General features: G+C 40.8%; 41 protein-coding genes (1 of these 41 running past the window's edge). 7 read left to right on the forward strand and 34 right to left on the reverse strand.

Annotation, left to right across the window (positions count from 1 at the left end; all coding sequences use genetic code 11):
* Positions 1-289: hypothetical protein (locus VB693_RS00650; RefSeq protein WP_323264613.1), on the forward strand; the 289-nt coding region annotated here is incomplete at its 5' end.
* Positions 290-596: 307 nt separating this feature from the next.
* Here VB693_RS00650 and atpC read toward each other — a convergent pair.
* From atpC to VB693_RS00685, 7 genes are all read right to left on the reverse strand, one after another.
* On the reverse strand, positions 597-1,010 hold the full coding sequence (gene atpC, locus VB693_RS00655; protein WP_190700164.1) for an ATP synthase F1 subunit epsilon: 414 nt from the start codon (positions 1,008-1,010) through the stop codon (positions 597-599).
* Between the two features lie 163 nt (positions 1,011-1,173).
* Positions 1,174-2,622: a F0F1 ATP synthase subunit beta gene (atpD, locus tag VB693_RS00660; protein ID WP_190700167.1), complete on the reverse strand. Its 1,449-nt coding sequence runs from the start codon at positions 2,620-2,622 to the stop codon at positions 1,174-1,176.
* A 314-nt stretch (positions 2,623-2,936) separates the two neighbouring features.
* A complete protein-coding gene (locus VB693_RS00665) occupies positions 2,937-3,740 on the reverse strand; it encodes a DUF1194 domain-containing protein (protein ID WP_323264614.1) in 804 nt (267 codons plus the stop codon).
* 567 nt (positions 3,741-4,307) lie between these two features.
* Positions 4,308-5,207 carry an alpha/beta hydrolase gene (locus tag VB693_RS00670; RefSeq protein ID WP_323264615.1) on the reverse strand — a complete coding sequence of 300 codons (900 nt, stop codon included), beginning with the start codon at positions 5,205-5,207 and terminating at the stop codon, positions 4,308-4,310.
* A 22-nt stretch (positions 5,208-5,229) separates the two neighbouring features.
* Entirely contained in the window at positions 5,230-6,054 is an 825-nt protein-coding gene (locus VB693_RS00675) for an SDR family oxidoreductase (protein ID WP_190700175.1), read from the reverse strand.
* 80 nt (positions 6,055-6,134) lie between these two features.
* Positions 6,135-6,782, reverse strand: coding sequence for a pentapeptide repeat-containing protein (locus VB693_RS00680; protein WP_323264616.1), 648 nt, complete (start codon positions 6,780-6,782; stop codon positions 6,135-6,137).
* A gap of 274 nt (positions 6,783-7,056) precedes the next feature.
* Positions 7,057-7,551, reverse strand: coding sequence for a hypothetical protein (locus VB693_RS00685; protein ID WP_323264617.1), 495 nt, complete (start codon positions 7,549-7,551; stop codon positions 7,057-7,059).
* A gap of 860 nt (positions 7,552-8,411) precedes the next feature.
* Here VB693_RS00685 and aroF point away from each other — a divergent pair.
* Both aroF and VB693_RS00695 read left to right on the forward strand, forming a co-directional pair.
* Entirely contained in the window at positions 8,412-9,254 is an 843-nt protein-coding gene (aroF, locus tag VB693_RS00690) for a 3-deoxy-7-phosphoheptulonate synthase (RefSeq protein WP_323264618.1), read from the forward strand.
* An 11-nt stretch (positions 9,255-9,265) separates the two neighbouring features.
* A complete protein-coding gene (locus VB693_RS00695; RefSeq protein WP_323264619.1) occupies positions 9,266-10,114 on the forward strand; it encodes a hypothetical protein in 849 nt (282 codons plus the stop codon).
* A 230-nt stretch (positions 10,115-10,344) separates the two neighbouring features.
* Here VB693_RS00695 and VB693_RS00700 read toward each other — a convergent pair whose 3' ends face one another.
* Complete coding sequence (locus VB693_RS00700) at positions 10,345-10,590, reverse strand: hypothetical protein (RefSeq protein ID WP_323264666.1); 246 nt, start codon at positions 10,588-10,590, stop codon at positions 10,345-10,347.
* Between the two features lie 76 nt (positions 10,591-10,666).
* Here VB693_RS00700 and VB693_RS00705 point away from each other — a divergent pair, with 76 nt between their 5' ends.
* Entirely contained in the window at positions 10,667-10,921 is a 255-nt protein-coding gene (locus tag VB693_RS00705) for a hypothetical protein (RefSeq protein WP_323264620.1), read from the forward strand.
* A 10-nt stretch (positions 10,922-10,931) separates the two neighbouring features.
* Here VB693_RS00705 and VB693_RS00710 read toward each other — a convergent pair whose 3' ends face one another.
* The 12 genes from VB693_RS00710 to VB693_RS00765 all read right to left on the reverse strand — a co-directional run bounded on the left by VB693_RS00710 (position 10,932) and on the right by VB693_RS00765 (position 30,138).
* On the reverse strand, positions 10,932-11,192 hold the full coding sequence (locus VB693_RS00710) for a hypothetical protein (protein ID WP_323264621.1): 261 nt from the start codon (positions 11,190-11,192) through the stop codon (positions 10,932-10,934).
* Between the two features lie 250 nt (positions 11,193-11,442).
* Positions 11,443-13,173: a ShlB/FhaC/HecB family hemolysin secretion/activation protein gene (locus tag VB693_RS00715; protein WP_323264622.1), complete on the reverse strand. Its 1,731-nt coding sequence runs from the start codon at positions 13,171-13,173 to the stop codon at positions 11,443-11,445.
* A gap of 59 nt (positions 13,174-13,232) precedes the next feature.
* A complete protein-coding gene (locus VB693_RS00720) occupies positions 13,233-15,554 on the reverse strand; it encodes a CHAT domain-containing protein (RefSeq protein ID WP_323264623.1) in 2,322 nt (773 codons plus the stop codon).
* A 121-nt stretch (positions 15,555-15,675) separates the two neighbouring features.
* The gene (locus VB693_RS00725) at positions 15,676-18,426 is read right to left on the reverse strand and encodes a hypothetical protein (RefSeq protein WP_323264624.1); all 2,751 of its coding nucleotides are present in this window, start codon (positions 18,424-18,426) and stop codon (positions 15,676-15,678) included.
* A gap of 53 nt (positions 18,427-18,479) precedes the next feature.
* The gene (locus tag VB693_RS00730; RefSeq protein ID WP_323264625.1) at positions 18,480-20,639 is read right to left on the reverse strand and encodes a hypothetical protein; all 2,160 of its coding nucleotides are present in this window, start codon (positions 20,637-20,639) and stop codon (positions 18,480-18,482) included.
* Between the two features lie 97 nt (positions 20,640-20,736).
* Positions 20,737-22,002 (reverse strand): DUF4159 domain-containing protein, encoded by a 1,266-nt coding sequence (locus tag VB693_RS00735; RefSeq protein ID WP_323264626.1) that lies wholly within the window; start codon positions 22,000-22,002, stop codon positions 20,737-20,739.
* Positions 22,003-22,173: 171 nt separating this feature from the next.
* A complete protein-coding gene (locus VB693_RS00740; RefSeq protein WP_323264627.1) occupies positions 22,174-23,226 on the reverse strand; it encodes a phage tail protein in 1,053 nt (350 codons plus the stop codon).
* 76 nt (positions 23,227-23,302) lie between these two features.
* Positions 23,303-25,555, reverse strand: coding sequence for a putative baseplate assembly protein (locus VB693_RS00745; protein ID WP_323264628.1), 2,253 nt, complete (start codon positions 25,553-25,555; stop codon positions 23,303-23,305).
* 116 nt (positions 25,556-25,671) lie between these two features.
* Positions 25,672-26,091: a GPW/gp25 family protein gene (locus VB693_RS00750; protein ID WP_190700220.1), complete on the reverse strand. Its 420-nt coding sequence runs from the start codon at positions 26,089-26,091 to the stop codon at positions 25,672-25,674.
* Positions 26,092-26,686: 595 nt separating this feature from the next.
* On the reverse strand, positions 26,687-27,181 hold the full coding sequence (locus VB693_RS00755) for a hypothetical protein (protein ID WP_323264629.1): 495 nt from the start codon (positions 27,179-27,181) through the stop codon (positions 26,687-26,689).
* Between the two features lie 254 nt (positions 27,182-27,435).
* Positions 27,436-29,604 (reverse strand): pentapeptide repeat-containing protein, encoded by a 2,169-nt coding sequence (locus VB693_RS00760; protein ID WP_323264630.1) that lies wholly within the window; start codon positions 29,602-29,604, stop codon positions 27,436-27,438.
* 204 nt (positions 29,605-29,808) lie between these two features.
* A complete protein-coding gene (locus tag VB693_RS00765) occupies positions 29,809-30,138 on the reverse strand; it encodes a hypothetical protein (RefSeq protein ID WP_190700230.1) in 330 nt (109 codons plus the stop codon).
* Between the two features lie 573 nt (positions 30,139-30,711).
* Here VB693_RS00765 and VB693_RS00770 point away from each other — a divergent pair.
* Positions 30,712-31,179 carry a hypothetical protein gene (locus VB693_RS00770; protein ID WP_323264631.1) on the forward strand — a complete coding sequence of 156 codons (468 nt, stop codon included), beginning with the start codon at positions 30,712-30,714 and terminating at the stop codon, positions 31,177-31,179.
* Between the two features lie 205 nt (positions 31,180-31,384).
* Here VB693_RS00770 and VB693_RS00775 read toward each other — a convergent pair whose 3' ends face one another.
* From VB693_RS00775 to VB693_RS00790, 4 genes are all read right to left on the reverse strand, one after another.
* Positions 31,385-31,828, reverse strand: a complete 444-nt coding sequence (locus tag VB693_RS00775; protein WP_323264632.1) for a hypothetical protein — start codon at positions 31,826-31,828, stop codon at positions 31,385-31,387.
* 14 nt (positions 31,829-31,842) lie between these two features.
* Positions 31,843-32,325: an adenosine-specific kinase gene (locus tag VB693_RS00780; protein WP_323264633.1), complete on the reverse strand. Its 483-nt coding sequence runs from the start codon at positions 32,323-32,325 to the stop codon at positions 31,843-31,845.
* 192 nt (positions 32,326-32,517) lie between these two features.
* Positions 32,518-35,403, reverse strand: a complete 2,886-nt coding sequence (pgmB, locus tag VB693_RS00785) for a beta-phosphoglucomutase (protein ID WP_323264634.1) — start codon at positions 35,401-35,403, stop codon at positions 32,518-32,520.
* Between the two features lie 117 nt (positions 35,404-35,520).
* Positions 35,521-37,935, reverse strand: a complete 2,415-nt coding sequence (locus tag VB693_RS00790) for a sucrose synthase (protein WP_323264635.1) — start codon at positions 37,933-37,935, stop codon at positions 35,521-35,523.
* A 598-nt stretch (positions 37,936-38,533) separates the two neighbouring features.
* On the opposite strand from VB693_RS00790, the gene VB693_RS00795 reads away from it, so the two are divergent.
* Together VB693_RS00795 and VB693_RS00800 are read left to right on the forward strand one after the other, a co-directional pair.
* Positions 38,534-38,785 (forward strand): HetP family heterocyst commitment protein, encoded by a 252-nt coding sequence (locus tag VB693_RS00795; RefSeq protein ID WP_323264636.1) that lies wholly within the window; start codon positions 38,534-38,536, stop codon positions 38,783-38,785.
* A gap of 1,038 nt (positions 38,786-39,823) precedes the next feature.
* The gene (locus VB693_RS00800) at positions 39,824-43,573 is read left to right on the forward strand and encodes a PAS domain S-box protein (RefSeq protein WP_323264637.1); all 3,750 of its coding nucleotides are present in this window, start codon (positions 39,824-39,826) and stop codon (positions 43,571-43,573) included.
* 497 nt (positions 43,574-44,070) lie between these two features.
* Here the strand turns inward: VB693_RS00800 and VB693_RS00805 are convergent, their stop codons facing one another.
* From VB693_RS00805 to VB693_RS00850, 10 genes are all read right to left on the reverse strand, one after another.
* The gene (locus VB693_RS00805) at positions 44,071-46,527 is read right to left on the reverse strand and encodes a dynamin-like GTPase family protein (protein WP_323264638.1); all 2,457 of its coding nucleotides are present in this window, start codon (positions 46,525-46,527) and stop codon (positions 44,071-44,073) included.
* A gap of 504 nt (positions 46,528-47,031) precedes the next feature.
* A complete protein-coding gene (locus VB693_RS00810) occupies positions 47,032-47,886 on the reverse strand; it encodes a hypothetical protein (RefSeq protein WP_323264639.1) in 855 nt (284 codons plus the stop codon).
* A 204-nt stretch (positions 47,887-48,090) separates the two neighbouring features.
* Positions 48,091-48,594: a DUF302 domain-containing protein gene (locus VB693_RS00815; RefSeq protein WP_323264640.1), complete on the reverse strand. Its 504-nt coding sequence runs from the start codon at positions 48,592-48,594 to the stop codon at positions 48,091-48,093.
* 68 nt (positions 48,595-48,662) lie between these two features.
* Positions 48,663-49,559, reverse strand: coding sequence for an alpha/beta hydrolase (locus tag VB693_RS00820; protein ID WP_323264641.1), 897 nt, complete (start codon positions 49,557-49,559; stop codon positions 48,663-48,665).
* An 81-nt stretch (positions 49,560-49,640) separates the two neighbouring features.
* A complete protein-coding gene (locus tag VB693_RS00825) occupies positions 49,641-50,609 on the reverse strand; it encodes a DUF1702 family protein (RefSeq protein WP_323264642.1) in 969 nt (322 codons plus the stop codon).
* Positions 50,610-50,668: 59 nt separating this feature from the next.
* Positions 50,669-51,580, reverse strand: coding sequence for a DUF1702 family protein (locus VB693_RS00830; protein WP_323264643.1), 912 nt, complete (start codon positions 51,578-51,580; stop codon positions 50,669-50,671).
* A 58-nt stretch (positions 51,581-51,638) separates the two neighbouring features.
* Positions 51,639-52,865: an NAD(P)/FAD-dependent oxidoreductase gene (locus VB693_RS00835; protein ID WP_323264644.1), complete on the reverse strand. Its 1,227-nt coding sequence runs from the start codon at positions 52,863-52,865 to the stop codon at positions 51,639-51,641.
* A 12-nt stretch (positions 52,866-52,877) separates the two neighbouring features.
* Positions 52,878-54,281 carry a carotenoid oxygenase family protein gene (locus VB693_RS00840; protein WP_323264645.1) on the reverse strand — a complete coding sequence of 468 codons (1,404 nt, stop codon included), beginning with the start codon at positions 54,279-54,281 and terminating at the stop codon, positions 52,878-52,880.
* A gap of 79 nt (positions 54,282-54,360) precedes the next feature.
* A complete protein-coding gene (locus VB693_RS00845; RefSeq protein ID WP_323264646.1) occupies positions 54,361-55,719 on the reverse strand; it encodes an aldehyde dehydrogenase in 1,359 nt (452 codons plus the stop codon).
* A gap of 295 nt (positions 55,720-56,014) precedes the next feature.
* Positions 56,015-57,671: the 3' portion of a tryptophan halogenase gene (locus VB693_RS00850; RefSeq protein ID WP_323264647.1), read on the reverse strand. Its footprint extends 167 nt past the window's final position; only the last 1,657 of its 1,824 coding nucleotides appear in the window; its start codon lies off the right edge, out of view; its stop codon occupies positions 56,015-56,017.

A 57,671-nucleotide genomic window follows, 5' to 3' on the forward strand; every position in this document is an offset into this window, starting at 1 on the left:
AAATAGTGACAAGACAATTATTATATGGGATTTGGATTTCGATAATTTATTACGCAGTGGTTGCGACTTACTCAATAATTACCTTATTGCCCATCCAGAGGTTTTAGAGGAGTTGTCATCATGCCAAACACCAGCGCGGTTAGTTCCAGGTGCAACAGTGTTAGTTATCCAAGGTGAGAAGTTAGCGCGAGATGGTGATATTAAGGGCGCAGTTGCTAAGTTCCGCACAGCGCAGCAGTGGGATAAGAGTTTGAAGTTTGACCCAGAGGCGAAGGCGCGAGAGTTATAGATTAGAACCCCTCTCCAAAGACGCGGAGCGGCTTCTCGCTAGAGTACCTCTCCCCGACGCGGGGAGAGGCTTTGAATCTTGCTCCCCTTCCCTACAAGGGAAGGGGTTGGGGGTTAGGTTTGAAGAAAAGTTGCACACGGCATAATTTATCAAAAGAATAAGCTTCAAAACCGAGTGGAATTGTGGGTGGTTTTTCTCCCCCCCTCAAGAGCTTTTCACTGCTTTAACCCAAAAATATAGGGTGAGTAGATTACTACTCACCCTACAATACTGAAGGACTGATTGCCAATTCCCAATTCGGATTATCCTATACCGAACCGCCAGCAGCTTGAAAGCGAGCGCGGGCGCGTTTGAAGGCTTGGTTAGCTTGGATTTGAGCTTGGCGATCGCCTGCGGGTACTTGACTCAATTTTGCTTGAGCTTGGCTATAACCAGTACGGGCTTCTTCTAGGTTAATCTTGTCGCCGCGTTCAGCACCATTCACCAGAATAGTGACTTCGTTTTCTTCAACTTCGGCGAAACCACCTAAAAGTGCGATCGCTTGCCAATTTTGGTTTTTGTTAGCGCGTACTCGCAGTACACCTATATCCAATGCGGTTAATAGTGGCGCGTGTCCACTCAGGATACCTAGCTGACCGGTAGTGCTGGGTAAAATCACTTCATCAGCTTCTGCATCCCACACTGTTTTATCTGGGGAAATTACACGGACAGTTAGGGTCATAAGTTCAAGTCAAGGGGCTGTGAAAAGTTGTGAGTGCTGAGTGCTGAGTGCTGAGTTAAAAGAGTGTCCACAAATTGTGGGTATTTTAACAAGTACATCAGCACTAAGTAAGGAGACATCACAAATTACTCATGACTCATTACTCATTACTCAGCACTAATTTTTAGCCTTTCATTTTTTCGGCTTTAGCGATCGCTTCATTGATGTCGCCTACCAAGTAGAATGCTTGTTCTGGCAGCTCATCTAATTCACCAGAGAGAATCTTCTGGAATCCTTTGATGGTGTCTTCCAACTTCACGTATTTACCAGGCGAACCTGTGAATACTTCAGCTACGAAGAAGGGCTGAGACAAGAAACGCTCAACTTTCCGCGCCCGTGCTACGATGAGTCGGTCATCTTCCGACAATTCATCTAGACCCAAGATGGCGATGATGTCTTGCAATTCTTTGTAACGTTGCAGAGTTGCTTGTACAGCACGCGCAGTGTTGTAATGTTCATCACCAACAATGTTGGGTTGCAACATGGTGGAAGTTGAACCCAGAGGATCAACCGCAGGATAAATACCTTTAGATGCTAAACCACGAGATAGCACGGTTGTACCATCTAAGTGAGCAAAGGTAGTTGCAGGTGCGGGGTCGGTTAAGTCATCCGCAGGTACATATACAGCTTGAATGGAGGTAATAGAACCTTCGGTGGTGGAGGTAATCCGTTCTTGCAATTGACCTACATCAGTACCCAAGGTTGGCTGATATCCCACAGCAGAAGGCATCCGACCCAATAGCGCGGATACTTCAGAACCAGCTTGTACGAAGCGGAAGATGTTGTCAACAAACAGCAGTACGTCTTGTTTGTTCACATCACGGAAATATTCTGCCATTGTCAAACCAGACAAACCAACCCGCATTCTTGCTCCGGGTGGTTCATTCATTTGACCGTAAACTAGGGCAATTTTAGATTCGTTGAGGTTTTCGTTGTTGATTACCCCAGATTCAATCATTTCGTTGTAGAGGTCATTCCCTTCACGGGTACGCTCTCCCACGCCAGCAAATACAGACACGCCACCATGCTGGGTAGCGATGTTGTTGATCAACTCCATCATGATCACGGTTTTGCCAACACCTGCACCGCCGAACAGACCAATTTTACCGCCACGACGATAGGGGGTTAACAGATCAACAACCTTAATTCCTGTCTCGAAAACTGAAGGTTTGGTTTCTAGCTCAGTGAGTTTAGGTGCTGCACGGTGGATGGGTAAGGTTTCCTCGTTGTTGACGGGGCCTCTGTTGTCTACGGGTTCGCCGAGGACGTTAAAAATCCGACCAAGAGTAGCTTTACCAACTGGTACGCTGATGGGCGCACCTGTATCAACAACGTCTAAACCACGCACTAAACCATCAGTAGAACTCATAGCAACACTGCGAACTTGGTTGTCGCCTAAAAGTTGCTGTACTTCGACGGTTAGGTTGATGTTTTGTCCAGCTTCGTTAGTGCCTTTGATGGTCAAAGCGTTGTAGATTTGTGGTAATTTTCCGGCAGGGAATTTAACGTCTACAACTGGACCAATGATTTGGGTAATGTAACCGATGTTTGTTTTTTCTGCGGTGGTGACCATGCTGCGCCTAATGATTGAAGCTATATTTCAGAATGGGTCTTAGAAGACATAAGATTATGCAATGTCATCTTTCACTCTAACATCGGAGGGGGACAGAGTTCCGTTAGTAATTCCTTAAAAAGTAGTTTGGCGAATTTCTTCCCACCCGCTTGATTGAATGACCCAACTCTTTATCATAAATTGATTCTTAAGACTTACAACATCAGAACGTCAAGCTAATTTCAGTAGTGCTAGGCAAAAATAAAAACTGCCGTGTTGCTGATTCTTAAACACGACAGTTATGAATCTAGAGTTTCAGTGTCAAAATTCTCTTGTTAGCACTTAACTGATTGTTTTTGATGGCGTTTGAGCTTAGAGGTTACGCCAAAAGCACCTAGACCCAGTAAGCCAATTAGAGTTGCAGGTTCGGGAACAGAGGTGGTAGGAGGCGCAGAAATCTCTATCTCAAGTTTCTGTTGAACTGTAGCAGCAAAATCTTGGAAGGTATTGGCTTGTAAAACAAAAGCACCAGTACCGCCCTTGACGTTATTGTTATAGAAGTTGAAGAGAGATGTGCTGTTACCAATGACTAAACCGTTGATGGCATCAACACCAGCTGCTAAAGCTGCATCGCGGGCAGCAGATGTAGTAGCTGCGTTGCTTGCACCGTCACCAGACACGTCAATTACTTGGCGTGTGCTGTCAAAATCATTATTAAAGATAAGAGGGGTAGCAAAATCGATTGCAGATCCAATGACAGTACTTCCACCGAAGGGACGAGTTGTCGCACTAATTGCATTGGCAAAATTTTGGGAAGCTTCCACACTATCAATTAGTGTCCAGCCTACAGACTGTTGCTGCTGAGTAGCACCAGACCAATAGATTAAGTTAACAGCAATCTTGCCAGTATTTCCCTGTGAGATAAAGTTGTTAAAAAGATCAGCATTATTAAAGGCATCTACATAGCCTTGTTTTTGCAAATTGAATTCACTGGTGCTGACACTACCAGATACATCAACCAGTAAAGACAACTCCGTATCAACAAAAGTAGCAGCATTAGCACTTGTGGATATAGCTAGAGCAGACAGAGTACCAGCTACTGTTGTGAGTGTTGCCTGGAAAAAGAAAGAAGTTTTCATTGATTAATCTCGCTACATTAAAAAACAATAGATTTCGATTGCGGAATTACTTATCTAGCGAAATTACTTATCTATATGCAATAAACAGCCCAATTGAGGATTTAGGATGAAGTTACTTATTAAGTACATACACGCAAGAGCCTTTGATGAGCTTGCTTGCTGCGATCGCACACAAATAATCCCCGCATTTATACTGGGGATTGCTTTTTTTGTGTCTTGATTTCATCTATAAGCGAAACTTGACTCCGTATTTTCCTCATTTGAACACTTAATAACTTAGGATAAATTTACTTAGTCCGCAAGTAATAGTTCGACTCTTTACAGAAAAAATATATTGCAGAGTCTGGTAGTTTTTTCGACCAAATCTAGACATAATCAAGCTTATAAAGAATTTTTTCTGAAAAAAGTCTAGTTAGTGAGAATTGAGTTGTTTATGTAAATCTACTACTTCTTTATATAAAGTTTACGATAAAGTTAGCTGATTTTAAGTATAGTTAGTTAGTAGGAACTAATTTATACAGTAAATTTTACGTATAAAAAAATACTAATAGCGTAAAAATATATTTGTCACGTAAACTCAGTAACAAAAGGTGCGATCGCACTGACAAATTCAGTAGTAGACTCGTATGGTAGAACATTTCGCCCCAGTATTTTCACCCCAATACCTTGCTGTAAACGGACAAGATAATCAGCTAAAATTCCATCAGGGGTTTGTGTTTTCCCTTCTTTGCTAATACTTGACGCTGATTCTCCCAAGATTACAAGAGTTGGTTGCTTGATAGAGGCAATCAAACTGGTATAGTTCTGTTTCCAAAAACCAGCTAAAAAAGAAAAGACAGCGTAGCGATTAGCTGTATCTGCTGCACCTACGACTAGAGTATTTAACCACTCTGCGTCAACATTATTAGCTGAGGCGAATAATCGACGGGTAGAGAAAGATGTTAGAAATTTTGGTGTGCGTGCATAGCGATAGAAAGCATTACCAATAGGTGAATCGAAAAGATTCCAAAACAGTTTTTGTCGCCATGCTGGTAATTTATTAGTAATTACGGGCCAAGCTGGAGTTCCAGAAAGCACTAACCCAGCAATTAGGTTTGATTCTTTGTGAACTAATTCAAATGCGACTGGTGATAAAGCACCCTGCACTACTAAAATTACAGGTTTTTGAATTACAGTTTGTAAGAAGTATTTTAATTGTTCTGCCCAATCTTTGGGTGTGTAAGCCACATGGGGTTTGTCACTTTTACCACATCCTAGTAAGTCGGGATTGTAAATAACATTGTGGTTTCCCTGACTAAACCATTCACAGATGAAACGTTGCCAAAATTTCCCAGATAAACCCACGCCAATAGGATGAATTAATAATAAGGGAATACCTTCAGTATTGGAGTTATCTGATTGATATACTTTGTATGCACAGTGATAATTCTGCCAAGTATAAAACTGGGTGGATGGAGATGCTTGCATAATTCCCATGTTTTGGTAGTTGCTAAAAAATCATTTGGGGATGGATTAACTGATAGCCAGCCTCTTTAATTTTTTTGTTAGAAACTGTCACATTATATTGGCGATCACTCTTGAGTGAATCATCCCATGATATTAGGGGTAAATTATATTTTAAAAACAGAGTATCCAGTAATTCTTTTCTAGTGAGATGGGCATCATCTACTAAATTATAAATACCTTGTAATTGCTGCTCTCTGATCAACTCTATAGCCCCTACAATATCATCTAAATGAATCCAGTTTGTGATATCACTACCATTACCGGGGCGAGTTGTACCAGCCACTCTACTAAATATTTTGATTAGTTCTCTACCAATCCCATAAATACCACCTAATCGCAAAATACAAACGCGCAGATTTTCACTATCAGCCGCTAGTAAAATATCTTCTGTTGCTTTCATAATTTCTGCATTAGGAGTAATAGGTTTAGCAGGTGTTTCTTCATATACCCACTCACCATCTCTATCCCCGTAAATAGAATAGCTACCTGTATATATTATTTGTTTGACAGTAGTATTCTGTTTGAGAACACCAACTAAATTATTAGCAGTATTTAAATAAGTTTCTTGATATGATTTACCTCTCTTCGCCCCAATACTTAACAGCACAACATCTTGATTTTCTGTGGCTGATTTCAATCCTTCTAAGTCATCACCTTTGGTAACTATAACTTTTTGTGAGATAGATTGTAGTTCTGATATACGTTCAGGTGTAGTTGTAGTGACAGTGACGTTAAAGGATGAATTTTGCTGCCAATATTTAGCAATAGCACAACCAACGTAGCCGCACCCAATAATTACAATATTCATACTATTGAAATAGGGAATGGGGAATGGGTAGACAATAGACAAAATAGAAAAGCTAATAACTAATAACTAATGACTAATGATTATTTATGCACAAGACCATCAGGCATAATTGCACCTGCTAAATTCGCACCAATTAATTTTACCAGTAGGCGATCGCCTGAGCGAATCCGCGCCCCTGTTAAGTCAGCACCACGCAAATCAGCACCGCTAAGATCCGCACCAATGAGGTTGGCCGCGCGTAAATTGGCTTCTCTTAAGTCAGCTAAAAGTAAATTGGCTCTAAATAAATTCGCCTCTGATAAATCTGCACCTCTGAGAATAACTTTGTGCATAAAAGTATCACTCAAGTCAGCACCGCTTAAGTTAGCATAACTAAGATTTCTGCCGGATAAATCTTTGTTACTTAAATTTGCTCTGCTAAAATCTTTACCACTTAAATCTGAATTTTGCTTAGGTGGCTGATAGTTGTTTGGGGGTGGGTTTTGAGATTGAGGTGGTGGGGAATGATAAATCTTTTGGTTTTTACCATTCAAAGAACGCAATCTTTCACGCGCTTCATTAATTGCTTTAAGCTTGTCTTGTGCTTTTTGTTGTAAGCGGAGGTTATCTTTAGGTAGACGATCTGGATGCCATACGAACACCAAATCTTTATAAGCCTGATTAACTTCCTCAAGGGTAGCACCAGGTTCTAATTCTAATACCCTATAATATCGCTCCAGTTCGCTCATAAGATGTTTTAATGAAGAATCAACTTGAAGTGATAAAAATGTAGCCCTCCGTATTTTTAAATAGGATTGGGCGATTTCGTTGTTACTATTTACACACTTTGATTTTGCGGTAAATAGTTAATATTATGGCATTATATAAGCCTATCGCAGCCAGCTAAGTCTATCAATAACTTTTTATACGAAACAGTAAAGGAATGATGTGCAGTCCCAAGCTAAGTGATTGGCATACTCCTGTTAATATGTATATTCCTCAAATGAAATGGAAATTTTTTCATTATCTTTCCATTTGTCTATTTCTCCATCTATTCAAGGCTTGCAAATATGCCGCTATTGGTATTTGATAAATTTCTATAAAAATCCAGATAATAATTGATAAATGTGACAAAAACGTGAATATTGTCCAAATATAAGGCAACCAACTAATAGGATCGTGAGGATGAGGAGGAAAATAATAAGCTACTATCCCAATTAAGAAAGTGGGCATAACAACAAAACTAATTGCAACCAAGACATAACCCCAACCTAATTCCACACCTTCTAATTGGACTTCTGACCAGTTAAACCCATTCCATCGCCAAATCAAAGGCGGTTGTCGAGAAGGCATTTTAATCTGTTGTTGTTCTACATTGACAGTAAAAATTTCATGGCAAAAATCGCAACCCATGGCTTCCATCAATGGTATATGGGAAATCTTACCAACTCGACAGACTGGACAAGGGTAAACATTGTGAGTATCAAAAGGTTGAGTGAAGATTTTAGACCTGGGCATAATTGAACTAAGTTGTGCTGAAAAGTTGATTAGATAGATGCACAATTTGTTGAGAATTACCACTATCATCAGGTGTGGTATTTTTCATTTTGTTTTGCTGATAGAAGTGATCACAATTACCTAAAAATAAAATTTATATAACTCTAGAGATATAGCAATCCTATTTGATAGTAGAAAGGCAGGAGGCAGAGGGCAGAAGGAAGAAAAGGTACAAAATTTGCCCCTTGCGATGCACAAAAATAGAAATATTCTTTTTGAGATGCAAAGCACGGAAAAATATGCTTCCTTGGACAAATTTTCTGGAGAAACTAGGGTTCTTGGCTCTCACGAATGATCGAGGATGCTGATAAATACTAATCACTAACTCGTTATCTAGTTTGTATACAATCAAGTTGTAATTTCTAAACTTGCTAATGAGTTTATCGCTTTTTGGGGTTTTTGACTGGCCTTGACGCTACCAAAACCTTCTGGTATCTTTACTCTTAATATAAGTTGTACATTAATTTATTTAGCTTACCATTTCAAAAATGTTCAGCAGCACTCGTTACTTTTATTTTTGGTTTAAGGCGGTTCACCGGCGGTGAATTAGTTTCCTAATGGAAACCGCCCGGTGAACCGCAGAGTCCTCTCTGCGGTTTTTCTGTTTTTAAGGAGCAAAATTTCATCATGATGACCTATTCCAGTAACTGGTTTTATAGCTTTTACTTTTGGCCTAGAGCAAGTTCCGGGTAAATAGCGTCATGCTGATAAATCATACGCGCCCGGAACTGTTAAAGGTTCTGGGCTTTTTTTTCACAAGCTAGACAAGGAAAAATTTCTTTTTCCGTCCCCAATCCCCAAATTTTCAGGAGACTAAAATCATGATTCATGCCAAACTAGTTGCTCAATTGCATTCCCAGCATCAGACAATCGTTAAACTTACAAAAACAGTTGCTTTCGGTGGAGAAGACTTAGTAATTATCGGTGGTCCTTGCACGGTGGAAAGCTTAGAACAAATGGAGACAGTCGCCCAAAATATTGCGGCTGCACCTGTACACGCCTTGCGTGGTGGTGTTTTCAAACCGCGTACTTCGCCCTACGCTTTCCAAGGCATGGGAGAGGAAGGATTGGCAGTTTTAGCCGAAGTGCGATCGCGCTACAATATTCCAGTCATCACTGAAGTCATGGCGATTTCCCAAATCGAGTTAGTCGCCGCCCATGTAGATATGCTACAAGTCGGTAGCCGCAATATGCAAAACTTCGACTTGCTCAAAGCCTTGGGAAAAACTGGTAAACCAATATTACTCAAACGCGGTTTAGCTGCGACTATTGAAGAATTTGTCATGGCGGCTGAATATATTGTTAGCCACGGTAATCCTAATGTAGTGCTGTGTGAACGGGGTATCCGTAGCTTCGACACTTATACCCGCAACGTCTTAGATTTAGCTGCTGTAGCCGCCCTCAAGCAAATTACTCACCTACCCGTGATTGTAGACCCTTCCCATGCTGTCGGTAAACGAGAACTAGTTGCACCTGTAGCTAAAGCGGCTGTAGCTTGTGGTGCAGATGGATTAATTATTGAATGTCATCCAGAACCAGAAAAATCTGTTTCTGATGCTCGTCAAGCCCTATCTTTGGAAGATATGGTGAATTTAGTTGCTAGTTTAAAGCCGGTAGCTACAGCCGTTGGGCGCAAAATATCATCAAACCAGTTGGATTTTTAGCTGACAAACTTATGCTGCAAACTAATCTTAACGCTAAACAAGCCCGGATTTTTACTGCTGTAATGTTGAGTGGTATTTTATCTGTTAGTAGTGGTTTCATATTAATGCAAAATGCCACTGCTTTACCGATAAATTTTTTAGCAGAGACTCCTAAGGAAGTCGTTAAACAAAATGTTAAATTAGAGCCTTTACCACGAGCAGTAGCTAACGCAGTCTTACAAGATATCAACCACAGAGACGGAATTGCAACGAAAAAACTCAAAATTATTGATTCTATTCGTAAAACTTGGCGTAATGGTTGTTTGGAACTGCAAAGACCAGATGAACTTTGTACTCAAGCCTTAGTTCCTGGTTGGCGCGTTGTTGTTGCTCGTGGTCAACAAAAGTGGGTTTATCACACTAACGAAACTGGTTCTGTTGTGAGACGCAAAGAGAATGATTCTAGCACTCTTCGTCCATTACCGATTCCTGCTAGTGAGTTACCGCCACCTTTAGATAGAAATGTGGTGTTTCGACAAATATCTAGTGGTGGCTTTATTGGCAGAACCTACGAAACAGTATTACTTAATGATGGTAGGTTAATTCGGGTGCGGATTGGTGATGCTAATGATTCTGAACGGAGTGTGCGTCGGGTGACTTCAGCACAGGTGCGTCAGTTTCAAAGAGTAATCAACCGCGCACAAGGAGAATTTCAAAATCTGAGTTATCCAGCGTCTAGAGGTGCAGCTGATTATGTTACTTACACTCTCACTAGCCGCAAAGGTACGGTGCAGTATAACGATATTTCCCAAAACAATTTACCGCAGGATTTACAGACAGCAGTTAAAGCCTGGAAGCAAATTGTCAGCACGGCTCGATAGAGTGCTGAGTGATGAGTGCTGAGTGCTGAGTGGTGCTGAGTGGTGTTAGCGGTAGCGCGGCGTTTAGCCAGTGGAGTGGTGTTAGCGGTAGCGGGGCGTTGAGCATCGTGCTGAGTGGTATTAGTGACAAGTTAAGCCTGTAAGTCTCTCATCAAGAGGCTTTCAGAGAATTGTTGACCAAAAACTCGTTAGAGCCTCGCTGAATCTCTGGGAAAGGGACGACAATTAATTTAACGAACTTTTGCGGGATTACACCACAGAAAACCGTCTCTGGCTAAAATTCTTGTCAGTTCTCTGACTCCTGCTACATCTCGCCATAACAAGGTTAACACCGCACTCATCATCAATGTCTCTAATGGCATGGCATCCCTAATTTTACAACTAAGCTCTTCACTATCAATTTTTTCGCCTCTTCTCTGTGCTTTTGTGGTGGAATCAAAAGCTTTTGAACCACAGAGGCACAAAGAAGCTACCATTAAGGATGGTTATTTTGGTTAAGAAAAGATTATAAAAAGCACTATTTTTGATTAAAATATAGGAGAGAAAACACACTTGGTTTCGCTTGTATCAGTTCACGCGTTAGATCCAGAGTTTGTAGGAGTAGTATTGCAAATTCCCAAAAGTATTCAAGTAGGAAACAAAGTTGTGATTTTACATCCAGCTTATGTAGCCGGGAAAGTTGGGGTGGTTTATGGTCGGGAGTCACCCTTAGATGGTCAACCCAGCAACCGTTGGCTCATCCAAGTCGATACTGATAATATTTTGGTGTCACTCACTCCCCAAGATTTTCAAGTCATTAACTCATAGTAAAAGTGATTTACGCCGAAGTTGGTGGTTCTTGACCAATTTCTAGTTCTTTTTTACTATGCTTCAACTGTTTCCAAAGTGCTTTAATCTGCTGATAAGCATCCTGGGGGGAAAGCTTGCCAGATGTTTCTAAACTGGTAATGTAGCCAACTTTTTGAGTAAATTCTTGAAGATTGGCATTAAATACCAGGTTTTCTGGCTTTACTTGTCCGTAGTAGCGACCATGAGGGTGAAGAAATTTGTCTTTGTCTGACTCATTGGAATATGCCATTACTTTATTGTATCTCCATAACTATTGACTACATGATAGTCAACTATTTGAGAACTGGAAAAAATCCCCTGGAGAAAACTTCTTGATTGAAATGATAATTCTTTGAAGACGCGATAAATTGGGTTTCTACATACAATCCGGTTTGGATAAGATAATTTGCCAAAAAAATAACGCCTGTAGAGACGTTGCAATGCAACGTCTCTACCCACCCATAACGTTAACTCTACTGAGATGAACTATATTTATTGATCTACAAGCGATAGCCCATACTAAAGTAAAAGCCATCATCTTGGGCATTTGTCCCCCGGTCATCTAAGTTAACTAGGGGTAGGGCATAATCTAGTCTGATGTCGAGATTTGGTATTGGTTGGTATAAGATACCCATTCCCAAACTGGCTAAAAACTTCTGTCTTTGTAAGCTGTTGGGGTTATTTTCAACATTCCAGACGTAGGCTAAGTCAAAAAATGGGGCGATTTGTAAGGTGGGATTACCTGCTGCGTCACGTTGGGTTGTGATGCGGTCTTCTAAAGTAAATCTTACGCCATTGTCAGCAGCGCGGACGTTTTGCCGATAACCACGCACTGATTGACCACCACCTACGACAAATTGCTGGGAAGGTAACAAAGCATTGGGTGTGAGTTGCACTTCGGCCTGGGCGATTAATAAGTTGTCTGAATTTAAGCGTTGGACGCGCTGGAATTGTGCTAACCAACTAAAAAAGCGGCCATCGGGAATGGGGTCAGAGTTGATAGTGGCATCAAATTCACCAATACCTAAACTAAATAGCGATCGCACTGCCCAAGCACCCTGCACATCTCTGCTAACATAATCTTGTCCGAACTTGATGACGCGGGTACGGCTGTTACCATCTGCATCGGGGCCAAATCCGAAGGGTGTAGCCCCTGCAAAGGTGAAGGTTTGCCCATCTTGGACGGTAAAACCTAATGTTAAAGCAAATTCCTCACGGGGCGATCGCACTAATGGTTGTCTATAACTAATCTCGTATAGTTGCGATTCCCCACTAATCTCGAAGCTTTTGAAGGGTTCTTGAATAACTTGATTATTATTAATTGAGGTTCTTAATTGTAAAGTGCCATTCATCGCATTCAACGGCACTTGATAGCTAAAATCATAAACATTTGCGCCTCCCTGGGTAGTGCGATAATAGGAGGCGGCAATTTCATCACCTATACCTGTCAGGTTGCGATAAGTGGCGTTAACACCCAATCTTTCCGAACCAATGCTAGGGGGAGAATAGTTATCAATGCTAAATGTCGCTGCAAAGGGGTTCGCTTCAGTGACACGCACTACTAAAATACTTTGACCAAGGCCACTCCCAGGACGTAAGCTAGCTTCTATGTTGGTAAATAGGGGGTCATTGCGGAGTAATCTTAACTGGTCTTCTAAATTAGCTGAAGATAGAGGTTTACTAGCACCTAAATTAATCCGCGATCGCACATAATTAGAGTTTAAACGTTTTGTCCCTTCAATAATAATTTTTTCTAGACTACCTTCAATCACCCGAATTTCCACCACACCATTAGTAATTTTTTGATCTACTAAAACGGCTCTAGATGTGATGTATCCTCGATTTAAATAAAGTTGGGTAATACTATCTGCGACTTTGGTTAATTCATCTAAGGTAACAGTACGTCCTTCTATTGGCTTGGTAATAGATGTAAATATTTCCGCATCAAAAATACTGCTACCTGTAACTTGAATTTTCTCGACTTGAATGTTTCCAGATATAGGTGTAGGTGAAGTTTCTGGGGTAGGCGTTGTTTGTAAATTTGGTGATGTTGGAGGTAAAGGCGTTGGTGTTGGTTGAGGTTGGGGAAACCTTTCTTGATTGCGGCTTCCTTCTGGGTTTGGTGCTTGTGCTAATGCGGGATAAGTTAAAAGTAAAAAGCAAAAAGTTAAAAGAACAGTTTCAAAGATGTTTTGAGAAAATAAATAAATGTAATTTTTAAGTTGTGGCATTTTTAATAGTGAATTTTAAAATAATCTGAAAAGATATTATTTCTTTCTTTTAACTTTTTTTAACGCGCTTCCCCAATTAATGTGAAAGCTGCCCAATCTTTAGGATTTGGGTGCTGTTTCATCGTGGTTAACATCGCATTGCGTAAGGCTTGGGCTTTATTGGGATTCTGTTTTAACTGGCGATAAAATTCAGTAGTGAAAACATTTGTGGGTGTATCGGGTGATGCCCATTGGGAGATAATCACACTGGGAACACCAGCATTAATGAGTGCTAAAGATAAACCAAGGACACCGTTACCAATGCTACCATTACCTGTTTCCCCTGCACTCAAAAATACTAACCTTGCCCGTAAACGCTGGCCTTTGGGTTGGGTGTAAAGATTAAGGATTTCGCTGGCTGTTAGTAGCCCGTTATTGTCGCCCACACTAGCTAGAGCGATCGCACCCGGTATGCCCTGTCTTTTGGTATCATCTAAAACAGCATAAGTTGCTAGATGAATTGTCTTCGCTTTTGGTAGTAAAGGTAAAATATCAGCCTTGGTCGCTTGGTTGCCAACTAAAGCGGTTGTTTTCAATAAATCGGCAAGTTCTAAAGCCTCTTGTTCTGCATTTACAAGTTGAGGTAAAGACTGTTGGGCAACTTTTGGCATGGTAGGATTACCCACGACCAAAACTTTACTACCGCCTGTATTATTACGTTTTTGTCTCGTTAATTTGAGTAACTGAATTGCTGGTATACTTGTAATAGTATGTTTTTCAATTAAATATTTGCCATATATATCAACTAAAGCCGGGAATGGCACAAACCATAATTCGTTTTGAGGGATGAAAATAACCTGTTCTGTAGGATTTTTTGGTAATAAATCAGCGATTGGTTTGATGAGTATTTGATTGAGTTGTAATAAGAGATTTTTATAGTTATCAGCAGGTGGTTTAGTATTTTTCACTCCCAACGCTATAGGGGTTTTATTAACCAGTTCTGCTAGAGAATTAAAAGGGATAATCGGTTTTTGTAATTTCAGGTCTATTTTACGAAATGTAACTTTACCGCTAGGTTGCATCACCCAAACATAAATTTCATTATCTTCTATTAATGAATACCTCACAATGGTAGCTTGTTGTTGTTTAGCTATTTCCTGAATTTGGGTGATTGTGGGTAAGATAATTTCTTTAGGTGCAACTTTTAAACCACTGCCGGCTGATTCTGTTCCCAAGCGCATTCCGAGTAGGTTTAAAATTGCCATCAGGCTGCTTTGTTCTGCAACTTCTAAAGCCGCTTCTGGCTGATTTTGGCTGACGAAGACTTGTTGTAGTAAACTATATGTATTAGTTTGTTCAGTAGAGTAATCAATAGTATTGCCTAAGTTGGCGCGGAGAGATTCCCAAGTTTTAATATTGGTTTGTAAGGTGGTTTGAGCTTCAGTTACTTTACCTGATTTCAGCAAGACGAAGGCTAAATTATTTAACGCTGCGCCTTGGGTGTAAATATCTTTGTTAGCTTTGGCTGTATCTAATTGTTCCTGATATAATGCTAAGGCTTGATCGTATTGTTTTGCAGATGTGTAAACCCGTCCTAGCTGTTTGATTAATTCGGCTTTATTCTCAGGATTTTTTGAGGTTTCTAGTTGTTGCTGATATAGTGCGATCGCCTGATCAAAATTTCCTTGATTTTCGTAGGTTTGGGCGATGTGTTTTAAGGTAATATTGGTTAAAACTAAATCACTAGATTGGGACGCAATTTTTAATACTCGTTCGTAAAAACTAATAGCTTGCGGATATTGTTTTAACTCTCGATGTACCGCCGCCAAGTTTTGTAGAGAATATATTTGTAAGTCGCGATTTTTAGTTTCTTGTCCAATTGTTAGCTGTTGGGTATGAAAGGCGATCGCTTGTTGATATTCTCCCAGTTTCTCATGTTCTATACCGACGTTGCCTAAAAATGATGCTTCTCTGGGAGGATTACCGATTTCTTTTCTTAAGGCTGCGGCTTTTTCTCGGAATTCTTGCGCTAGTTTTTCATCTCCAGTATTCAGGTAGGCGTTGCTGAGAAGTTCTAAAATTTGTGCAGTACCGGGTTGATTACCTGTGTCCTGCATTAAGTTTAAGCTTTGTTGATATAAGTTAATAGCTGTTTGGTATTTGCCGAGGGTGAAGTTAATTTCCCCTAGGTGTAAAAGGGTATTGGCTTGACCTGTGCGATTATCTATTTCTTGATATAGTTTGAGTGATTCTTTTAAGGTGTTTAAGGCGGCGGTTAGTTGTCCGTTGTTGAGTTGTCTATTCCCTAGTTTTAGGAGTAAGTCGGCGCGGTATTGGCTGGCTTGTGCTGGGGTGGCGATGAGGAGGATTGCAAGAAGGATTTTGGGGATGTTTTTTAGCATATTTTTTGTTTCGCGCATTCGGCGAAGCTGTTCTCGGAGAGTAGGCGCATTCGCGGAGCGTCCCGCAGGGAAGGCGCAAAGGAAGGGAAGGGAAGTTTACAGGATTTCCCATTCCCTTTTTTTAATCAAATCCTGGGGGGAGTTCTAAGGGTGATAGTGTCCCTGGTTGGGATGGGGTGGGTGATGTTGGTAGGGGTGTGGGTGATGTAGAACTAGGAGTACCTCCGGGGGTTGTTGATGGATTCTGTGCGGTGGGGGGTGGGGGAATGACTGGGGGGGTGGGTTGGGTTGTTGGTAGTTGTGGGAGTTGGGGTTGGATGGGGTTTAGTGTTTGGGGAGGTGGTGAGAAGGTTTCTATGGTGACTGAACGACTAACTTTTTCACCAGTCGGACTGGTAGCTTGTAAGATGATTGTTTCGCTACTGGGTTGATTATTTACGGGGTAAAGTATTGTCCCACTGCGAGGTATGTCTCCTGGTGCTGGTAGCAGTTCTACTTTCATTTCGCTGCTACCTTCTACTTTCCAAGTGAGGTTTATTGCTTGTTTAGATTGGTTTTGGGGGTCGATGAGAATTTGATATTTGGGTAATGGGTTACTACCATTAATTTTGAATTCTACAATTTGGCTGGGTAGGGGTTCAACTTTAATTACATCCGTTTTTTGCAGTACGCTGGGTTTATCTGTGTCGGTTTTGGTAAATACTTGCAATTCAAAAATGTAGTCTCCGGCTGTGCGATTGTTGGTGGGGACACTACGACAAGTTAATTGGTTTTGTTGTTGTCTACAAAATGGTTTTAATTCGTTGGGAATTTCTTCGTTGAAGTTATAAATTTGCGGTTGACTGTTAACTACACCTTCAGGCGATCGCCCAATTATTTGTAGTTGTTTAATCTTATCTAAATCGCTAATTTTCCAATTTAAACGAATTGTATCAGGACTGATTTTATTATTAGTTTTTAAATTAATTTGTGTTTCTTGATAAATAGGTTTTACTGAGGCAAATTCTAGAATTTTAGCTGGTGGTATGGGGATAATTTTAATGGTATTTGTTTTAATTGTGTCTGCTGCTTCTTCGGGATTTTTTTGATTAAATGCTTGCAGTTCAAAAATGTAATCCCCCGGTTTACGTGCATCGGTGGGGATGTTGGCGCAAGTTAATGTAGTTTGTATCTGACAAAAGGGCTTGAGTTCTTCTGGAATTTGACCGTTGAAGTTGTAAACTACTGGTTGTACAGCCGCAGTCCCATCAGCAAATAGGCCATTGAGAGTCAAGCTTTGTAGGGTGTTGGGGTTACGGATTTGCCAATTTAAACGAATCGAACCATTATTAGCTTGTTGATACGCAGCATCGGAAGACTGGAAGCGCAGGATTTTAGGGGGTGCTGGGGGTTTTAATAGCCACCATAGCAGAAATGCGATCGCTACTATACTTCCCAAGACTGTGAGTAAGACTAGCAAAAATTGCCACCAAGGACGCGCTTCCCAAATTACTGTCCCCGGAAGGGAGGCGTTAGGTAAGGGGTATTGCTTTTGGTCTTCTAGTTCAATGCGGAAGTTAAGTAAGCGTCCAGCACCAAATATAGGACGTGACCACCATTTCACCGGTGTTATAGTCATCTGGGAAATGGCTTTTTCTCCCGGTAAAACCCGGATAATAGGGGGAGTAGTGACGTAAGTACAGACTTTATCTTCATCCGCCGGAATGGGTGTACAGACAACTTCTCGGACGGTGTTACCTGCGTTGGTTAACCTAATTTCAAAGACTCCACCTTTGCGCCTGACTCTACCTATAACTGTCAAAAGTTCTGCATTCAATAAATAAGAAGGCAGAATTTCCACATACACCACATCCAACAATACCAAATCGGGATTATTGGCAGAGTACAGGCGAATAGTGGGATAGTAAACTCCAGCCGTTGTGCCTAATGGGGGGTGAAATTGCAGTAGAATTTGTCCTGTTTCCCCAGGGTTGAGATTCAAACCCATATTCGGGATAACTAACCCGGCTGTTTCTAAACCTTCGGGATAGCGGATAGTGTACCAACTTTCATGACAGTCGGCACAAGTCAGACGAAACCTGTCTACCCTATCAGAACGGTTGTGGACATTGATACTGAGTTGAAGTATACCACCGGGGGGAATTGGCGCAGGCGATCGCGAACTACTCGCAGGGATTACATTAAAAGTTGGGTCACTAACTCTAACAACAGTTTCAATCGCCGGTAATACCTGAAGTTTCGCCGTATGACGAATCGGAGTATCTTCTGGGTAGTGCATCGGCGCATCCACAACTATCACATAGTTATAGATGCTAGGAATTGCTGTAATTGGCACATTAAATTCAAATAGCACCTCACTCATCGAGTTAGGACTTAAAGCTAACCTTTGATGGGGTGCATCACACCATTGAATTAACTGCGGAGATAAATCATCTATAAAAACATCTATTAATGCACTTTCTGCACCTTTATTAGTAACTGTGATATTAATTTCAAACCGAGAACCTGCCTGTATAGCATACTCCCCGGAAGGGTTATAAATAACCGCTAAAGGACTACCAGGCGATAAAGTTTGCTGGATTTGTTGCTGTTGAATACCAAGTTTAGGTGCGAGATGAACTCGATATTTAAGATCATCATCACGAGTGAGAATTGCCTGCACAAAATCTTGGTCAAGTAACTCATCTAGCAACGCTAAGGTAGCTTGTTGATTTAAATCTAGATAATATGCAGCTTCAGATAGAGTTACACCATCTGGCTGATTTTTGAGCATCCACTGCACAAGTTTGCGCTGTTGGGGTGGCAGAGTTAGGACATCTGCCATACTCAAACCAACTTTAGAATTTTTAGTACGGGAATTTGTCACAGTCATAATTTATTAATCATTAATCATTATTTTTTCTTACTATCAATCAACACTCACTACTATTTACAATAAGTATTATTAGATGTAGGAATCACATTTAACCTCACCTGAGTATCATCATTACCACTAATAATTAAAATTTCATTTCTTACAACTTTGATATCAACACTATTAAATTTTTGGGAATTAGAACGTACTTGTTTACCATTAGGTAAAGCGCGTCTACCATCTTTTGTTAATGGCCACAACATCACACGACTATCATCACCGCCACTGACTAAATAGCAACCATCTCTACTAAGTGCAACTGAACGTACAGGTTTACCACCATGTCCATCAGACCATTGATCAAGCACTTCACATTGGGTATTATTTTGATTAACGCATTGCTGCATATTCCATAAAGTAATTTGTCCCCTAGTATCAGCCGTTGCTAAGAGATTTGGTTTGTGTTTGGCACTGGCTAACCCAACAATATAATCATTTTGGCTACCTGGGGAAGTATATGGAACTTTCCACAACTTATCTTGTTCAAAATCCCAAATTGCTAAATTATTATATCTGCCACCAATTGCTAAATTTCGTTTATCTTGTCCCACAAGTGCTAAACCATAAACAGAAAAATTTACCTCCTGCTTTTTTATAGGTTTATTCAAACTATTAAGATTACCCAAGAAGGCACTATAGACATCCCACTTCAAAACTAAGCCGCTACCATGTGCGCTAAATAAAAATCTAGAGTCTTCACTAAATTCTAAATTCAAAACACGATCAGCTTGATCAAAAGAAAACGTTGCTTTGGGTTTTGAAGTACCACCTAAGACATCCCAAATTTGAATTTCTCCATTTTCCAAACCTGCTGCTACTACATCATTTTCCACAGGTTTATAGCGCACAACACGCACAGATTTACCTGTATTTTTCGACATTCTACCATCATGTTGATTAATAAAAGGATTCCTAAAACCAGCAATGTTCCATCGAATAATACTTTGGTCTTGAGAACCACTCACAGCTTTATCCCCCACACCGTTAAATTGTACAAAAGTCACAGGTCGAGTATGTCCAAATAATGGGTTATTAGGATTTAGCCAAGATATTGCCCAGAGTAAATATAGTAGCAAAATAGCTAAAACTAACTGTAACCAAGGATGAAGCACAGGATGAATAGCTAGTTGTAAAAATTGGCTTTCATTAGTAACATTAACGCGTTGATCTGATATAATAGCTTTGGCTATAAATAATAGTTTTTTGGGCAGCCAAAACCAATGTCTAGGCTTACTTACTAAGAGTTGTAATTGCTTAGTTTCTCCAGGAATTATTTCTATATTATCTGGTTGGATATCGAAAAAACATTGCGGTTGTTTTTCCTGACCTGCTCGAATATCAATATGTGCTGTTTGTGTTAAATTGCTGGCATTATGACATTCGAGTTGGTAGGTTGTAGAGTTAGTTTTCCATTGTGGTAACCAAATACGATCAGCCGGAATCTGTCGCTTTTCTGGTGTACAACGAAAATCCACAAATCCCCCAGGCGCAACTTTAATGATGCCTTCAGGACTGCGGGAGGGTGAAGCATTGAGGTGGGTAGCTTCAATAGTAAAAGGATATATTTGACTAGGGACTTCTGCGGGAACTGGTAGTTGACAAGAGAAAGAAGTTTCTGCCTTATCACCAGGGAGAACGGTTAATAATCTTTCCTCATTACCTGATAGCCATTTTGTGTCTATCCCTATCATTCTGAGGGTGACAGTAGTAGGTGATTGACTGGGATTGACAACCCGGACGGGAATTTCAAGTACTGCTTGCGGCTGAGTGGAAAACTCTCTTACAGGTAACTCAACTTGCACAGGAATAGCACTAGTTCCAGCCTCGACAATTAAACGCAGAAGTTGTCTATCTTCTTCCCGCAGTTCTACAGAGAAGATGCGGACTATCAAATTCATTTTGCCGATAAAACCAGGAATCGGTGTATCGGTGATAGTCACGCAAAAAGTTACGCTGTCACCGGGGGGATTTTTGGCACTGACAGCAGGTGTGATATTGTACCAGTTAGCACTTAAACTTGAACTACCACCAGCCGCAATAATTTCTAATTGGAAGGAAGCGAACTGATCACTATCGTTAACAACAGTGACTTCAAAGGATGTCGGCGAACCACCTGGTTTAAATGTAATTACTTGAGTTGAGATATTGGCGTTGACTAGTTTAATTGCCATAGTATAAAGTCAAAAATAATCAGAGGTTTGTAGTAAGCACTTTAGTGCTTGGGGAATAAGGACTAAAGTCCTTACTACGAACTTAAAATTTTATTTCCTATTCCCCCAATTTGTTGAATACACTTTGTAATGGGTCTGGTTTAAATGATGGGGATGGTGTAGTCGGTGTTGATAAAATGGGCTGTTTTTGTAATTGAGTCATTTGTTTTCTAGACCAAGCAAAATGTAAAATATTAATTCCTAACTCTTGGGCAGTGCGAATTGTTTCTCGTGATAAAGTTAGTTTTTCATCTAATCCCCAAGCGGCGGATAAATCGCCAATTACTAAAACAATGCCACCTGCAATTAAGATTTGAATCGGCTTTTGATTAATCACAGGCAAAGCCGCAAATAAAAACGGGTGTATCCGCATGGGGTGATTGCGGTCTAGTTTACGTAAATCTTCTAAGTTAGTATTGAATTTATCGGCGATATCAACAATACTTTCTAATCTGTCTATAGCATCAGTAGGTGATTCAACTAATAACACACCCCCAGCATCTATATAGCTTTTGAGGTGAGTTAATTCTTGTGTATTTAAAGAAAGTGGTTGAACACCTGTGGTAAATAACAAGTCGTAAGCGATCGCATTATTGATATGTTCTAAATGCAACGGTATGCGGTCAATATGCTCAAATCCTTGTATAGTCTGGGTCAGATGTTCCGCAGATTTAAGTAAATAGGAAAGATTTGCCCAACTATCCCTAACTTCCGGTTCAGCAGTTTCCAGATAAGCAACCCTGACAACTGCACTATGACGCGATCGCGCTATGGGACGATAACGATAGTCTAGGCTATTCAACTCAGGGTAGAACACATCTTGGGGATTTTGTAAAGGTATTAATCCTGGCTGTAACACAATCCGACATAATTCCACCTCATAAGCATCAGGTGGTGTAGTTTTTTCTTCTAAACGAAAACTCTCAGTTTCAAACTCAGCGACTTTTTGACGTTGCAAGTCATCAGGATCGACATAACTTACCACTATATAAATCAGCCGTGGTTTATCTTCCGCAATATCAGCAGACACATGAAAGTCTATTGCTTGAGGGACAATAATCGGATTCCCATGAGTATCAATTGCTAGTCCTGGCTGAATTTGCAACCATCGTCCATCGTTGTACTGTGAAGACACGCCTTGGGGTGCAGGAGTTAAACATACACCCAAACCATAAACAATCCCTGGCTGATTGAGGGACTGATAATGTATATTTTGCCTTTGACGGTGGTAATTGTGCGATCGCTGCCATCTTTCGGCATTAATCAATAAACCGTCTTGGACTTGTAACCGTTCTAGGGGTTGAATTTCAGATGGTAGATACATAAGAAGTCAAAAGAAAAGTAAAATGAACTTAACCTGTATACATCTGTATTTACTTAACCAACCTCTCTTCCTCCTTTGCGTTTATGTTTCCCTTCGGGACGCTTCGCGAACGAGAACGCCTTGCGGTGTATACGTGAGTTTTCCATATTCCAAAAACGCCGAAAAAATTATTTACGCCAAAACTCGTGACTCCACATACAACTCATAGGTACAAAAAGCTGGTTTTTCTTGCTCTATAATGTGACGGACTAAATTTTCATCAATTTGGTTGGGACGTTGAGGACGGAGACGGACAATAAAGTGATAAGGGCGACCACCGCCAATCATCGCATCTTGACCTAGGCAAGTGTTACCTAACACAAACCCTTCACCGCAAATTTCCTCAATACAAATATGTTTATCAGCTTCTGTAGCAATATGATCATCTAAAGGTAAATCTGTATAAAGATGTAAATAAAGTCTTAAACCCCGCCTTGTACCACGCCAGCGATATAGTTCTACAGCCGAACGAATTAAAAAGCGTTGTCTGGCTAGCGTCCAGCGTTGATCAAGCGGCCAAGCTACCCAATGGGCGAGAAAAGGTAACAAAGCCTGGGGTGCAGTCATGGGGTCTAGATAAGCCCAAAGCACATCCATTGTCTGCACGGCTGGTTCAAAAGCCTGCTCAAAAATTTTCAGGAAGCGACCAATAAAGTCCACTTCCCGATAAAGCTGAGGTATAAAATTAAGATATAAACTGCGCGGACGTACATATAAATTCAAAGCACCAGTTTCGACAAACTGCCTACCTGTGCCTTGTTCTTGGTAATAAACATGAATACGGCTGTGAAAATCTAACACCATCGGATGATTAGGTGTGACAGCCATTTCTTGCTCAAAAAAGTCTTCAGGAATGTTAAAGCACAGTACAACGCTCATCTGTGCGTGGGGGTCAAAAGCATAAGGCCCTTGTTTATCGGGTTCTTTGTGAATAGAACACCACTCCAAAGGGAAATTGCCTTCAATTTGTACCTTAATATCTAGACTGCGATCGCCTAAATTTTCCAACTGCAACAATATTTCACTGGGTTCTCTCGGATAGACAACTACATCACACCCCGAAAGTTTAGTATTAGTTGCCAAATTAAACGGCACTAAAGAAGTATTTTGAGATGCGGCTGCCGTCGATGGTTGCAGCGCATCCGGTTGCTGCATGGGGGTTAATTGTAAACTTAAAGAAGCCATAATTAATTCGTAATTCGTAATTCGTAATTCGTAATTAGCGCGTAGGGTGTGTTATGGACGTCAGTCCTAACGCACCCTACTGAATTAAATTCACGACGTGACCAGAACGCAACCGCGTATTTTGCCAAGAACAAATCAATCCCAAACTTCCAGGATCAATCACGGGATTTTGGGGAAGCGATCGCACCCAATGATCTCTGACGTAACGTAATTCAAATAACTGTACAACCCCCAAATAGCGCACAGCCGGGAATTTTTGGAATAGAGTCACAATATCAGAAGGATATACAGGACGACCAAAAGGCCAGCCTTTACCATCATGTCCGCCTGTGATGGGGTTTAGGAAGCGGTAGAGAGCAACTCGCAATTTCCCTAACATTTCTTGTTGGGCGGAGGGATTATTGTATTCTGGCTCTAGGGCGACTTCCGTTTGCACTGCTACACCGACATATTCCGGTGCTTGTAGTTTAACTTGCACCCCCAGTAACCGCCGTTCATCTAAGTAAGCCAAAATCTGACTGCGGAGTTGGGGACTCAGGCTCAATAATTCGGGGTCGATACCTTCAGCGCGAGCAATAGCATCAGTATTCGCCGATGGTACAACTAATAAGCGAACCGTCCCGGCTTCTTTGGTGGAGTTAGGTGGTAAACAACGTACACGCGCTACAGCACCAGAGCCAGCTTGCAGAGTTAGCACTTCAAAATCTTCAGGAGTGACAGCGCGATCGCGTGTCCGCAACATCGCCGGGACTCGAATCACCGCATCTTCCAAAGATTCCGCATCCGCACCATTACGAGCCGGTGCATGATTAATCAATCGAGCAATATAAGGTACAGCCGTTTTCGCGACAGTAATTGTCCCCCGTTGCACATTCCCTTTCCGTCCCCCACCCGTGCGATAAGCCACCATCCGAATCACTGAACCACGCGTAGGTACAGCCCCATATTGACGCTCTAACTCCTCAGCATTGGGAATAAGTGCTGAGTTTTGAGTTCTAAGTCCTGAATTAGATTCCCCACTCGGTACTCGGTACTCATTACTCAGCACTGAGTTGTCCCCAGTCCCTAATACCTTCCTCCACTCAGTCTGCTGCTGAATTTGGGCTGGTTCACGAATTAAAGGGCCAAACTGGACTAAACCTGTGCGGGAATCAATAGTGTAGTGTCGATCTAAAGCCCCAGAATTAGCAAAATCACTGACTTCATACCATGTCTGCGAAGATAAACTTCCTGGCGGTAATACTTCTATATGTTCATCTTCCCGACGATTTAACAAAGGAAACTGCTGTAATTGAAAAGTCTGCCCCGGTGTGCCGTCACTTTCGCCTAAAATTTCATCGTAAATCAACTCACTTTGACTAGCTCCCACCGTACCACCAATGGAGCGCACCGACAAACCCACAATCCGGGGAGAGCAACTAAATCCTGGTTGATTGGGTTGGGGACTCGTGTAAACGCAACGTAGCCAACGCCCTTGGAAAGCCGTAAAAGTAGTCACAGGCCAAGATTGGGGTAAATGCAATACCACATCTGCACCCTGGAGGGGATTAGCACCTTGAGCCGCCAACTCACTAAAACTGAAGCCTTTGGTACTATCGTCAGACTCTTGGAGTAAAACAGACACCCATTCCACACCATTCCAAGCTTCCCAGCGTCGCGGAGGTGCATCGGGGTTAATCCCGGTACTAGTGGCGGCTTCTCCCTTAAATTGCAGTGCTAAGACATTCCCCTCACACTGACATTCACCATCAATAACTATGTAAAAACTATTGCCTGGCTGGGGTTGTTCATCAAAAAAAGTTAATTCCCTACCGTACCACTGATCATCAGGGCTGAGAGACCAGATATTAGTAAAGCGATCGCGTAAAATTGCAGGTGTAGTTTCTACAGTTTGGGCAGAGAGAAAATGGCGAATTTGGGGTTTATCAATAATTAAAGGTCTATCTGTAGTAAAAGCGATCGCTTCTTCCGTTTCCGTGCGTATCGTCGCCACCTCCACACCAGCCGGAATTGTATAGCTATCCGGTAAAGCCGCACTTAAATAAAAAGTAATATCAGCTAAAGCTGGCGCAGGTGCTTGCAAGCGCACCCCCAGCAATTCTAAAAAAGTAATGTAATTGCGCTTCGGTACTTGATTGAATCGCAGTAGCATTTGGTCAGTCAACCAAGCAAATAGCTCAATCAGCGTAATTCCCGGATCGCTAGGATTGTAGTTCGTCCATTCAGGACAATAGCGAGGAATCCGCAGCACACATTCATCGACCAAATCTTTAAACGTGCGATCGTCTAGATTTGACTTTGGTAACTTCGGTAAAAAATCAAATTCCACAATAATATAACCTGATTAAAAAACGTGTTGATTATCTTGGCAAAGGGACTGGGGACTGGGCAGAGAGATAATAAAAGAAATATAATTTTACAAATTTTGTATCTAATGACCATTGACTATTGACTTTCCACCCCATTCACATAAAAAGGAAAAACCAAACTGCGAGAATCATGAGTCTCTTTTGGATGATACTGAATATGAATATCTACCCGACCGCGTAACGGATCAGCTTCAGTAAAAACTCCATCTAAAACAATTCGAGGCTCCCACATTTCCAAAGCTTCTTGGACGTGTAGGCGCAAGAGTAATAAAGTTTGAGTATTCATCGGTGCAAAAGTTAACTCAGACAACCGCGAACCAAAATTAGGCCGATACACACGTTCACCCAAATCAGTACGCAGAATGAGCATAATCGACTCTTCAATGTTGCGTTCCTTGGTGCTGAGTTGCAAACCTCCCTGGACGTTCACCCTGAGTGGAAAAGACCAGCCCGTGCCTAAATGACTACGATGCTGATTTTGATTGAATTCTGGCATGGTAAGTCAATGCTGACAAGCGTGTTTACGGTAATTTACGCTCATCTACAAAATCAACACTATTCGCCAAAAGTCTAGTTCAGTCATATAAATCAAAAATATCCCCTGTACGATGTATATTAAAGTATGAGCAACAAATAATAGAGACATAGCAGTGCTACGCAGAATTAATAAATATACAATTGCAGACATCCTACTTAATACTCTCTTTGTCATCCAACTTTATTTTCTTGTTGATCATTTCACCTAACCATCCTCCCGCCGTCAAGCTCAAAGCTATGATGACAGGAGAATACCAAGCAAAACAAAATTCATCTCTTAGGGGTGAATTTTGCTTTTTGTGGTTACGAATTTAATTTAGGAGAGTGTCAACCCTTTCGTTAAATTACTAGATATAATTGCCACTGAGTATGAGAGCTACTTCTTTACCAAAGTAGGTCATATTACCGGAAAAAGTGCGTAGTTTACCGCCGTAGGCATCGCATTAATTCCTAAATCAAACGCCTGCTGTATTTCTTGGAGAGGTAATTTGCTGTCTAGGGATGACTTTAAACAGCAAGAATCAACAAATCAAGCTGTCATTAAGGGCTTTTAGCTAAAATCGCAACCCTATACCACCTTGCACAGAGACAGCTGCACCACCGCCATTACGGTAGGCATCAAAAGCGATAATGGCGTTACCAAACAGCACAGTATTACTATTAGGAACAGCATAATCAACACCTGGTTGTAAGGCAAAACTAATTTTGTCCCCCACCGGAGAAGCACTATCACCACCGGTTAACACCAAGCCAGCACCTAAATAAGCATCTGTTTGCCAATTCAGAGGCACATCATAGGAAACGGTAGGTACAACTGCCGTATTCTGACCAACTAAAGCTTGAGCGCGAAAAGAAATTGGTGCTTCTAAAAGCTTATAGCGAAAAGCCAACACCCCACCAACTTGTACACTATCGGTTATGCCAACAGTCGGCCCTATACCTACGTAACTACCATATGCCACTTGAGCCTGTGCTGGCTGAGTATTGATAGCCAAACTCAATATTGAAATTGCGCCTAAAGCCGTAACTAAATGAGGTATATATTTCATCACCCAACTCCTCACACTGTCTTAGATTTACCAAGTTTAATTTAATACTTATGCTAAAGGCAAAAATGATTTTTTAGTGAGGACAAATCAATTCAAAATTCAAAATTATACTCCTTCGGAGTAGGCTTACGCCTGCGTAGCAAAGCAAGCGACTCGTTAGCGTCACGCAGTGAAGAATTCCTAGGAATTGGGAATCATCAGTTATCAGTCACTTGATAACTGATTTAACTCCCTTGTCTCCCCTACACCCTAACTTACGGACACACGGGATGAATACCGCCTTGAGTACAAATATAGGCAATTTGTCTATCCTCTAAGTTTTTGGCTTGAGAAAAGTCTACGCCTTTAACTACCGCAGATACTGCGCCGATGTCTGGGGTTTGTACAAATTGATCTGCTGGGTCTTGTCTATTGGGGGTAAGAATCGCCCCCTTGAAATTAGCCCCGGCTACATTTGCTCCTCGTAAATCAACCAGACTCAAGTCGGCATTTTGCAAGTTAGCATTTTCTAACTGGGCAGAGCGTAAAATCGCACCCGTCATACGAGTCGCACTCAGGTTAGCATTACTGAGATTAGCCCGTTCCAAATCTGCGCCGGAGAGGTCTGAAGCTTGCCAATCAGTTTTACTTAAGTTAGCAAATGACAACTGAGTACCGATCGCAATCACGCGACCAAGACGCGCACCATATAAGTTCGCATCTTTAAATTTAGCATCTCCTAGGTCTGCACCAGTTAGGCTGGCGTTTTCTAGAACTGCACCGCGTAAATCAGCCCCGACTAACTGCCCACTGCTGAGGTTAGCACCAACTAGACGTGCATTAGCTAAATTAGCTCGGTTGAGGGTAGCACGACTTAAATCGCTACCAGTCATGATGACACGACTGAGGTTAGCATCAGTGAAATTGGCTTGTTTCATCTGAGCCTGGGTTAAATCAGACACTATATCGTCGTAAGTGTCAAAGCGTCCATCTTCACCTGCACTGCGGAAACGACTACCTTTAAAGTTAGCTTGGTTGAGATTGGCTGATTTCAACTTGATTCCTGATAAATCGGTGTTTTCGAGTACCAAGTTAAAAAAGGAACTACCAGGAGTGCCACTTTGACCTAATTGGACGCGGCTGAGATCCAGATTTTGGGTTTGACCGCTATAAACACTGAGAATTTTGTTGATGGTTTGCTGGTTGATTTGTAACCGCTTTTGTCTTACTTCCCGTTCTGGGGATGTGCTGCTAATAGACTGTAACTCGCCAGCCAAAAACTGATTTTTGTTGTGTAATTCGGTAATTGCGGGAATACCAACACTGATGAGTGCTTGCTGAATGGTATCTATCAGGATGGGGTTGGTTTCATTCACCATCATATCCGCCAAAAACTGGATAGACTGCTGATCATTGAGACTACCCATAGCGAGAATTAAGCTTTGGCGTTCTTGCAGGCTAGCTGTAGAGTCAGGACTTAATTGTTTAACCAGTGCCAAAAACTGCTGACTGTTGATTTTCTGAGATTCCTGATTGCTTTGCTGAGTCTGGAGATAAACTTGTGTGCCAATTAAAGTAGCCAGCACCGCCGTCATACTTGTGAGTGCTACCCCAAACAAAGTCAGGCTGGGATTTTGCTGCATCCGCCGCCACAATGATATTAAATTACTGTCATCTGGAGTAATGGCTATTGCGGCTGTTGCTAGTGCCTCATTTTCCTTTGGTGTAGCAGTCTGGCTACTGCTAACGGGTAAATTCCGGGCATTATTTACGACATCTGCCGAGGGTACAGAACGATGGGCATCGACGACGTAAGTACCAGCTAGCCAATCATGTAATGCTTTGCGTCCCCGGCGTGCTGGTAGAGCTAAACCTTCGCCTAGTACCATCAATACTGCTAAAGATGTGAATAATCCTAAATTGGGGAAGGCGAAACTATAACGCCAGAGAATGTAGGCAATGGACATAGGCACAGTCAAGCGGCCAATACCTTCACGGACAAATACAGCTGCTAAACCTGGTGGTGTACCTTCTTCGTTGACAACCCGCACACCAAACCAACGCTTAGGTAGGGTACTTCCGGTTTTTGCCAGTAAATATAATTGCCACCAAGATAGGACTGTAGGCGCGAATAAAGCTATTGTCCAAAGAAAATTAGTCGGCCAAGCCACATTGCGAATGCCATAGCTTGCAGGTAACGCCAAAGGACGTGCGATCGCTCTTTCTGTTACTACTAGTACAGGGTTAAGAGGGACTCGATTGATATCGCTGCGAGAATTGGCATACACGCCCAAGCCGAAGGGAACTAGCCCACTGGCAACTAAAAGAGCAATTTCTGCCGTCCAAGCTGCAAACCGCCTTGTGACTAGCGAATTAGTTTTTTCTGTATTTTTTGTGCGGTTAGATTGATTAGTATTATTTTTTTTTACAATTGGGGTTGCCATTAGATAATTCCCTTTAATTTATTTTTGTGCCGCTTGGGAGTGCTGAGTGCTGAGTAGCGGTAGCGCGGCGTTTAGCCAGTGCTGAGTAGTGAGTAGTGAGTAGTGAGTAGGTAGGCATTGTATTTTTCTCCCCCTGCTTCCCCTGCTTCCCCTGCTTTCTTTTCCCCCAGTCCCCAGTCCCCAGTATCGAGTCCCCCACAACGGCTATTTATTTTGTGCGTTACCAGATACAAAAAATTTGTATCCAACATACACTAAACCAGCTAACAGTGCCAGACTTAGAGCAGATACGACTAGTTTCAGCACCATTTGCACAATTGACAAGCCTAATAAGGCTGCCACACCTACAAATACGAGCTTGCTTGTCCCTGATAAGTTTTGAAACCAGAGTTTTCCTCTTTCTAACTGCTGTTTCCAATTGAGCCAACTAAACTGGGAAGTCTGTTGTGGTGCTGACTTTGGAGATGCAGAATTAAGATCAGCCTCCAATTGTTGGAGGCGACGTTGTAAGTCTTCTTCTGATTGAGGATTCATGATTTTTTTACCTCAGCTAATACACTTTATGGAACAATTAACCCACCAAATTCTATTCATGAGAATTCACGCAAGTAAAATTCAAAATCAGGTTAAATTTACTACTTTGCATTATAAATTGCGGCGTAGGATTGTCGTACCCACCCACCATAGGTGTTGGCGCAGCCTACCGTAGGTCATCGCCATTTTCCCAAATTTGTAATTTTTCGTCCCTGCATCAGTCCCCATTATTATCTAGTGGTTTTGTTTGTGATTTTAGCTAATGTCTTAGTGTCAAGTACCTTTTTCTGTCGGTAAAATTAACTATTGGCTCTTGTTGTTGGGTTTAGCTGTCACCATTCCTAACTCAAGTTCTATAAATTAAGAATTTTATTAATTCTGTAGATATATACTTAAATTATTCTCGGTTTCCTAATAATTTATTCACTTCATGTAATTTTCATACTTTAGTTATATATAGTTAAATAAATTTATAAAATTTTATACATAACTACTCAGGAACAACGCCTATTAATCAGCGTCTCTGAAATTAGAAGGTTTATAACAAAAATTATGTTGAGATACTGATAAATTATGAATACTATTAATGTATTGAAAGTTATTTCTACTACACTTGTTACCAGTGTAGTGCTTACGGAAGCGATCGCCTTATTTGGGGCGCAGCCTATCTTGGCTCAAACACCCATGATTCACATGAGTCGTAACTTAAGTTCAGATCCATTAGTTGTTAATGGTACATCCGACAAAACTGTTCCTAGCAACTGTGGCAATATCACTGCTACACCCAATCAAGTCATCAGAGTGACAGAGGCTTTACCCTATCTGCGAGTTACAGCTAAAAGCCCAGTAGGAAAAACCACGTTGTTGATTTATGGGCCTGGAGGGCGTTTTTGCGTTATGGCAGATAGTTTATCTGATAGCTACCCTGAATTATCAGGTTATTGGATACCAGGCGATTACTCAGTCAATGTAGGTAATTTATCTCACAAAGAGTATAGCTACACCATTGAAATTTCGCAACAAAAGAAACCAAAAAAGTAGGGATTGGGGACAAATCAAGTCAAAAGTCAAAAGTCATAGACGCGAAAGCGGCTTCCCGAAGGGTAAGTCAAAATTAATTAACTCCTGAGGATTGGGGACTGGGGGAAAAGAAAGCAGGGGAAGCAGGGGGAGAAAAATACAATGCCTACCTACTCAGCACTCAGCACTCAGCACCGGCTAAACGCCGCGCTACCGCTAACAGCACTCATGCTAACCTTTCAGGAACTCGATGATGATCTCTCAGTGGTGCTTTCATCCATTGGAAAGCTACAAGATTTAATAACAAACCAATCAAAAACAATAGCAGCATTAATGTGATTTGATACCAGATCACTTGGGGTAACAGTACGTCTACTACCAAATGAATTAAATTGAGGACGCTGTAGAATACAGTCAATCCAAAGTGAATTACTCTATAGCGTCGATTATCAGTAAAAACAGTAGCAATTATTGCCAAAATAGGTAGGGCGAAAAAGCCTAACATCAACCACATAATTCCTGATATTTGATTGATTGATGTCGCTGTATGAGATTCAATTACATTCAATCCGTGAAAAAGCGGCATTAAACCCAATTGGGTATGAAACAGTGTTCCTAGGAGGAATACTATCCACAGAGCCATGATTTTTTCCTGATAATTATTGGACATATGCTGGCCATTTTTTATAACTTATAACCAATGCGACGGAGTAAGTTATGCCGGGCGTTCACATCCTCAGTTGTCTCTATGCCTTTGGGTGAAAAACCATCAATCACCCCAAGAATACCTCTCCCTTGCTCGGTTTCAGCTACGATTACCTGTACGGGATTAGCTGTGGCGCAGTAAATTTTACAGACTTCTGGACATTGCTTAATAGCATTGAGGAAATTAATAGGATAGGCTTGTTTGAGTAAAATAATAAAGCTGTGACCTGCACCTACAGCTTGAGCATTTTTTGTGGCGATTTTTTCTAAGGATAGATCATTACCAGCAATTCTAATTAAGCAATCTCCTGATGCTTCACAAAAGGCAATACTAAATTTAACTTGAGAGGATATCCCCACCATAATTTCATATAGGTCTTCTACGGTTTTGATAAAGTGGGTTTGCCCTAAGATTAGGTTACACTCTTCAGGCATTTCCAGATTAACTGCTTTAAGTTCCATGTTGCTTTGAATTGGGTGGTGTAGTATTTCACTTAATATCAAATATCAACTTTGTTGGTGTTGTTGAATAAAATTAGGAAAAGTTCACGCAGAGGCGCAGAGGCGCAGAGGCGCGGAGGTAGGGAGGTACAGAGGCTATCATAAAACAACTTCTCTGCGTGCCTCTGCGTTTATCTCCGCGCCACTCTGCGTTTAAATTTTCTTACTTAGTTGAGACTGCAAATCTTTCCAGGTGACACCTGCTAGGTTAGGGAGAACTATATGGGCTGTTCCTACCCTTTCTTGGGGTCCAATACCTATAGCCCACATACCACCAGCCAAGGCGGCTTCAATACCTGCTGCTGCATCTTCTACGACTACACATTGCTGTGGGTTTAAGCCTAACTGATGGGCGGCGTAGACAAATAAATCGGGGGCGGGTTTGGGTTTTTGGACGCTGTAACCGTCAGCGATCGCATTTACTTGATCAGTAATACCCAATTTTTCGATCACTGATTGGGCATTTTTACTAGCTGAACCGATCGCAATTTTAATCCCAGCTTGTCGCAGTTCATCCAAAAGCGCGATCGCACCTGGTAATAAATCTTTGGGTGTAATATTTTTGATCAGTTCCACATAGTAGCGGTTTTTCCGTGCCATCATCTCTTGAATTTGGTCTTCTGAATAAGTCCTATCACCAATAATCAGCATCAGGGAAGCGAGGCGAGATATACCGCGTAAAGCTTCATTAGCCTCCCGATTAAAGGGAAGACCTTCTTCATTTGCCAGTTTTTGCCATGCTAAGTAATGATATTCAGCAGTATCTGTCAGTACCCCATCTAGGTCAAAGATAAATCCGCGAATATCGGGGGATTGGTTGTCCCCTCTAGTCCCCTCTTTTTCCCCAGTCAAATCAAACTTATACCACTCACCCCGCCAGTGTAGCTGAAACTTTAAGCGTGACCAACCAGGGGGTAGGTGAGGGTTAGATACAGGGCCATGTTCTGTAAATTGAATACCTCCAAAGCCAAAAACTACCGCTTGCCAAACACCCCCTGCACTAGCACCGTGAATACCATCTTTGGTGTTACCGCGACTATCTTCTAAGTCCACCATCGCCGCTTGCATAAACCGTTTGTAAGCTATGGTTGATTTGCCTAAGTCTGAAGCTAGAATGCCATGAATGGCGGGGGCTAAGGATGAACCATAGGTAATGTCAGTGCGGGGTGCGTAATAATCCCAATTAGTTGCTAATACTTTTTGGTCGTAGGGAAACTCTGCCGATGTCCGCATTAAGTACAACAGCATTAAGACATCTGGTTGTTTGAGAACTTGGGTGTGGTTAGTTCCTTCCATGCCCAAAATAGCTTGTATTGATTGGTGGCGTGGTTCGTAGTCGGCTAAATTAATATCCTTTAATTGGAAAAATCCCTCAAATTGTTCAATGAGTCCGGTTGAGGGATCGTAAAGAATCCAGATTTTATTGATGATATCTTGCCAGTAGGTTTCGATTTCTGGGGTAAGTTGCAGTTTTTGAGCTAGTTCGGCGGCGCGTTCTGGGAAATTTTGCTGCAACCATGCACAAACTTTCAAGGCTTGTTCTAAATGCCATTGCACCATCCGGTTAGTGAAGGTGTTGTTGTGGACAAATTCGTGATACTCATCTGCACCAATCACGTCTCGAATTTCATACCTGTCATACTGGGGATTAAATTCAACTCGACTACCCCAAAAGATGGCTGTATCTAGGATGATCTCTGCGCCATAATCGCGCATCCAGTCATCATCATCGGTGGCTTGCCAGTAGTGACAGACGGCGTAGGCGATATCTGCGCTATTATGAATTTCGCGATCGCGGCACCAAATTCGCACGTCTTCACCATAATAATCGTCTGGTAGTGACCAACGAGGGGTAACTTCATCGCCTGTATCAGCACTTTCCCACGGATACATTGCACCTTTGAAGCCGTAATGAGTCGCTTTACGCCTTGCCCCTGCTATGGTGTGATAGCGGTAACTGAGTAAGTTTCGGGCGACATCTGGCTGGTTATAAGTGAAAAAGGGCAGAATAAAAATTTCTGTATCCCAAAAGATATGACCGCGATAACCAAACCCTGACAAGGTTTTGGCAGCAATACTGACTTGATCATCATGGCGGGGGGCGGCAATTAATAGCTGAAAAAGATTGTAGCGGACAGCAAAAGCGGCTGTAGCATCGCCTTCTATGACTATGTCGCTGGTTTGCCACACTTGATCCCAAGCTTTTTGATTGTCTGTAAATAATGTTGTGTAATCAGCTATGTCTACCAGTTTTTCGTGGGCGGCGATCACTGGTGTTTTCGTCTCCCGTGAGGTAAAAACTGTGACTATATTTTCTACCGTCACAGTTTGTTGGGCTGTTACTAAAAAGGTGGTGCTGATGCTGGGATAACCAGGTACAGTGTTGATTTGTACAGAAGCTTCTGTCCCTGAGATGGTCATTTTTGCTGCCATCCCAATTTCAATGCGGGTGCTGCGGGTGCGACTTTGTAACCAAATACCCTGATCGGTTTTACCTTGGTCTATTCTTTCCCAGTGATTGAAACCTTGGTTTTCTGCATAGCCATTGATGCTAGCCTGAAATTCGATTAAGGCATCGCCATCATAGGATGTTAAGTGGCAGCGTTGCCCTAAAATATGTTCATCTGCAAGAGAGGTGAAGCGTTCAAAGTGGATATCAATAATCTTATTTTTCGGACTACGCCAACGCACCCAACGACTCAGCAGACCATGACGCAAATCTAGTTGTCGTTTGTATTGTAATACTTCCCCTTGATCGAGACGGAAGCGATCGCCATTAATTGTTACTACCAACGGTAGCCAATCAGGACAGTTAGCCAATTCTGTATAAACAACCGGCACATCATCATAAACACCATGAATAAATGTTGCCGGTAACCCACGAGTATAGCCTTCTTCAAAGCAACCCCTTGTGCCTAAATATCCATTACCAATGGTAAAGATAGTTTCCCTAACATTTATTTGCTCAGGGTTAAACTGGGTTTCAATTAATCTCCAGTCTTCATAGATAAAATCACCAATGGTATCTTGTTTATTCATAGCCCATATTCTGCAAATAGTAGGAGTTGGGATTTAAGCTAGTTTTGGCTTAATTTATTTTTGAATTTTGACCCTTCACTTCGTTCGAGGGCAAGATGCAAGAATTTTGAATTGGAGCTAACGACCCATGTGTTTATCTAAAATCTTTTCGGCTCTAGGTTTATAAATTAGATGAAATAAAGTTTCCATGTAACGAACTCTAGCTTCACTATTTTCAGGGGCGACAAAGTTCCAAAAACTAAATATTTTAGCCACTGATAATAATTTCTTGTTGTGTAAGTGCCAATTGTATTTGTGATGAATGCGCTGACTTACCCATTCAGAAATTTCTTGCCAGGATTCGGGATGGCAATCGCATTTTTCTAGAAAGGTGATAATCTTATTCGCTGTCCCTTCTGAATCTGTGGGATTAATATGAAAGCCATTACCGTAATCTTCAATAATTTCTAAAGAACCGCCAAACTTAGTTGCAAAAGTTGGTAAGCCGGAAATCATCGCTTCCAAAATACTGCGTCCAAAGGCTTCAAATCTGGCAAAATGCACGTAAATCCCCTGTAAATCAGCCGCTACTCTGTAGACTTCCCCCACTTCAAAGTTAGGTAGTCGCATTCCCACCCAACGAATTTTGTTGTGGAGTTCATACTGATTAATCAAGTCATGCAGTTTTTGGATTTCTGCCGCTTCTGCTGGGTTAGCTGCTTCGGAAGTATGCAGTTTACTAGTTAAAATAATCAGGTTGCAATGCTCTTGTAATCGTGAATTTTGACCGAAACATTCCACTAAACCAGTCAGATTTTTAACGGAAGTAATAGGAGCTACTGCCAAAATGGGACGCTTTTGATTATTATCTAATCTACCAAGAATTTGGGGATGTTCTTCATGTAAGAGTAAGCTATAAATTTTCTTGGTTAAATTGGGATCTCGCTTGGCTTTTTGGCTGTGATGAAAGAAGACTTGTTCATTCACCCCAGGTGGAATCATATTAAATTTAGGACTAAACAAATCTATGCCATTTACTACATGATACAAGTGGGGCATAGTAAAACATTTATATGATTCATACTGTCCTATACTGTCTGGTGTCCCGACAATTTCTTGGTAGGATGATGTGATAATAAAATCTGCCGCATTCATGGCAATTAAATCGGCAGTAAATTGTGCCGAAAAATGATATTGTTCTTCAAAATCTGGCCAATAAAGATTACTGAATAAGTGTTTCGGTTTTTCTAAAGAGTGGGCAATATTGCAATGAGTAACTTTTAAATGCCGGGCAATTAGAAAAGCAACCAAGTTACCATCTGTATAGTTACCAATAATTAAACTAGGTTTACCTTTAAATTGCGTGAGTAATTCTTTTTTTGCATCGTCAGCAAAGGTTTCTAAATAAGGCCAAATATCAGATTTAGATATCCAGTTGTTCGTAATATCTGGATTAAATTCCCTAAAGGGAACGCGTAATATCCAGGCGTTTTCTGTATCATGCACCTTTTCTAGCCGCAAGTTACAGAATGTTCCTTCACAGTTAGGAATGAGGCGAGTGAGAATAATCACATGGGGTTTAATACCGAAGCTGTCAAGACCAGCGAGTTTAATTTCTTCCCGCAGTTTTTTTTCCAAACTCCGCGCTTGTTCCAAGACATAGATAACTTGTCCCAAGGTTTCATCTCGTCCCATGACATCTTCTTGCGCTACCCAGCCGTGGACGGAAACTAACACCACACGAAAGATAGCGGGGACACGAGAGACAAAGGTTTCCAGAATCGCAGGTTGAGGTGCTTCAATCAGCCTTTCTAAAAGTGTGAAGGTTTCGAGAGTACGGGAAGCCGTGTTTCCCCAACCCGGTTCAAAACCTAGTTTTTGCAAGTCGAAGTGAAAGTTGGTGTAGGGTTCTTCACCTTGTCGCTGACTAAGAAATTGAATGGCTTGGCGAATTTGTTTAGCTAGTTGAATACCAGAGGAAATGCGATCGTTGAGTAATAAACGAATATTATCGTATTTTAACGCCTGTAAGGCTGAATATATAAGTTCAAACCAATACTGGGTATCAGTTTCTAATTGACTGCATAGATAATGGTTGAGGAAAGCTAGACCTTGACCAATGTTTCTAGGGTCACTGATTCTGGGAGAATTTTCATAAAATGCCTTGAGGTCGATTTCTAAAATATGAGGGTCGTAGGCATTGACTAGGCGATCGCTCACATCTAATAATATTTGAGATGACATCACCTCAAACTTGCTAAAATCTGATTTCAGTCGCCAAACTTCTTGATTAGCAATTCTGGGACGCACCACAAACCAAATAGCTTCCTCCTCTAGAATGATTTCATGGGTGCAGTGAATTAATTTGGCAACAGAAGAAGAATAATAAAAGTATGTGGGTTTTTGGAATTGATGACAGTATTTAGCAAAACTTTGCAGAATCTCGTTTCTGAGGAAGTAACGTTTACCTTCAGCCTCTAGTGCAAATATCAACTGACGCAGAGTAGCTTTTTCTTCACTATCTGCCAGAATACATTGGTGTAGTTCATACATGGTGATTTTTTATCACTCTATGAGGTTAGCACTAAGGATTAAAGTCCTGACTACTAACTTGTTGAGAGGTTCATTTCACTTTTATGTCTTCATGATATACAAGCTTTAATACCCGTTACTTCTAGCTGTGGGATGAGAGTTGTGGGTGTTAAATGCTGAGTTGTGTAAAGCCATGCGGGCATAGCTGCGCTTAGAGCAGTAGCGGGGCGTGAGCAGCGTGCTAATTTTGAATTGCCAGGTAAAAAATGCCAAATTGGCTTAATTTTTTGTCAAAAAACTAGTATTCTGTATTTAAGTTAACTGTTTTGTGGCAAATATCCTGGTTTAAAATTTATCCTCTAAATTCAGAGAAGGTAATGAATGTAGCATTTACTAATCAGATGAGGTACATCATCGTCTCTTCCTTGCTTGCGGAGAGTGAGTTGGGGGTGGGTTTTTTGTACCTAACTGAACCGAGAAATGCTGTAAGCAAAATATCACAATTAATTAATATGAAAATCAGCCTTAAACGTAGAAGAAATAATTTTCAATTAATTTACTGATCATCAAATTTCTCAATGGTCTACATCCTTAAAAAAAAGTTACCTGAGAGATGATTATGAGCTATCAAATTCCTTCTTCACCTAAAAGTTTTCATAGTGCAATTACTCATGAGCAACTGAATCAAGTTATTGCAGCTATTACTGATGGTAGATATTCCTGGGCTTGTGTGTTACTTTTACGTTTCGTTGGTTACAATCCACTTCACTTTATCCCTCAACGAACTTATAGCCGTTTAATGAAAGAAAATAGACAAGTTCCTACCGTAGGTCTATCAATTAACAGTGCTGAGTTGAAAGATTATTCATAAGGGGCGGGGTATCTCTCAAGATGGAAAGTGCTGTTAGTGGTACTAGTACCGCAAGGCGGAAGTCAAAAGTCAAAAGTCAAAACTTTAATATACCAAGGCTTTTGCTGTTTTGAAATGGTCTGCTTATTTACGCCATGCTGTACTAGTTCATCAAATTTCAATTGAGGGATAAGCTTTTTTTGTAGTAAAGACTTTAGTCCTTAGAAAAATCAGGACTAAAGTCCTTACTACGAACAGACCGCCAAATCATTAGCGCAGCGTCCGTCTTTACTACGCAACGCTACCGCGAACTACAAAGGGGTACGGGGAATGCAAAAAAAGTCATTGCCCCGCCATTAATCTTACACTCCTAAGAGTAAGACGTGAGATGAATGGCAGTTTTAGCTAACTATATTTACTAAACGATTCATCCTTCTATAGTTATAAGCTTTGTAAATTCTGAATTTAAAAAGCTTATAACTATTTTTGATGGAGATCATTGAATTTTTGTGAGGTTAAGTTGAATATTAAATACTGATTTTAGGGTAAATTATCAGGTGTTAGCAAGTTATCTTTACTGAGAAATACAAGTATTCGGGAAATATAATTGTCTTATATGATGCTATTTTTATACTTAAAATTCCTATCAATAAAGTTGGATAAGGCTTAAATAGCAAAGGTTTAAGTAGATTTAAATTTACAGAATCAAAAGATACACAAGAGATATTACAGCGATCGCCAGATTTGAAAATGTTAATTTTATGTAAAAAAATTTAACTAGACTAATCAATCTATAAAATAGGATAATTCCTTTAAACTAAGAGTTCATCATAGTCCTAATTTGCAAATAGAATAATCTTTAAGCATCCCACAACATTATCAATACTCGCAGTATTTTCTCATTTGGATCATCAACTTGGCTGAGTGCCTAGAGTGATATTGATATATGTAGAGTGAGTCAGCGAGATAAATCCTGGAAATACCAAGAGATTATTCATCCTGACACACTCTACCAACAGCCAATTTGGAATGATTGATTTTTTGGTGTCCCCTAAAATCATGACAATTGACGAATTAACTATGCAACTCGACCAGCATCTCATTGATTTACCTAATCTATATCATGCTATCAATCGTTACCCTCTGACGATTGACCCTAATAGTTATATAGTCGATGCTATTAGCTTGATGTATCACAAAAGAAGCCAAATCTCAACGCTCACCAGTTTAAACGCAGTTTGCAATGCACGCAACTGGTATTTACAAAAGACTAGCTGTGTTTTAGTTGTAGAGGCAGAAAAAGTCTTAGGCATCTTTACAGAACGAGATATATTTAGGCTGGCTGCGTCAAGTATAGATTTTTCTCAAGTTAAAATGGCTGAAGTCATGACACAGCCAGTCACGACGATGAAACTATCACATTTTCAAGATATTCTTACAGCCTTGTCGGTACTGCAAAACCATCAGATTGGCCATTTGCCCATTGTGGATGATGATGAACGCTTAGTGGGAGTTGTGACTGCCACCAGTTTGCTACATGGGTGTAATCAGTTACCAATGGTGAGCATTGTTGAGGCTGTAAATAAACCACAAATTGAGTTAAATCAGGTAATTCCAACGTTACAGTATCCAACTGACTACTCATTTAAGCTGCGAGAAAATCTCACGGAGTTGGGTATATCCCAGGAGCTTTGGCAACAAGAAATCATTGAGCGTCACAATACTGAAGAAGCATTGCGACAGAGTGAAAAAATCTATCGCCAGTTAGTGGAAAGCCAAACAGATTTAATCCTCCGCGTTGATCATTCAGCGCGGATTAAATTTGCCAATCCCTCTGCGTGCAAACTTTTTGGTAAATCATTACATAAGTTTATTGGCGATTCTGTATTTACTCTGTTTCCTAGTAATGAATTACCTCAAGCTGTAGAAAACTTCAATTTGTTGAAGTCTCCACCTCATGACATAACCATCAAAGAGCAACCAGCATTAACAGTTAAAGGTATTCGTTGGATTGAATGGAAGATAATTGGTATCCCAAATAAATACAAGGAAGTTGTGGAGTTTCAGGCTGTAGGAAGAGATATCACAGCACGCAAGCAAATAGAGATCGCATTGCGAGAAAGTGAAGAGAAATTTCGCTGTTTTGCTGAAAACACTCATGCTTTAATTTGGATTGCCCACTTAGAGTCAGGGGAAAACTTCTACGTTAATCCAGCTTACGAACAGATTTGGGGACGTTCATGTCAAAGTTTGCGTAATCAGCCATTCTCTTGGATAGAATCATTACATCCCGACGATCGCGATCGCGTTCTTGCCAAAATAGAGCGACAAAAGCACGGTGAAGCCACCAACGAAGAATATCGCATTCTGCGACCTGATGGCTCGGTGCGTTGGATTTGGGATCGGGGTTTTGCCATACGTAATGAACAAGGCCAAATATATGCTTATGGCGGCGTTGCGGAAGATATTACCGAACGCAAACAAACAGAAGAATTACTGCGCCAGAGCGAAGAAAGATTGAGTTTAGCTCTCATATCTGCCCATATGGGAATATTTGACTGGAATCTATTGACAAATGATACCCTCTGGTCAGCCAATATGGGGCTATTGTATGGACTGCCCCAGGGTACTATCTGTCCTAGCCCGGAAGCATTTCTGGAGTTAGTTCATCCTGAAGACAGAACATCTTTTAAGGAAGCAGTTAAGTGCTGTATTGAGCAACATCAAGAATTTGACATCACCTATCGAGTAATTTGGCCTGATGGCAGCATCCACTGGCTAAGTAGTAAAGGTCAAACCTACTATAACGAAATGGGTCAACCCATCAGAATGGTTGGTACAACCAGAGATATTAGTGAACGCAAACAAGCTGAAGCAGCCATCAAAGAAAGTGAAGAACGCTATCGTTCTGTAGTCACAGCCATGCAGGAGGGTGTTGTATTACATGAGCGTGATGGCAAAATAGTTGCTTGTAACGCCAGTGCAGAGAAGATTTTAGGACTGTCTAGCGATCGCATTATTGGACGTGTTTGTGATGCTTCTTGGCGAAGCATTTATGAAGATGGTTCTCCCTTTCCTGATGAAGAGCATCCTGCAATGGTGAGTTTACACACCGGACAACCTTGTTCAAATGTGATCATGGGAGTTCACAAACCCAATGGACAAATCACCTGGCTTTCTATTAATTCTCAACCCTTGTTCCGTAACAATGAGTCTACACCGTATGGGGTAGTTGCTTCCTTTTCCGATATTAGCGAACAGCAACAAGCAAAACAAAAAATCCGCGAACAAGCCGCTTTACTGGATATTGCCACCGATGCCATTTTTGTGAGAGATTTAAACAACCGTATCCTATTCTGGAATCAAGGTGCAGAACGTTTGTATGGTTGGTCAGCCTCAGAAATTTTGGGAACTGAACCCACGAGCTTACTATATCCAGAAACTTCTGTTCATCTCCATAAGACAGCTCTGAAAACTGCGATTGCTGCTGGTATGTGGCAGGGAGAGTTGCAAAAAATCACCAAATCAGGCCAGGACATTATTGTCGAAAGTCGTTGGACAGTGATGCGGGATACAACCGGGAAACCTAAATCGATTTTGATTGTAGATACCGATATCACGCAAAAAAAACAACTAGAAGAGCAGTTTTTTCGGACTCAACGTTTAGAAAGCTTAGGCACACTCGCCAGTGGTATTGCCCACGACTTAAACAATATTTTGACACCTATTTTAGCAGCTGCTCAACTCTTACAAAATAGAACTAATCGAGCGTCTGAGCCATCGTCTCATGTGAGTGGAACGCCATCGCAACAACTACTAAAAATTATCGAAAACAATGCCCAACGGGGAGCAGGCTTAGTCAAACAAGTATTATCCTTTGCGCGGGGATGTAAAGGAGAACGTACTATAGTCCAACTCAAACATCTGATTACCGATATTATTCTCATTGGTAAACAGACATTCCCTAAATCAATTGAATTTGCGACAAAATTACCCGAAAACCTGTGTGCTGTCTCTGGAGATGCTACCCAATTACATCAAGTGCTGATGAATTTGGTCGTCAATGCCCGTGATGCCATACCAGAGGGCGGAAAAATCACCATCTCTGCGGAAAATATTTTTATTGATGAAGCTTATGCCAGTATGAATATTAATGCTCAGGTTGGGCATTACATCCTGGTTAAAATCTGCGATACAGGCATTGGGATGCCACCCAAAATTTTAGATAGAATTTTTGAGCCATTTTTCACGACAAAAGAAGCAGGTACAGGTACAGGATTAGGTCTTTCGACTGTACTCGGTATCACCAAAAGCCACGGCGGTTTTGTGACTGTGACTAGCAAGGTAGGCAAAGGTAGCCAATTTAACTTGTTCTTACCCGCAGTGTCAGGCATCCCAGATTTAATCACAGAGAGTGCAGCCACTCCTCAAGGCAATGGAGAGTTGATATTAGTGGTAGATGATGAAGTCCAAATTTGTGAAATCATCAAAATGATTTTAGAAAACCACAACTACAAAATTCTGACTGCTAATAATGGTATTGAAGCGATCGCCCTCTATGCCAAACACAAGCATCAAATTACTGCCGTCTTCATGGATATGATGATGCCAGAAATGGATGGAGTAACTGCCATTCGCACCATGCACAAAATGAAATCCAATGTGCAGATTATCGCTTGCAGTGGACAAAATTCACCGGAAGCTGTAACAGAAGTGTTGGGGACTGGTTTTTATCAAGTTTTACCGAAACCTTTCACTGCTCAAGAATTATTAAATAGTTTGCACAATCTACTCAAAGAGAAGCATTAGGCTGTTTGCATGAATATTTTTGCCCCACCCTAATCCTAGGGTGTTGACTTTGATGAGATTTACCCATTTTTTATTCATACAGTTTTGGTGTCATCATCGGTGAAGCAAATTAAATGAGTAATGAGTAAGTAGAACAGGGTAAATAATTAAAGGTTTGTAGTAAGAACTTTAGTTCTCTCTGCGTTCTCTCCGTTCCCTGCGGGACGCTCCGCGAACAAAAAAGGACTAAAGTCCTCTCTACGAGACGCTACGCGAATACTACGAACTCAATCTTAGTTTTTTTACATTACTTAACATAGTTTGGTGTTTTCAAGTTGTTCTACTTAATGAGTAATGAGTAATGAGTAATGAGTAATGAGTGGATTATTTTTTATTTTTCTTTCAATTTGTTGATTGAAGTTGCTAAGGGTATTTACTCATTACTTATTACTTAAAGCCCCCAATCCATCGAGGGCATTAAGGGGAGTAAATTTCCGTATTATCAAATAACTCAAATGCTAAACCTGTGCTATTCCATCTAATAAACCATCTGAAATAATCACCCCATTACTAGCAGCTATCTTTGCAACCTTTGATTCACTCATGTTAACTATAGGTAAGAGATGGTCATATAACTGCATTGATTGTAAGCAATCATTAATATTCGTCACTGCCATATTATAAGCCTCCATTTTTTGTTCTAAGGTATTGAGTAACTGCCGATTATTAGCAATCTTCTCCTCAGCTTCTTGTTGCAGAGTTTGTTCTAAATAAACCCGTGCTTGGGGATACTGTTGCAGAATCTCTTCTGCTTGGGTTTCAGCCATTGGTAATAATTGAGTTTTGAGGCTTTGGTTAATAGTTTGGCGGAAGGTTTTGCGGATGGTTTGAGAAACCTTTGGCTCAAAATCCAACTTTAATAATTGTCTAATAGCTGGTTCGGCGTCTACCATACTTTCACAGTCATAGCCTTGGGAAGTTTGTAGCAAAGTTTGCCGAAATTGATATATAGAAAAAGTGCCTTCATCATAGAATAAATGACTTTCTCTGACGAAGCGATCGCACTCTACACTGGCTGCATCAATTAAAGATTGAGATACACGTTTTTCTAAAGCTTTTATTTGTTGTTCTATCCCCGCATCATTACCCAGTAAACGATATAATTGGCGATAATATTCTGATTTACGAATTTTCTCCATTAACCTTTGGAAGAAATTAGCAACCACTTGTTGAGATGATTCGACTAAAATGTCTTCTAATTGATTAGCTAGATAATAGAATGCCTCTACTAAAATTGCTAATAATGGTGCGGTAGCATTACGCGGATGACTAAGAGTTGCACGGCGATAAGCATCAGCCACCGAAAAGGTATCTAATAACTCATCTAAACGGTGGATCATCCGAGATTGTAACTGCTTGAAATCAGCTTCAAACACATCACATGAATTATTAATTACCTGGTTAACTTCTTCTGTCATCTGCTGATTAAAATCTCTGCCAATTTGTTGTAATTGCTGGTTGAGACGTTGTAATTCATGTTTTTTCATCGTCTCGATTTCTTGTGGTTGACTATCTAAATCTCGATGCAACGATTGATAGTGTTTTTTCAACTTAATACAAATATCTTCTAAGTCATCAGCTAGATTTTGAAAAAGCTGTGGACGCTTTTCTTCAGTCAAATAACGAGTAATAGCTGTGCGGAATTCCTCAATACCACTGTCTTGAATTAGCTGATTAATTAAGGGTATCCCCTGTTCAGCTAAAATGCGTACATAGTTGGTGTTGGGTGATTCAAAACCATTGAGAGAAATCCGAAAACTAGTAGAAGCAAGTTTTCCAGAACTGACACAATAGTTATTAAAGGCGTAAACAAACTGTGGTGTTTCTTCTACCGCATTTACACCTCTAACACTATCTGCAAAAATAGAGTCTAAACCAAATCTATCTTGTTGAGTTGTTTGTTTAATTTGACTGCCGTAAAATCCGAGTAACCCACTGGTTTTATAAACTCGGCTGGTATCACGGAACTGTCCGTTAATTAAATTATCGAGTCTTTGCCTTAATTGGGTATTGTACCAAGTTTCATCTATGCGGTTGAAGATATAAAATACGCGATCGCGTATTCCACCATTTTGCCGCATTTTCTCTAAAAGTTCCGTCTCCTCCTTAGTCATATCTCCAGCCGATGCAGGTTTTAGCACACACACCACCGCCGATGTTTCAGAATCCTGAATTTTGGTGTAAGTTAACTGTGCATCCTTCTCTACTGGCGCATCAATTCCAGGTGTATCAATAATTACGTTACCATCTTGCAATAGGGGATGGTTGCAATAATATTCAATTTGCTTTAAAACCGCGCTATTACTACCACGCCGCGCATATCCAGCCGCTTCTTTTAGGTTAGAAAAGTTAAATTGCTCCATTGAATAGGTTGCATTATTGATGGTATGAATATGTTGACGGTTAGCTTCATATCCTTGTAATAATAATATTAAGGCTTTAGCTTGTTTCGCGCGTTCTGACTTACTCTCTCCACCCTCTTGCTGAATAATCGCTTCGCATCCTTGATACAATAAGCTAACTAGTTCAGATTGATTGAGATTAGCGGCGGTTTTAAAGCCTAATTGCTGACATAAAGACGTTGCTTGTTCTCTAATTTCTGCTTCACTGAGGAAGGTTAAAACTACCCGTTCTTGGTCTAATTCTGCATATTCAATTTTACATTCTGTACCTGTGGCGTGTCCTTCTGCACTGTAAAGTAGCTCTCGTTCTAACAGTGCATTAATTAACATCGATTTACCTGCACTAAATGCACCAGCAAACACAATTTCAAATCTGGGAGAAATTGCTTTACCTAAAGAAGTTTGGACAGGGGTAATATCTTGCGATCGCAGAGATTTTTCTTGCTGTAAAAGTTGCAATATAGAATCCACTTGATCTTTTAAATTATGACCCTGAAAAGGCAGGTATGACATACAATAACCTATGACAATTTCCGTATATTTTATTAAAGTATTTATACTATTGCTTCAGTATTCTTACTACGATATACAATTGCCACTTGAGAAAGAGGATAAATAAATTTTTAAGTATTACGATGATTGCAGATAATCATGATTTTTTAATGTGAGTTCAATAAACCTCTCCCCCACCTAGTACCGCTACGCGGAAGTCAAAAATCAAAAGTCTTGTATATTAAGGCTTTAAACGATTGAGAATGGTCTGTTTATTTATGCCGTGCTGTACTAGGGGAAACGCATCTTATTTCCTAATAAAAACTAAAGAAGGTTCAAAGATGACATAGATAATTGTAAAAAATGGGAAAATGATAAGCAAAACAAATTCCCGAATATTCAAAAGTTTGAATTAACTTATCTTCAGTTGAATCGCTATATTTTAATAGTAAAAAACTCATTTATTGGGTAAATAAAATTATTTCTAGCATGGGGAGTGACTCCCATGCTTAGGTTAACGGAGTGTCAAGAGACGCGATCGCGGCGAAACCTCCAGAATAACCCTAGACCAGCAGAACCGATAAACCATCCTAGGGTAATTGTGGCTTCGGGAACTGGTTTAATAGATGTGTAGTTTGTGATGGAAAAAAATGTTTCTGGTTCAAGGTCAAAACTCCACTGGAAAGCGTAACTATTCTCGCCAGTTAATGTCGTAGGAAAATTTGTCAGAGTAGTAGGAAGATTGTCTGTTAAGGCATTTAAAATATCAGGGAAAGCAGCTACTTGATAGTAGCTTGCCGAAGGTTTAATCACTTCCGTAGCTAAGGTAAAGTTATCAAACTGTGTAGCCATCCCATAACCGATTTTTGTTGTATCCTGCTGACCGTTATCAGTTAAATCAAAATCAGTATATTTAAACAAATGGAAGTCTAACGGATTAGAGCTAGTATTTTTAATCTCGATATTCTCTAATAAGCTAGAGTGACCACGACCTGGCTTACCCCCATTTAAACGGTAGTTGAGTTCGATTTCAAAGCCAGCACCAGCATAGCTTACTGTGAGCATATTACTAGTTAGTTGAGTTTGATTTAGTCCAATTAAATTGAGGTTATTAATTGGATTTTCTCCACTAGTAGAGCCAACACGATACCAGAATTGGCTCTGAAATAAATGATTTATATCATCAACTGTCCAAAAGATGAGACCACTATTACCAGGGTCACTAGAAGAAGTATCAAAAGCAGCAATTGAATTCTCATCACTCAGAGCCAATACAGCCGATTGAGCAGACTGTTCTGTAAGTCCCACAGTTAAAATAACGGTGGTAGTTGTCAAAAATAGAAATTGTCCTTTGAGAAACTTAGAGAGTTTTTTCAACATATCAATTTATGGCTTATGTAGGGGCATTACTATCAGAATAAAATCTGTAAAATATAGGAACTAGTTTGATATTTAGCAATTTGAAAATATTTGAAATTGGCAATTTTTTCAAAAATCAAATAAGCATCCTATATCTATCAGAAAAAAGTGATTTTGAAATTGATCAGCTACTACAAGTGGATTTGCTCATACCTTGAGTTAGCCTCAGAAAGCCTCTGCTGTGCTGATGATTTCTTCCAGCTTTCGATCAAGCATTTGTGCGATCGCTAGGATTTTTGGGTTTTGGAATTGTCCCAGAACGAATGACGGCTGATTGTAAGTGATCTGAGTCCGTCCCTCTTGGTCTTCATAGACCAACATTCGCAAAGGAACATAAAGCCCAACCCCTAAATTTTCTTCTAACATTTGTCTGGCAATGAGGGGATTGCCAATCACATAGAGCTTGGCCTTAGTATCTTTAAAGGCTAGGGACATCAGACTACCATGATCAATAATCGCAAAAGTCATTAAGCTTCTAGTGCCGATTTTTGACTCCAGTTTCTCCTGGAACTCCTCCCACGACTGACTGGCCAAGACCATTTCTTCAACACCCGCCAAATCAATCTGATCTTTTTGAGCGATCGCTTCAATTGCTGTTGTAAATTCCTCAAAGGACTTGTTTGAAGACACCATAATGTGCATTTCTGACAACAGCGTTAGGGTTTCCATTCTGTTCTCCTTCTTGGGTTATTTTGTGCTGAATCTCAACTTTAGATTTGACCAAAGAACCGGAATGGTTAGCGCAATAGCCAACTTTTGATCGTCCGCGCCACCAAATCAGGGTTGTCATGGTGGACAAAGTGGCCAGCCGTGGGGATAGTCACAAGTGTTAAGTCATTTTCCACCCACTCCCACGTATTGTTCAGCGCACCAGCTAAAAGATATTGGTCTTGTAAACCATGAATCATCAGTACAGGTGCTTGCACTTTGATCACTGGTGAAGTGTCTTCTGCATAAGGTTCTCTGGGATAATTTCGTTGGTAGTAATGCAACATTGCCTGCATATCAGACCGTTGCAAAGCCTGGATATATTTCTCTTTCACGGCTTCTTGCATCGTTGGCTTTGTCACCAAACTACAAAGCATTTCCGGGGTGAGGCTCAGATAGGTTTCTTCCTGCTGAAAGTCTCTGGCGTACTGACTATTTTGCTGTTGCTGTGGATTGTGGGCAAGTTCCCGCGCCAAACCCCTGGGATGAGGCAAGTTGAGAATAATCAGCTTTTCGATCATCGCGGGTATGTGCATCGCAAATTGCCAAGCGACCATACCACCCCAGTCATGACCCACAATAATCGCTTTCTCTCTCCTCAAATGATGGATAACAGTCTGTACGTCTTCTAAAAGTAAGCGAATGTCGTAATTCTCCACCCCTTTGGGTTTGTCGCTGAGGTTGTAGCCTCGCATATCTATAGCCACAACTTGGTAGTATGGGGCGAGAAACTCCATTTGGTAGTGCCAGGTATACCAGTAGTCTGGAAAACCGTGGATCATTACTAGGAGTGGCCCTTGACCGAGGCTAGCGTAGTGGATTTTTACGCCATTGTTGTTAGCATAGCCGTGTTCGACACGGGATTCTAGGTCGGCGATCGCAGCAACGCCTCCTGGGCTAAACTGATCTTCCATATTCACATTCATGCTTTCCTCCAGGTCATTTGCAGCTATCAATAGTCTTCTGCTGTATTCTTAGGAATGAGCAAACGATTCATTAATAGATGATTAAGAAGCATTAGCCACAGCAGACAAATCATCTACTACTAGATACACTCGGTAAAACTGCCAGATTTCAGGATCTATATCTGCAATATTAGTTGGCAGTTGCGTTGGAGCTTGATTGATAATATCGTCTGGTGTAGCACTTGCCATCCCACTCAAGACTTGACTAGCCATTGTTGTGTATCCTGCGGCATTGCCCAATAATTGCCGGAATTTAGCAGCGCAAGCTGCTGCTCTAGCCAATGCAAATCGATAAGAACCGGCGGCTCTTCCTAATGCTTCTAAGGTTGAGCGTTCTGCACCACCGATAGAGGCGCAGGCGTAACCAACACCACCCCAAAGGTCTGCCTGTCTGGTTGTGGGGAAAGCTGCAATAGTTTGGGATATGTGAGTCACATCAGCACAGTTCACCATCCAAATACTACGACCCAAACCTTGGTCAAAAATATGGCGAGTATAGCCAGAAAATTGCTCAGGAGGGTTAGCTGTCGCATCAAGAAAGTCCTGCCAATGGAACATCCCATGTTGAAAGCCATAGCCATCAATTACTGGCCAAACTTTCAACGGATCACTTGCTTTTAAATACTTCTCAATCGGCAACCGTCCTTTACCGAGCATTAAACCTACCCCCAAATAAACCATTGCCTGATAAGCTGCACTAGCATCTCCAACAAAGGATTCCACTCGATTTTGATGACTGGGTGCAACTAAATCTTGTTGTGAAAGACCTATACCTATTCCCTCTAAGGCAAATCCAAACAATTCAGTTTCAATGGCATTTAACTTATTTACAAGCACTTCGCGGTCGTCACTGGCTAGGGATGCTTGGTGAGTTTGCCACATTGCATTGGTAACTTGAAAAAATCGCTGCTGCATTTTTTCATCATTTGTTCGCACCCCACGCGCTGTCCAAATATCATTTAACAGCGTCATGACGGTATTTATTTTTAGCTGCCAGGATACGTCTTGCATTTTAATTCTCCTTTTTGAGTAATTGGGTTAAGAATTTTTCTCGTATTTTCTCTTGTCATTTACATAACTAAATGCGAACGGTAATGCTGCCAAACTTCTGGGTCTGGTGTTACTTGGTTGTGAGGATTTTCAGCTACTCTAGCAGCCTCCATTCCCCATAGAACCTCACAAGCTAGTTGTGTATGTGGGGAATAACTGCCAATTTTTTGACGGGACTTAGCAGCGAAAGCTGATCCTTGAATTAAAGCAAACTGATAAGCTCCTGCGGCTATCTTCAAGGCTTCTAAAGTAGCTCGTTCCGCACCACCAGAATAGGTGCAGACAAAACCAATACCACCCCAAAGGTCTGCCTGTCTTGATGGAGGGAAAGCGGCAATTGTCTTTGAGATATGTGTAGCATCAGTACCATCTACAAACCAAATGCTGCGACCCATACCTTGGTCAAAGACACGGACAGCATAGCCAGAAAGATTTTCAGGTATGGCTAATTGATCAAGATATTTTTGCCAATGGGATAAACCATGTTGAAAGCCATAACCATCAATAACAAGCCAAACTCTATCAGGATTAAGTTGTGATATGCACGGCTCTAGAGGTAGGGGGGTTTTACCTAGCATTAAACCCACCCCTACATAGACGAAGTGTTCATAAGCTGTCCCTGTAGCAGCAATGAAGGATTCGACTCGATTGTGCTGGGTAGGTGCAACAAGATCCCGTTGAGTTAGACCCATCCCTACTCCCTCGAAGGCAAATCCGCGCAACTCATCTGCAATTCCATCCAAGTTGGCTATAATTGCCTCTGATTGGTCATTAGCGATCGCAGCTTGGAAACCCTGAATCAAAGTGCCACGGATCTGTTGCATTCGCTGCTGCACACTAGGAATAATTGCTGAAATTCCACGTTCTGCCCAAATATTGATCGGTAGGGTTTTATCCTCATTTAATCTTGCTTGCACAGCATCCTGTATCATGTTGATTTTCCTGATTTAACAAAGTTCTGAGTCTGAGTCCTAAGTGCTGAGTAGTGACTTAAGCTTTGAGAGCAAAAATAGGACTATTGTGTTTTGGCTTTTCATTGATTGCGCCTAGCTTGAGAAAAGAGAGATGTCCTAACAAACCAATAGTTTGTTTCAGTAAGCCAATACTGCATAAACTCAGCTTTTCAATTCCCCAAACACGCTCCCACTTACGGATCAGCTCACGAATTTGCTGATCGTAACTAGATAAATTTTCCCATCCACGCAGGCGATCGCCCTTAGCTAAACCTTGAAGGACAAAATCAGCCGCTATTTCTCCACCATTCATCCCAATCGCTACCCCATTGCAAGAGAATGGGTCAAGAAATGCTACGGCATCTCCAACAACCAAAAATCCTTTGCCAGAATACTTTTCAAATTCCCAGTCATAATTCATCACTGGTTGCGTCGGCGTGACTTTTTCCGCCGCTTGTATAGCCTTAGCCAAAGGCTGCCAACAATCGATGGTTTCCTGAAATACATTTTCCCAATTCTGAGAACTACTTCTAGCTTTTTCTGCAAATAAAACGACCATGACACTGACTCGTTCATTTGGCAGAGTCATGACTAAGATATAGCCAGCATCTAAAGTAATAACTAAAATTCCATGATTAGGAATTAGCTTTGTTAAGCTATGCCCAACAAAATGGGAAAAAACGGCGATATACTCGTTTGATTTTTTCTCTTGTACCTTTGTACCTAAATAATCTGCTAATGGTGTCAACTTACCTCTGGCATCAATAACAATTTTCCCGGCATATTCAATATATCCATCAGGTGTGCAACCTTTAAAACCAGTAATCTGGCCATTAGTAAACACAAAATCTTTTACTATGATGTTTGGCAAATAAGTTGCACCACAAGTCACCGCATTTTCAATTAAAACTTGCTCAAAGATGCTTCGGTTAAGCCCCATCCCTTCATCATGACCCTTAAAACTTTTCGGCTCAATTTCAATTTGGTAATTAAAACTATCATTGGCTGAGACTAACCTAATTTGCTTAGGAGCTTCCACAGCTAACTGGATCTTTTTATCAATATTTAACCTTACTAGCAAGTCATGACTAATTCCATAGAAAGTTTCTGGTAGTTGGAGAACTTGGTTATGCCCTCGATCAACTATCAGTACATCTAATCCCTTTCGTGCTAGTAAATTAGCCGCAGTTAATCCCGCAGTACCTGCGCCAACAACGATAACATCATATACATTTTTCAGCATATCTTCCTTGGAAATAGACATTTTGACTTAAAACTAATCTGAAATCCAAGTTCCATGAAAACCGTAAGGAACTCGCTGTGGTAGAAGAATGCGAGCTACAGGTTCATCTGTAAAGCTTTGAGCATTGACTACTATCAATTCAGAGGTTTTTTGAGCTGTGTCATAAACAAAGGTCAACAACCAACCATCATCTTCTTTAACCCCATTAGGACAGGGGACAAATACAGCTTCTCCACCGTAGCGACCTAATCCAAACTCGTGTAATTGAGATTCACCGCTTGTAAAGTCATACTTCAGCAGTCCATCAAATGTGAAATCAGGTATCCCTGTGGGGATCATTTTTGCTGTGTAGCCGTAGCGGTTTTGTCTTCCCAAATATTGCTGATTAATACTCGGAAATTCTGATGCCAAATTATCAATTGCTTCTTCCTGAACCGCACCTGTACGCAGATTTAACCGCCAGCGATACAAAATAGGTCTATCTTCTTGATGATGATTCAGTTTTGTCTTGTTAGGTATGTTCAGCACTTTAGCATCCATTGCTCGACAAGCAATCAGAATCACTTCATCACCGATTTCATAAGCATTGAGAGTATGTAAAACGTAGCAGGTAGAAACCTCAAACCAATGTACACTCCTGCTGTCCCCATGACGAGGCAGAATACCGAAGCGACTAGGACAATTAGCTTCAAACATATAAGCTGATTCCCTGTGTTGCAGCCTTTCTGTCCTAAACGTTAGAGGCAAATCCATAAAAACTGTATAGTTTTCAGTGATAGCAAAGTCGTGCATCATCACCCCTATTGGTAAGTCAATAGGAACTGTTTTTATGATTTTCCCAGTGGCTGAAACAACGCTATATTGCAGATAAGGAGGCTGCAAAGGGGAGTAACCAAAGAACATCATCTCCCCAGTTATGGCATCAACTTTCGGGTGAGCTGTCAATGGAGAACTTAATTGACCATGATAAGTATATGGGCCGACTGTCTTGAGTGTAGGCAACTCAATTTCGTATGGCTCACCTCCTTCCCAAAGTGCCAAGAGACGGTCTGCGTGCCACATTAAGGCTGTATTAGCAGTATTCTTGAAAGGCCCAAAAAGGTTATTATGAGGGTTATTAAGCTGTGGCGGTTCAGTCAAACCTTTCCAAATTCCTCGACCAGTCCTCTGCTCTATCTTAAATCCCCGTGTCTGCACATAGCGATTGCGGTAAGATGCTTGACTATTGAGAATTTCAATACTATGTAGCATTCCGTCCCCATCAATCCAGTTATAACGATCTGGGGGAGAAAACTGGGGATTAGGGCCATTGCGAACAAATCTTCCGCACAGATTGGCTGGTAGTTCACCTATCACTGGTAGGTCATTGACCGTAATTTCCGCTTGTACAGGAGAGAAATTCCCCTGAAGATAAGGACTAACTGCTGTTGTAATCATCGCTTACACTCTGATAAATAAGTCGGCGTAAATCTTGGTATTCGGGATTTCACAGCCAAGCATGAAAATAATTATTTCTCTACTCCTTACTCTTTCTTTGATAAGGAGGATATCTCCATTTCAAATCGAGTAGAAAAGATTTGTTTAATACTGCTCTTTGATAAGAAAAAGTATCAAAACCAGATTTACCATGATAACGACCAAAGCCACTTGCTCCGACTCCACCAAATGGTAAAGCTGGTACGGTCAAGTGCATCAGAGTGTCATTGATACAAACACCACCTGACGCAGTGGACTGCAAAACCCATTCTTGATTTTGTTTATTCTTAGAAAAAAAGTATAAAGCTAGTGGTTTTGGTTGTTGATTAACTAAATCAATTGCTTCTGATAAATGTGTGTATTCTAAGACAGGAAGAATCGGACCAAATATCTCTTCTTGCATAACTTTATCTTGCCAAGAGACTTGATCTATCACAGTAGGAGCAATGTAAAGATTTTCTAAATCAGTATCTCCTCCTACTATAATTTCTCCAGATTTTAGAAGTTCTGAAAGACGATAGAAATGTCTATTATTGATGATGCGTGCATAACTATGACTGTTAGCTGGTTGATCACCATAAAAATTTTGTATTTGATTTTTAATTTGATCTAACAATTCTTTTTTTATCTGACGATTGACCAAAAGATAGTCAGGAGCAGTACAAGTCTGACCTGCATTGCTGAACTTTCCCCACACAATACGTTTGGCAGTATATTCCAGATGAATATCATTGTCTACAATACAAGGGCTTTTGCCACCTAGTTCCAGGGTCACTGGAGTCAGATTTTGTGCTGCGGCTGACATCACAATTTTCCCAACCTCAGTTCCTCCAGTAAAGAAAATATGATCAAATTTTTCTGATAAAATTTCTTTACTAGTTTCTACACCTCCTTCAATCACAGTAATAAAAGATGAATCAAAGGTTTTTTGAATGATGTCAGCTATAACAGAAGAGGTATGTGAGGCTAATTCTGATGGTTTTAAAATCGCACAATTCCCAGATGCGATCGCACTTACTAAAGGCGTAAACATTAAGTTAATTGGATAATTCCAAGGGCCAATAATTAGGACTACACCCAGAGGTTCACTATAAACTCTAGCTGAAGATAAAAACTGATGAAATGGCGTAGCAATTTTTTGGGGTTTCATCCAAGTTTTTAAATTCTGGAGAGTATGCTTAATTTCCCCTAAAACTCCCATTATTTCAAAGTATCCTTCAAATCCTGGCTTGTGTAGATCAGCCTTTAAAGCTTGAATAATCACATCTTTGTGTTCTTCAATAGATTGCTCTAAAGCTGTTAATTTATCTATGCGAAAGCCAATATTTTTTGTCTGGTTAGTCTGAAAAAATAGTCGTTGTTTATCGACAAAACTACTGATTTTATTTTGAATAATCATAAGTTTTCATCCTCAGTAAACGCAAATTTTTACCAAATCTATACAGATAACAGAGTTGTGATAATTAGGTAGACACGATAAAACTAATATATGTTTAGTTTTGTAAAAGCGGTAAAATAACAAACTTGTAAGGTATGTACCACATTTACATTTCATTACATACCTGGAAATTTTCTCGCCCACTTACTTACTAAACTTATACTTTGTAGTAAGGACTTTAGTGCTTAAAATAATCAGGACTAAAGTCCTTACTACGAACTTGTTTATCCATCAATTCAAAATTGACGTACTACTGCTACAGTTTTACTAATTCTGGAGCTTTTGCTCCATTTTGATCATTCTCTTGTAAAGCTGGTTCATCTATTCTTTGTGTCCAAGGCTGCAATTGAGGTTGGTATTGATAACTCTTGAATTCTTCTGTGGCATTGGCAATATTAGTGTTCGCAGGCAAACCTCTAGTCTTAAATCTAAACACCAAATCGTCTAATGCAGATTCACCAGATGCTTTCATTAAATTGAATACATGGTAAAGATTTCGTGGTGATAGTAGTCCAGCAATCCCAAAACCCTTCCAGAGAAACTTGATATACCACAGAGCAACAAAGAAGTAGATATTTTTCATGTAGGCATAGACATTGCACTTCTGAGGTTCGTATTTAGTATCCTGTAGATAACTATCGAATTCTTTGGTGATGTAGTACCCAAAAGGTAATTGACCCCCGCGATGGATGTACATCAATCCAATGTTAGTATCTTGTTCTATAAGTTGGTTAAACTGGCCGTATACATGAACCATGAGTTTTCTCACAACTCCACGACTTTGTTTGCCAAACTTACGCAAAAACTGCACATCTAAATGCCATTTTCCTACATACATAGGTAAGATCATGCCAAACCACCACATATTTTCTAAATACATACGCCAACTCATAACACTAGCGTGACCGAGTTGTTTGTCATGATCGAGGAGGAGATGGTTACAAGACTCTATGTATCCCAGATTATAGGCATTATAAACAGCCTGCTTTTTCGCTACATCTGGCTCTTTTGCTAACTTCCCACGGATGATTTCTGTGATGGCTTCAATTTGAAACGTCATCATCACCATTCCTAAAGAATAGAAAGGATCGAAGATAGCAGCTGCATCACCAACTACGTACCAATTATCTTCAGAAAACAAAGTTTTACTCTTATGTGGCACTCTAGGTAAGTAATGGAAGTCGATGTCCTCTCCACTCTTGAGCAGTCGATAGAGAATATGATGATTCTCTTCTAAAAAGGCATAGAATTTTGCTTTAGTGTTGATACTTTGAGGCGGAATCACACTATGATGATGGGCTATGCCAATTGACAATTCCATAGTCTGAGTATCTGTAGGAATTATCCATACCCAATGCCCGTGTCCCATCATGTGATTCGTAGCATAGTAATGGCTACAAGTCGCTCCAAACGGGTCATAACCACTGTGAAAAATGGTGCGATCGACATTTTTTACCCGCACCCATGCTGAACCGTTATTCAGTCCGTGGAGGTTTTCAGAACCAGAGATCACGTTATCTGTTTTGTGGGCGATGATGAACTTACGACCAGCAGCATCAATAATGTGTTTAGCTTGAAGTTCTACATAGCCATGTTCAACTTTCACTTTAACGATTTTGAGGGCATCACCAGGGGTCAGGTCTACATCTACTACCCGCCCATTATAAAAACTAGCCCCCATCCCCTTGTTCATTTTTAAGACATCCCGCTCGAACTTAGCACGATTCATCAGCGTAGACGCAAGTGGAGGCTGTTTAATTGACCAAACATGATAATAATCATCAATATTGGCTGTTTGTTCTGCTTGTTTAGCCCAATGATAATTTAATCCGTACTTAGGAGGATGATTCTCAATCAAGTAATCATAAAGACCCAACTCTTTGCCAAAGAATAAAGTGGAAATTTCTACAGTT

Origin of the sequence: Anabaena sp. UHCC 0399, assembly GCF_034931465.1 — a bacterium.
Classification (GTDB): domain Bacteria; phylum Cyanobacteriota; class Cyanobacteriia; order Cyanobacteriales; family Nostocaceae; genus Trichormus; species Trichormus minutissimus.

Excerpts from the sequence above, each read along its gene's own strand:
- atpC (WP_190700164.1), bottom strand. The coding sequence starts at position 1,010 with ATGACCCTAACTGTCCGTGTAATTTCCCCAGATAAAACAGTGTGGGAT.
- atpD (WP_190700167.1), bottom strand. The coding sequence starts at position 2,622 with ATGGTCACCACCGCAGAAAAAACAAACATCGGTTACATTACCCAAATC.
- VB693_RS00665 (WP_323264614.1), bottom strand. The coding sequence starts at position 3,740 with ATGAAAACTTCTTTCTTTTTCCAGGCAACACTCACAACAGTAGCTGGT.
- VB693_RS00670 (WP_323264615.1), bottom strand. The coding sequence starts at position 5,207 with ATGCAAGCATCTCCATCCACCCAGTTTTATACTTGGCAGAATTATCAC.
- VB693_RS00675 (WP_190700175.1), bottom strand. The coding sequence starts at position 6,054 with ATGAATATTGTAATTATTGGGTGCGGCTACGTTGGTTGTGCTATTGCT.
- VB693_RS00680 (WP_323264616.1), bottom strand. The coding sequence starts at position 6,782 with ATGAGCGAACTGGAGCGATATTATAGGGTATTAGAATTAGAACCTGGT.
- VB693_RS00685 (WP_323264617.1), bottom strand. The coding sequence starts at position 7,551 with ATGCCCAGGTCTAAAATCTTCACTCAACCTTTTGATACTCACAATGTT.
- aroF (WP_323264618.1), top strand. The coding sequence starts at position 8,412 with ATGATTCATGCCAAACTAGTTGCTCAATTGCATTCCCAGCATCAGACA.
- VB693_RS00695 (WP_323264619.1), top strand. The coding sequence starts at position 9,266 with ATGCTGCAAACTAATCTTAACGCTAAACAAGCCCGGATTTTTACTGCT.
- VB693_RS00700 (WP_323264666.1), bottom strand. The coding sequence starts at position 10,590 with ATGGTAGCTTCTTTGTGCCTCTGTGGTTCAAAAGCTTTTGATTCCACC.
- VB693_RS00710 (WP_323264621.1), bottom strand. The coding sequence starts at position 11,192 with ATGGCATATTCCAATGAGTCAGACAAAGACAAATTTCTTCACCCTCAT.
- VB693_RS00715 (WP_323264622.1), bottom strand. The coding sequence starts at position 13,173 with ATGCCACAACTTAAAAATTACATTTATTTATTTTCTCAAAACATCTTT.
- VB693_RS00720 (WP_323264623.1), bottom strand. The coding sequence starts at position 15,554 with ATGCTAAAAAACATCCCCAAAATCCTTCTTGCAATCCTCCTCATCGCC.
- VB693_RS00725 (WP_323264624.1), bottom strand. The coding sequence starts at position 18,426 with ATGACTGTGACAAATTCCCGTACTAAAAATTCTAAAGTTGGTTTGAGT.
- VB693_RS00730 (WP_323264625.1), bottom strand. The coding sequence starts at position 20,639 with ATGGCAATTAAACTAGTCAACGCCAATATCTCAACTCAAGTAATTACA.
- VB693_RS00735 (WP_323264626.1), bottom strand. The coding sequence starts at position 22,002 with ATGTATCTACCATCTGAAATTCAACCCCTAGAACGGTTACAAGTCCAA.
- VB693_RS00740 (WP_323264627.1), bottom strand. The coding sequence starts at position 23,226 with ATGGCTTCTTTAAGTTTACAATTAACCCCCATGCAGCAACCGGATGCG.
- VB693_RS00750 (WP_190700220.1), bottom strand. The coding sequence starts at position 26,091 with ATGCCAGAATTCAATCAAAATCAGCATCGTAGTCATTTAGGCACGGGC.
- VB693_RS00755 (WP_323264629.1), bottom strand. The coding sequence starts at position 27,181 with ATGAAATATATACCTCATTTAGTTACGGCTTTAGGCGCAATTTCAATA.
- VB693_RS00760 (WP_323264630.1), bottom strand. The coding sequence starts at position 29,604 with ATGGCAACCCCAATTGTAAAAAAAAATAATACTAATCAATCTAACCGC.
- VB693_RS00765 (WP_190700230.1), bottom strand. The coding sequence starts at position 30,138 with ATGAATCCTCAATCAGAAGAAGACTTACAACGTCGCCTCCAACAATTG.
- VB693_RS00770 (WP_323264631.1), top strand. The coding sequence starts at position 30,712 with ATGAATACTATTAATGTATTGAAAGTTATTTCTACTACACTTGTTACC.
- VB693_RS00775 (WP_323264632.1), bottom strand. The coding sequence starts at position 31,828 with ATGTCCAATAATTATCAGGAAAAAATCATGGCTCTGTGGATAGTATTC.
- VB693_RS00780 (WP_323264633.1), bottom strand. The coding sequence starts at position 32,325 with ATGGAACTTAAAGCAGTTAATCTGGAAATGCCTGAAGAGTGTAACCTA.
- pgmB (WP_323264634.1), bottom strand. The coding sequence starts at position 35,403 with ATGAATAAACAAGATACCATTGGTGATTTTATCTATGAAGACTGGAGA.
- VB693_RS00790 (WP_323264635.1), bottom strand. The coding sequence starts at position 37,935 with ATGTATGAACTACACCAATGTATTCTGGCAGATAGTGAAGAAAAAGCT.
- VB693_RS00795 (WP_323264636.1), top strand. The coding sequence starts at position 38,534 with ATGAGCTATCAAATTCCTTCTTCACCTAAAAGTTTTCATAGTGCAATT.
- VB693_RS00800 (WP_323264637.1), top strand. The coding sequence starts at position 39,824 with ATGACAATTGACGAATTAACTATGCAACTCGACCAGCATCTCATTGAT.
- VB693_RS00805 (WP_323264638.1), bottom strand. The coding sequence starts at position 46,527 with ATGTCATACCTGCCTTTTCAGGGTCATAATTTAAAAGATCAAGTGGAT.
- VB693_RS00810 (WP_323264639.1), bottom strand. The coding sequence starts at position 47,886 with ATGTTGAAAAAACTCTCTAAGTTTCTCAAAGGACAATTTCTATTTTTG.
- VB693_RS00815 (WP_323264640.1), bottom strand. The coding sequence starts at position 48,594 with ATGGAAACCCTAACGCTGTTGTCAGAAATGCACATTATGGTGTCTTCA.
- VB693_RS00820 (WP_323264641.1), bottom strand. The coding sequence starts at position 49,559 with ATGAATGTGAATATGGAAGATCAGTTTAGCCCAGGAGGCGTTGCTGCG.
- VB693_RS00825 (WP_323264642.1), bottom strand. The coding sequence starts at position 50,609 with ATGCAAGACGTATCCTGGCAGCTAAAAATAAATACCGTCATGACGCTG.
- VB693_RS00830 (WP_323264643.1), bottom strand. The coding sequence starts at position 51,580 with ATGATACAGGATGCTGTGCAAGCAAGATTAAATGAGGATAAAACCCTA.
- VB693_RS00835 (WP_323264644.1), bottom strand. The coding sequence starts at position 52,865 with ATGTCTATTTCCAAGGAAGATATGCTGAAAAATGTATATGATGTTATC.
- VB693_RS00840 (WP_323264645.1), bottom strand. The coding sequence starts at position 54,281 with ATGATTACAACAGCAGTTAGTCCTTATCTTCAGGGGAATTTCTCTCCT.
- VB693_RS00845 (WP_323264646.1), bottom strand. The coding sequence starts at position 55,719 with ATGATTATTCAAAATAAAATCAGTAGTTTTGTCGATAAACAACGACTA.